Here is a 56146-nt window from a genome sequence, read left to right on the forward strand (position 1 = left end):
AGCATATTCTCGGCCCGTTCCTCGCCCAGCGCCTTGGTCATCGCGCCGCGGATATGACGGGTCGCCCCATAGCCGATGGTGGTGCGTTTCTTCGCCTTGGTGACGAAATGGTCGAGCGCTTCGTTGACTTCCTCAACCTGCACGTCGGCCACGTCATACATGGCATAGCCAAGCTGGCGGACTTCCTCGGGTTCCAGACGCGAGAGGATCTGCGCGGCTTCATCCTCATCGAACAGCATCAGCAGGACGGCGGCGGCGGCGCTGCCCTTGAGCGCCGTGGCGGTGGCGACGTCAGGCATTTTCCTTCTTCCCTTCCTTCAGAAGGTCGCGGACCACCAGCGCGGCGCGATCGGGGTCCTGCTTCACGAAATTGCGGATCAGGTCGGCGCGCTGGGCGTAGTCATAGGTGGAGGAGATCATGTCGAGCGTGACCGGCGTCGAACCATCGGGGTTCACTGTCGCCTGCCGGGTGATCTCGGTCGAGATTTCCCGGCCGATCTTCTGCCCTTCGGCAGCGACCTGCTCGGCGGCGGCGGCCTGAGCGGCGGCGCGGCGCTTCAGCAGCGGGCGACCGATGCCGAAAATAACCAGCAGCGCGACCAGCAAAGCCGAGACATTGCGCACCAGCGGCGAAACCCACGAAGCTTCATACCAGGGGGTGGCGACTTCCTCCGCCTTGGCGAAGCTGCGCGAGGACAGGGCGACGACGTCGCCACGCGCCTGATCGAAACCGACCGCACCTTTCACCAGAGCCTCCAGCGCAGCGATTTCCTGCGCCGAACGGGGCTTGCCGTCCGCGCCATTGTCCAGCGCGACCGCGACCGAGAGTCGCTTGACCGTGCCGATGGCGTCCTTGGTCACGGAGACCTCGCGGCCCAGTTCGAAGCTGCGATTGAAGGTTTCTTCCGTCTTCATCAGCGGATTGGGCGGCGTGCCCGGCTGGGCGGCGGTCTGCGCGCTCTGCGTGCCTTGAGCGACAGCCTGACCGTTGGGATTGGTCTGGGTCACGGTCGGGTTGACCGGGGCCTGATTGCTGAGCGCGCCCGGAATGCCGCTCGCCTCGCCGCCCGCGCCTTGGCCACGCGGGTCGGACTGCCAACTGCCGGTCTCGGTGCGCAGGCGCGCTTCATCCTGCGGATAGGTTTCGCGGGTCGCCTGCCGCTCGGCGAAGTTGAGTTCGGCATGCACCTCGGTCGAGAATTTGCCGGCTCCCAGGATCGGCGTCAGCAGCGCGATCACCGACTGGCGATAACGATCCTCCATCCTCGTCTGGACGGCCAGTTGCCGATCGTCGGCGGCATTGCTGTCATTATTGCTCAGCAGGCGGCCATTCTGGTCGACGACCGAAATATCCTCCGGATTGAGTTCCGGAATGGACGATGCGACCAGATGCACGATCGCGCTCACCTGCGCATCGGTGAGCGAGCGGCCCGAAGCCAGACGCAGCATCACGGAAGCGGAGGGCTTGGACCGCTCGCGCAGGAACACGCTCGGCGGCTCGACGGCGAGGTGGACCTTGGCGCTCTCCACGCTGTCGATCGCTTCGATGGTGCGGGCCAAGTCCATTTCGCGGGCGGAGCGCAGCTTTTCGCCCTCGACGGCGCGGCTGGCGCCCATGGGCAGGCTGTCGATCATGCTGTTGCCGTCGGGCGCGCTCTTGGGCAGGCCCTGCGCGGCGAGCATCATCTTCGCCTTGAAATAATCGTCCTGTCCGACAGTCATGCTGCCCGAATTGTCGAAATCGTAGCGGATGCCATTCTGGTCCAGCACCTGCGCGACCGCCGACTTGTCGGCATCGGGCAGAGCGCGGAACAGGTCACGCTGCGGCGGTTCGCGCAGAGCCAGCCAGGCCGCGCCAGCCGTCGCGACGACGCCCAGCAGGCCCAGCAGCGGCAGGCTCTTCGCCACCGCCGGCTGCTTGATGAAGCCGGTGAAGCGCGCTTTCAGCGCATCGACGCCCTTCGCGCCGCCCGAAAAGGCGGGGCTGGTGGCCGGGAGAGCGGCAGCGCCGCCAACGGAGGGGGTGAGTGCGTTCTCGCTCATGGATTACACCGGCATGCTCATGATGTCCTTGTAAGCGGACAACAATTTGTTGCGGACCTGAAGGGTGGCTTCGAAGCTGACGGAGGCCTGCTGCTTGGCCAGCATGACCCCGGCAATATCGGTGGTTTCCCCCCGTTCGAACGAGGCGGCTGCTTCACCCGCCTGATTTTGCAGGCCGTTGACTTGGCTTAGCGCCGATTTCAGCGCGTCGGTGAACCCGCCCGGCGCGGTGGCGCCGTTGGTGCCGACCGCGGCGGGACCGCCGGTGTTGCCGGTCTGGGCGACATCGCGCAGCGCGGCGTTTTTCTGGAGGATGGCGTTGCGGATCGCCATCACGCTGTCGGTGGGGGAAATGCCGGTCATGCCCTATCCTCCCTTAAGCGGCCAGCTCGCGCATCTCGGCGAGCCGATAGCGCAGCGTGCGTTCGGAAATGCCCAGCTTGGCGGCGGCCGCAGCGCGGTGGCCGTCGGTCTCGCGCAGCGCGGCGCGGACAGCCTCGAGCTTGCTATTGTGGGCAACGTCACGCAGGCGGATCGGCTCGGCGGTTTCCAGCACCTTGGCCTGCACCACGCGAAGCTTCGGCGCGCCGGAAATGTGCAGATCGTCGGCATCGATCCGGTCGCCGTCCCGCAGCACGACCGCGCGCTGGAGGACATTGCCCAGCTCGCGGGCATTGCCGGGCCAGACATGGGCGGTCAGCTTTTCCAGCGCGTTGGCGGTCGGCCAAATGAATTCAGGCTGGCGCAGCAGCATCGCGGCGGCGATGGCGGCGATGTCGCCCGGACGCTCGGCCAGCGGCCGCAGTTCCAGCGGCATCACGTTGAGGCGCCAGTAAAGATCCTCGCGGAACCGCCCGGCGGCGACTTCGGCGGCCAGGTTGCGGTTGCAGGCCGCGATGATGCGGACATTGACAGGCACCGGATGAGTCGCGCCCACGGGCAGCACTTCGCCTTCCTGCAACGCGCGCAACAGCTTCGCCTGAAGCGCCAGCGGCAGTTCGGCGATCTCGTCGAGGAACAACGTGCCGCCGTCCGCCGCCAGGAACAAACCTTCCGAAGCATTGGCCGCGCCGGTGAAGCTGCCCTTCCTGTGGCCGAAGAGCATGGCTTCCATCATCGTTTCGGGCAGCGCCGCGCAATTGACGGCGATGAAATCGCGCGTCACGCGGCCGGACTGCGCATGAAGGAAGCGCGCCATGCCTTCCTTGCCGGTGCCGGTGTCGCCCTGGATCAATACGGTGGCGTCGCTGCGGGCGACGCGCCCGGCCATCGTCATCAGCCGCGCGCTCGCCGCATCGCCCACGGCGGGCAGCGCCGCAGGACGGGCCAGTTCCGCGATCAGCGCGAAGGCAAAGCCCATATCCTCCAGGCCGAATGCCACGCGAGCAGGCAGGCCGTTGGCGGCGGATACCAGTGAAGGCGCGCCATCGGCCAGATTGATCAATATGTCGCGATGGGTCGCATGGCCGATCTCGGTCGCCAGCAACACGCGGCGGTCGTCACGCTCACGCGGACTTTGCGCCTCCACGATGCGGACTGTGAAGAACGCATTTTCCAGCCAGTGCTGCAGGCCCGGAACAAGCGCGCAGACTCCTCGGCTCACGTCGAGTGATGACATGAACTTGCAACCCCATATTTTGGTAGGATTGTGCCCCCGCACGCCCCTGACCCCTTCGATGAGGTGAAACTGCCCGACTGTGGTTAGCATATGGTTAATGCGGCAAATCTCTTGCCGCAGGCCGGCAATTTTTTTCCGCCGCCACGGAACCTTTCGCCCGCCATTGCGTATAGGCGTCCGCAAAACCCCGCCATTTCCGGGCTTTTACAAGAATCTTCGAAAAAAATCGCGCCAGGCCTAAAAGCTTTTTTCGCCGCGCCGTTATCCCCTTTCGAGGCCGCAAGCAGCCTGATGGCAGCGACCTGATAGTGAACGGAAAGGGATTATCATGACTGTTATCGGAACCAACTCCTCGGCGCTGCGCGCTCAGAACGCTTCGGCCATGGCCAACAAGGCTCTGGGCACCGCGATGGAACGCCTGTCGACCGGCAAGCGCATCAACAGCGCGAAGGACGACGCCGCTGGCCTCGCCATCGCCTCCACCATGACCTCGCAGATCCGTGGCATGACCCAGGGCATCCGCAACGCCAATGACGGCATCTCGCTCGCCCAGACGGCGGAAGGCGCGCTCGGCGAAGTCAGCAACATGCTCCAGCGCATGCGTGAACTGACCGTTCAGGGCCTGAACGGCACCAACGACACCAAGTCGCAGGGCAACATCAAGAATGAAATCGACCAGCTCGCCAAGCAGATCGATTCGGTCCTGAGCAAGACCCAGTTCAACGGCAAGGATCTGTTCTCCGCGACCGCTCCGGCCACGATCAGCGTCCAGGCCGGCGCCGGCGGCACCGACACCGTTGCCATCACCTTGGGTCAGCTCGACCTGTCCGCCGTCGCCACCTCGACCGGCGGCGCGCTGAGCGGCACCGTGGCCGCCCCTGCTTTCGCAGCGGCCGACCTGACCGCCTATGACACGGCGCTGGCGACCGTCGCCACCAAGCGCGCCGATCTTGGCGCGGCGCAGAACCGCCTCGAATCGACGGTCAACAACCTGACGGCCAACGTCACCAACCTGACCGACGCCCGCAGCCGCATCGAAGACGCCGACTTCTCCGCCGAAACGACCGCGCTGGCCAAGCAGCAGATCCTGAGCCAGGCCTCGACCGCGATGCTGGCCCAGGCCAACCAGAGCCAGCAGGGCGTGCTGAAGCTGATCAGCTAAAGCCCAACAAGGGATTGACCGGCTGAGGTCTTGGTCACCTGACAGCCAGTCATGCCGCCCCCGGCACATTAACAGTCCCCACCGTGCCGGGGGTAAACACTTCGATGAAACGACCAGCTTAACGAAGCCTCCGTCCCCCCGGGCGGAGGCTTCATCGCATGTGTCGATCGGCCATTTTCCAGTCGATGCGGGATCGAAACACTTGCTTTGGCGGTTGTCGCACCCATGATGCCCATCATGTCCAAGGCTTCCATGACCCAGATCGATCGCCGCACGATGATCGCCGCCTCCGGCGCAGCGCTGCTGCTTCCCCGCTCCGCGTCCGCCCAGGGTAAGGCGGAAGCCTTTTCCTGGGAGATGGTGATCGCCCGCGCACGGCGGCTGACCCGCGCGCCCTTTGCCGTCACGCCCTTCTTTCCCGGCGCGGACAAGATCGGCTATGACGCCTTCAACCAGGCGCGCTTCCGGGACGAGCGGACGATCTGGAACGATCTGGGCGGCGACACCGGCATCCGCCTTTTCCCGCTGAGCGGCACGGTGCAGCAACCGGTCGAGATCGCGCTGGTGGAAAGGGGACGGGCAACACCGCTGCGCTACGATCCCGACATGTTCGACGCCCCGCCCGGCAATGCGGTGCGCAACCTTGGTCCGGATGCGGGCTTTTCCGGTTTCCGCATCATGAATGCGGCGCGGGACGGCGACTGGCTGTCCTTCCTCGGCGCCACCTATTTCCGCGCCCCTGCCGAAAAGCAGTTCGGCCTGTCGGCCCGGGCCGTCGCGATCAACACCAGCATCGCGGGCAAGGAGGAATTTCCCCGCTTCACCCATTTCTGGCTGGAGCGCACCGGGCGCAGCAGCGTCACCGTCTACGCGCTGATGGACAGCGCTTCGCTGACCGGCGCCTTCCGCTTCGCCAATGAGCTGACGCCGCAGGGCGTGCGGCAGGACGTCGACGCCGTGCTGTTCGCGCGCAAGGCGATCACGGAACTGGGTCTGATGCCGATGACCAGCATGTTCTGGTATGATCAGGCCGACCGGCGCACCCGCACCGACTGGCGCCCGGAAATCCATGACAGCGACATGCTCTCCATCGCCAGCGCCGACGGCACCGCCCATTGCCGCCCGCTGGTCAATCCCTCCGCCCCACGCGTCGATGTCTTTGCCGAACGCAATCCCAGGGGCTTCGGCCTGCTCCAGCGCGACCGCGATTTCGACCATTATCAGGATGACGGCGTCTTCTACGAACGCCGCCCTTCGCTCTGGGCGACCAGCCGCAAGCCGCTGGGCGCCGGGCAGGTCAGGCTCTACGCCTTCCCGACCGACAGCGAATATACCGACAATGTCGCCGCTTACTGGACCCCCGCCGCCCCCACCCGCGCGGGCAGCCGGATCGAGGCGAGCTACCGGCTCGACTGGTCTGCGGCGCGGACGCCCGCCTCGACCGATCTAGCCACGGTCGAGAATATCTGGACCGGGCAATCGGGCGAAGCCGGGGTCGACCGTTTCCTGGTCGATTTCACCGGGGTTCCGGCCAGCACAAGGCCCGACATCTGGGTCGATCTGGCAGGCGGAACGCTGGTCAAAAAGGCGGGCTATCCCGTCCTGCATCAGAAGGACATGTTCCGCATGGTCCTGGATATACGTCGGGACAAGGGCAAGCCGACCGATATCCGCGCTCAACTTCGCGCTGGCAATCGCCCGTTCAGCGAATATGTGCATTACCCGCTCGGCGCCTGAGGGCGGGCAAAAGGGAACCAGCCGGTGATGGGGCGGTTCTTGTGACGGGTTCGAATCCAAAACGGATCAGACATGAAAGCGACGGGTGGCGTGCACAGCGATAAAGCGAGCGGATCGGCGCCGAGCCGGGCGTTCGAACATCTTCCGCCCGAAAGGCGGCTGGCCATGCCTGCGCAGGATTTTGCCGCGACCCCGCGCGACCTGCCGCATCGTCCCTTCAACACCGACCTCTGGGCCCGGCGGATGCTGGTCGTGCTGCTCGCCCTGCTGCCTGCCTCCATGGCAGCGCATGAGATGCGGCGGTCGATTGGCCTGGACGGCATTTCCACCTGGGAGGGGATTTACCTCGCCCTCTTCATCCCACTGTTCGCCTGGATCGCCTTCGGTTTCGCCACCAGCCTGATCGGTTTCCTGCTGCTCACCATGGGCAAGGGGCAGGGGGTGCGCCCCTATCGCGCGCGCGCCATGGCGCCGCTGCGCGGGCGAACCGCCGTTCTGCTGCCGGTCTGCAACGAGGATTTTCAGGGCGTTCTGGGCCGCCTGTCGATCATGGAGCGCTCACTGGCGCAGGTGATGGGCGGGGAACGCTTCGAATTCTTCATCCTGAGCGATTCCAACGCCATCAATGGCGAGATCGAACGCGTCGCCTACTTGAAGATGCGCAAGGGCTTTTCCCGCCCGGTCCATTACCGCCGCCGCGCCCTCAATATCGGCCGCAAGCCCGGTAATATCGCCGAATGGGTCCAACGCTTCGGCGGCGCCTATGATTATATGATCGTGCTGGACGCCGACAGCGTGATGAGCGGCCAGACCATGGCGCGCCTGGCCTCCGACATGGAGCGGCATCCCCATGTCGGCCTGATCCAGACCGTGCCGTCGATCGTCGGCGCCACGACCTTCTTCGCCCGCTGGCAGCAGTTCGCCAGCCGGCTCTTCGGGCCGATCTCCGCCGCCGGGATGATCTGGTGGGCGGGCTCCGAAGGCATGTTCTGGGGCCATAACGCGATCCTGCGCACCCGCGCCTTCGCGCAGAGCTGCGGCCTGCCCGAACTGCCCGGCCGCGCGCCTTTTGGCGGCCATATCATGAGCCATGACATGATCGAGGCCGCGCTGCTGCGCCGCCGCGGCTGGGACGTGCATATCGTCATGGCCGACGACAGTTTCGAGGAATTTCCCCCGTCCCTGCCCGATCTCGCCACCCGCGACCGCCGCTGGTGCCAGGGCAATATCCAGCATGTGCCCCTGCTCTCGAAGATCAAGGGCATGCATCCGGTCAGCAAGTTCCAGTTGTTCGTCGGCGCGTCGGCCTATTGCACTTCGCCGCTCTGGCTGGCGCTGATGCTGGTGGTGCTGGGCGGCGCGGCGGCGGGCGTCTGGCCGCCCAGCGCGATCCTGCCCTCGGGCAGCCTGCTGGCGCTGACCGCCGTGCTGCTGTTCGGGCCGAAGCTGCTGGCGCTGCTCTGGGCACTGGCCGATCCGGCGCGGCGCATCGGCTTTGGCGGCGGCGTGCGCATGGTACGGGGCGTGCTGGCCGACATCGCGCTCTCGATCCTGATGGCGCCGGTCAGCATGTTGACGCAAACCATCAACCTGTTCGGTATCCTGATGGGCCGCAAGAGCAGTTGGAACGGCCAGACCCGCGACCGCGACGGCATGGCGATGCTGCCCGCGATCTGGCTGTTCAAATGGCACATATTGCTGGGTGCGGGGCTGACGCTGCTGGCGGTCAGGTCCGGCACCTCGCTCGGCTGGATCATGCCGGTGGCGGCGGGACTGGTGCTGGCGCCGCTCTTCGCGGCCTTCACCGCGCGCAAGGATTGGGGCAGCCATGTGGCGAAAAGCGGCCTGTTCCAGGTGGCGGAACCCTGGTGGCGGATGCAGAACTACCAGAAGACGCGCTATCGCCAGCTTCAGCTCGACAATGCGCGGCCGCCCTTCGACGCACTGTCCAATGCGGCTAATGATAGCTGAATTGCAAATGACGTGCTCCTGCGAAGGCAGGAACACGACACGCTTGATTGCCCGGTAAGGCGTTCAATCCCAGTCGCGCAGCTTCTCGCGCAACTTGTCCAGCGCCGCCTTCTTGATCTGGCAGACCCGCGCCGCGCCGATATCCAGCGTCGCGCCGATCTCCTCCAGATTGAGTTCCTCGACGAAATAGAGCTGAAGCACCAAGGCCTCACGCTGCGGCAGATCGCCAATGCATTTGGCGAGCGCGACCTTCAGCGATTCCCGCTCCATCACGTCGTCGGCACGGTCCTCGACATCGGCGAACCACATGGACTGGTCGGAATAGACCTCGTCCATGCTCGTATGCTGCACCATCTCACAACTGTCGGCCGCTTCACGATAGGCGGCGGCGTCCAGACCCATTTCCGCCGACATTTCCGCTTCCAGCGGCGCACGGCCCAGCTTCTGTTCCAGCCGGCTGCGAATGCCCGCCATGGTCTTGCGCTGGGCCATGGCCGACCGCGTCACGGTCGCCTGACGGCGCAGATGGTCGATCATCGCCCCACGCACGCGCATCTGCGCATAGGAGGCGAAACCCAGGCCCCGATCCTCGAACCCATTGGCCGCCTCGACCAGCGCGACCATGCCGATCTGAAGCAGGTCCTCGATCTCGATCGCGCTCGATACCCGGCCATGGACATGCCAGGCGATCTTGCGCACCAGCGGCATATATTGGCGCGCCAGCCGTTCGGGCGAATTGGCATGGGCGGACCGGCCATAGGTGTTGGCATCGGAACTGGCGACAACCCTGTTCATGAACATGAGCTTGGCTCCTTATGCGACGCGTTCGCGGCCGGAAACGGAATTGTGCGGCAGCGGATCGTGGCGCGGCACTGGCCGCTGCTCGCCGCCGACCACGGCGACGACTTCCACGCCCTTGCCATCGGGAATTTCGAGGAAAGACAGCACCGGCGTCTCGGGCAGGTGCGGCTTGAACAGGCGGGCCAGCGCCCGGCGCGCGACCGGCGAGGTGACAATGGCGAAGTTACGCGCCTGCCCCAGCAACGGCCGGGCGGCGGTCACCACCGCCTCGATGATGCGGTTGGCCAGCGCCGGTTCGATCGGATGCCGGGCATCGCCTGCAACCCGCATCGCCTGCGCCAGCAGCGCTTCCAGATCGCCGTCCAGCGTGATCACCGGCAACGGCATCTTCACCGGCACCAGCCCCTGGATGATCAGCGACCCGATCCGCTGGCGCACCGCTTCGACCAACTGGTCGAGGTTCATGTCCGGGCGAGCCGCGTCGACCATTGCCTCGCAAATGCGGCGGAAGTCCTTGAGCGGGATACCTTCCGCCAGCAGGGCGCGGCAGAGCGCCGAAATCTGCGTCAGGTTCAGCAGGCCGGGCGTCAGTCCCTCGACCAGTTGCGGCGCGGCATCCTTGAGGTTGTCCAGCAGCTTGCGCGCTTCGTCGAGGCCGAACATCTCGCTGGCGTTCATGGCGATCAACTGATTGAGATGGGTCGCAACCACCGTCGGCGGATCGACCACGGTATAGCCCGCGACCACCGCCTCGCTGCGCTTGTCGGGCGAAATCCAGACCGCATCCAGGCCGAAGGTCGGGTCCTTGGCCTCGCGGCCCGAAACCGTGCCCTCCAGCGCGCCGCTGTCCAGCGCCAACAGATCGTCGGGGAAAATCTCGTCCTCGCCGACGACGACACCGGCAATGGTGATGCGATATTGGTTCGGCTCCAGCGCCAGATTGTCCTTCACGCGGACCATCGGCACGACGAAGCCCAGTTCCTTGGACAATTGACGGCGGATGCCGGTGATGCGGGCCATCAGCGGCGCACCCTTGCGCTCGTCGACCAGAGAAATCAGGCCATAGCCGATCTCCAGCCCCAGCACCGCGCCGTCCGACACGTCATTCCATTCGATCAGCGCCGGATTGGGCGGCGGCGCGACGGGTTCAGGCTCGGCCGCCTTGCGCTGGCTCGACTTGCGGAGCTGCCATGCAATGCCGCCAGCCACAGCCGCGGCCGACAGGATGATCATGTGCGGCATGCCCGGCAGGATGCCCAGGAAAGTCAGGATCGCCGCCACCGGAATCCAGGCCTTGCCCGAACCGAACTGGCTGGTGATCTGGTTCGACAGATCGTCCTCGCTGCCGACGCGGGTGACGATGGCGGCTGCGGCGATGGAGAGCAGCAGCGCCGGAACCTGCGCCACCAGCGCGTCGCCGATCGCCAGGATGATATAGGTCTGAGCGGCTTCCCCGATGCTGAGCTTGTGGCTGACCACGCCCAATATGATGCCGCCGACGATGTTGATCGCCAGGATCAATATGCCCGCGACCGCATCGCCCTTCACGAACTTGCTGGCACCGTCCATCGAGCCGTAGAAATCCGCCTCGGTCGCGACTTCGCGGCGGCGGACCTTGGCTTCCTCGGGCGTCAGCAGGCCCGCATTCAGATCGGCGTCGATCGCCATCTGCTTGCCCGGCAGGGCGTCCAGGGTGAAGCGCGCGCTGACTTCCGACACGCGGCCCGCGCCCTTGGTGATGACGACCAGGTTGATGATCATCAGGATCGCGAAGACGAAGATGCCGACGACATAGTCGCCGCCGATCAGGAAATGACCGAACGCCTCGATGACATGACCCGCCGAATCAGTGCCTTCATGGCCGTTCACCAGCACCACGCGGGTAGAGGCGACGTTCAGCGCCAAACGCAGCAGGGTGGCGAACAGCAGCACCGTCGGAAAGCTGGAAAAATCCAGCGGCTTGGCCGCGTTCAGCGCCACCATCAACACCGCCAGCGAGATCATGATGTTGGTGATGAAGCCCACGTCCAGCATGAACGCAGGCACCGGCACCATCATGAACAGCACGACCATCAGCGTCGCAATGGGCAGCACCGCGCCCTTGGCGGTGCTCATCCAGATCTTCGCTTTGACTTGGGCAGGAGTCATCTTTGGCCGTTACCTTCCGAGGGTGGCGAGCATGAGATAGGCGAGACGCGCCGTCTGCGGTTCCGGCCGGACGGTGACGTCGGCGGCGGTCGCAAGGCGCTGGGTTTCGATCCGCACATAATCGGCGGGCTGCACGGTCTTCGCGCCAGAGGGCAGCGAAGCGTCGGCATATTGGATGTCGCCGGTCCCGACCGAATCGAAGCCCTTCTGGAGCTTCGCGGCAAAGCGGTCGCGGATTTCGGCAAAGCTGCGGGGATTGCCCTGCTTGTCGTAGAAGATCGAACGGTTGGCCCGCGCCGCCGCCGGGAACATCGAAGCCGCGGCCGCATTGGGCGCAGCCTCCTCCATCGACAGGAACTTGCTCGCCCCGCCGACGCCCAGGAAATGGGCCATGTAAAGGTCGACCGGCTCGGCCTCGCGGCCCAGCCGCTGTTCCAGAGTGGCCTTGTTGTCGGCGGCATGTTCGGCGGCCATCACCGAAGCGGTCTCGGGATGCTTGCGCAGGTCCAGTATCTGCTGGCGCAAATCGGGGTCGGACACATAATAGCGGCCGTTGCTGCCCCGGCTGATCGCGTCGGCGGCCCAGCCCAGGCCATATTCGCTGCCATGCTGGTCGATGACGGCCAGCCAGCTCTGGTCGACGAACTGGTACAGCCCGGTCGCGGAGGATGTCGTCGCGCGGGCGGTGGGATTGAGGCTGCTCTCGATCTTGGCCTGGCCGAGCAGATAGGCGAAGTCCACGCCTGTCCGCCGGCTGGCCATGGCGATCGCGTTGGTCACGCGATTGCCCGCCGAAGCGCCTGTTGCTGATATGTCTGCGAAAGCCGACACTGATGACATCATCCCCGTTGGTACCGGGGGTCATTAGAGCAAGGCTTGTGCCAAGATTTGGTTAACGCGCGCTCATAATTCGATTTTCCTCATGCGCCCCGACGCAAAAAAGGCGCCCGCAGGCGCCTTCATAAATACCGGAAAACAGGGAGTTTTCAGCGCCCGTAGACCAGAGGCGCGGTTTCCGCCCCCTGTGCCGCCAGAATGGCCAGCCGCTGATTCGCATGATCCGCGAGCAGGTTGGTGCGAATCCGCGCCGATTCCATGAACGGCACCAGCGCCTTCAGCCGATCCCTCACCGCATCGTCCGACCGCCAGACGCCAATGGCGCGGACCGCGGCAGCGGCCTTCGCGATGCGGCCTGTCGCCGATTCGATCGCCGCCGGGTCGGTGCCGTCGAGAACCCCGCGCAGCTCCTCGAAAGCGGCGGTCAGTTCATCCAGCGCTGCCAGACCAAGCGGCATGGGCTCAACCGGCCGTGGGCAGGTCGAGCGCGATCATGCGCTCCGCAATGGCGGAGGCATCGACCGGATAATTGCCTGACGCGATCGCTGCCTTGATCGCGGCCACGCGGTCCATATCGACCGGCGCGCCCTCCGCCGCCATGCGGGCAGCGGGGCTGGCCGAACTGGCCGAGGAGGAGGCCGTGGCGCTCGAACCGGTCGCCGACGACGCACGCGTCTTGCCGCCTTCCTTCAGGCGGGTCGCCTCGATGGCGGCGCTGATATTCTGGCCGACAGACTTAATCATGGTCTCATTCCTTCACTCGTCCCGCACAGCCTATATACGGACGGGTTCAAAAATTATTAAATCCCGGAATACGAACTATTCCCATTTCCACGACCTGCGCCAGAATCGGCGCTGATTTCTTGTCCTCGCGCACGCGGATCGTCTGCCCCACCGCGCCATCCTCATCCGCGACCATCATGCGGGACACGCTGAAAGCCGCGTTCCCGGCCATGAGTTGCACCGGATCGCCCTTCTTGACGATGGCTTCCCTAGGCACGGCCCGCGCCGCAGGCGCATAGCGCGCCACCGGCCCCGAAGCCGCCGCAGCGCCCCCCGCGACCAAAGGCACGCGAATCCGCCAGCCCAGCGCATCGCACTTCACAATCGCCGCGCCGAACACCGGCCCGTCGACGCTGGGCGTCGTGGGGCAGGCGGCCAGCCGCAACCGCCGGTCGACCGGCGCCATCGGCCCGCCCGGCTCGCCCATATTGGCGCCGACCGTCATCGCGACCAGACTGTCGACGCGGTCCAGATTCTCGAACTTCTGCTGCGCCAATGCGGGATCGGAAGCCGATACGGACAGCGCCAGAAGGAGGATCTTGGGCAATAAGTTCACGGTATCTCTCCGATGAAGCGGACAGGATTAACCATGAGATACGCAATTATCGTGCCAGATAGCGCCGATCAGCGCGTCGCTTCACCGGCCACGATGCGCAGCATCTGCCCCTTGCCGCTTTCTCCATCAAGCTGGTCCAGCCCGCGTATCGCCAGCCGGTCCCGGCCCACGCCCGCATCCTTCAGCGCCCGCGCCACCGCGCCCAGTCGCGCCGCCGCCAGATCCCATCCATCGAACCGCTGCCGCCCGGAATCGCTCCCCCGGCTACTCACTTCCAGCCGCTCGCGGCCCTTGGCGAAACGCGCGCCCAGCGCCTTCAGCCGCGCGTCACCCGCGGGCGTCAGCATCGCCTCACCCGGCTGGAACAGCTCGGCCGCGCGGATTTCCGTCGCCTGCGCCGCGGCCCGCCCGCCAAATTGCGCGCGCACCTGCGCCAGCATCGCGTCCTTGCGCTGTCCGCTCGCCTGCAACATCACGAAAAAACCGAGCAGCAGCAGCAGCAGATCGGCAAAGCTGATCGCCCAGCGGCTGCGCCGGGCGCTGGAGGCGGTCGCGGCGCTCATGCGACCTCGCGGATCGAGGCGCGGCGCAGCGGCACATTCTCCCGCCGCGCAATCGCCGCCATGCGATCGGCCACCTCCTTCTGCCAGGCCAGTTCCCGTTCGGAAAGGTCGGCCAGCCGCGCCGCCACCGGCGCGGCAAGCAGATTGGCGATCACCACGCCGTAAAAGGTGGTGAGCAGCGCCAGCGCCATGGACGGCCCCAGCGATGCCGGATCGTTCATCCCCGCGAACATGCCGACCAGACCGATGATCGTCCCCGCCATGCCCAGCGCGGGCGCGGCATCGGCGACCGACAGCCAGACCTTGCAGGCGCCGCCATGGCGCTCGGCCCGGTCGGCCAGCGTCTGCGCCGCCCACAGTTCGAACTGTTCGGGCTTCTCGCTATTGGCCAGCTTGCGCGCCGCCTCGGTCAGGAAGGGATTGGCGGTCTTCACCCGGTCGGTGCAGGCCAGGCCGCGCAGTTGCGCCACCTGGTCGATCTTCAGCATCGCCGCCCGCGCCGCCGCCCGGTCCTTGGCCGGATCGGCACGCAATAAGGGGCCAAGGGCCGCAAAGCCCCGCCCCATGGCGCGCCAGCCATTCTGGAACAGCACCACCGCGCCGATCCCCGCCAGCATCGCCAGCAATGTCAGGGGATCGAAGAGATGCGCCATTATTCCGATCATCGTTCAAGTCCCCATCGATCCCGGCAAAGCCCTGCCACCGACCGGCAAATTTTTGCCGCCCTTGCCGCCGCACCCCCGCAATCCCGCTGATTTCCGCCGTTTCCCGCCTGCCGATGCGTCACCCACGCAAATTGGCACGGCTCTTGCGAATATCAGGCTGGATCACCCGCAGTTCACGCCGTCAGGCCTCAGAACGGCGGATGAAGCGGAACTTTTAGGCCCCTCGGGGCAAAAAAGATGGAAGACGGAAAAATGTCGCTGGAAGACGGATTGTTCGGGATACATGGAAAGGCGCTGGCGCTTCGCTCGCAGCGGCTGTCCCTGCTCGCGTCCAACATCGCGAACGCCTCGACCCCCGGCTACAAGGCGCGCGACATCGATTTCGAGTCCGCGCTGAAGGAAGCCACCACCCGGCAGGGCAAATCCGCCGCCGACGTGTCCCAGGCCGTCGATGACTCGATGGGCTATCGCGTGCCGTTGCAACCCAGCCTCGACGGCAACACCGTCGAACTCAGCACCGAACAGACGCTGTTCGCGGAAAACGCCGTCAAATATCGCACGACCCTCTCCTTTCTGGAGGGCCGCATCAACACCGTCACCCGCGCCTTGAAGGGAGAATGAGCATGAGCGGTTCTTCAAGCTCTGGCCCCATGAACGTCTTCGACATTGCCGGCCGCGCCATGAGCGCGCAGCTCGTGCGGCTAAACGCCACCGCCTCCAACATGGCGAATGCCGGCAATGTCACCGGCAGCGCGGCGGAAGCTTATCGCGCGATCAAGCCGGTGTTCCAGTCGGTCACCGACAGCCCCGGCGTCTCGACCGTCAAGGTCCAGAATGTCGTCACCACCAATGCGCAGCCCACCAAGCGCCACGATCCCAACCATCCGCTGGCCGACAAGAATGGCGATGTCTGGGAAGCCGCCGTGGATAGCAGCGCGGAGCTGGTCGACATGATCGAGACCGCCCGCATGTACCAGAACAATGTGCAGGTGCTCAACACCGCCAAATCCCTGATGATGGAAACCATAAGGATCGGCAAATGACGACCACGACCGCCACCGACGGCGCGGGCCTGTCCGTCTATAACCCCTATGCCAATGTCGGCACGGGCAAGTCGGAAATGGGCCAGGCGGATTTCCTGCGCCTGCTGACCGCGCAGATGCAGACGCAGGACCCGTTCGAACCGATGGATAACGCCCAGATGGTCTCGCAGATGGCGACCATCACCAACAGCAGCGGCATCGCGGAAATGAACCAGACGCTGAAGAATCTGGCGTCGCAGATGACCGGATCGCGCCTTGGCGACGCGGCGAGCTGGATCGGCAAGTCGATGCTGATCCAGAGCAATATCGCTGCCCCCGACGCGGCGGGCCAATATATGGGTCAGGTGAGCTTCGCCGATGCGACCAGCGGCGCTTCGGTCGATCTGGTCGACGGCAACGGCAATGTCGTCAAGACGATCAAGCTGGGCGACCAGCCCAAGGGCGACATCAACTTTTTCTGGGACGGCAAGGATGAGGCGGGCAACACCGTCGCTACCGACGCGCTGAAGATCAAGGTCAACGGCGCAAACCCCAGCCGCGTCGCAAGCTGGGCCACCATCGCCGCCGTCCAGTCACCCGCCGACGGCAGCGCGTCCAAGCTCATCACCGCGCTCGGCACCTATTCGCCGTCGGACGCCATTTCCCTCGCCTGATTCAAACGAAATCCTTTTCACCCAAGGAGCAACGCCATGTCCTTCTACATCTCGCTTTCGGGCCTCAAGGCCGCCCAGACCGACCTGTCGACCACGGCGAACAATGTCGCCAACGTCAATTCGACCGCCTTCAAGAAAAGCAAGGCCGTGTTCGGCGATATCTTCGCCGCCGCGCCGATGCAGACCACGACGCAGGTCGCGGGCCAGGGCGTGCGCACCCAGGGCATCAGCCAGCAGTTCACGCAGGGCACGATCGAAACCACCGACAAGACGCTGGACCTCGCCATCACCGGCGAAGGCTTCTTCACGGTGAAGCGCAGCGCCGACGACCAGATCGGCTACACCCGCAACGGCGCCTTCTCGGTCGAGGAGAGTCGCTATGTCGTCGACACCACTGGCGCCCGGCTCCAGGTGGTTCCGCTCGATCCCACCACCGGCGTTCCGACGGCGACGGGCACCTTGACCCCGGCCTCGCTCACCGATCTCAAAATCCCCACCAACTGGCCCGACGGCGGCACCGGCAACCAGCTGACCAGCGTGGGCGTGTCGGAAGAAGGCAAGATCACCGGCGTCTACGCCGACGGTTCCACCGTCTATCTGGGCGCCACCGCGATCGCCGCCTTCAACAGCCAGGAAGGGCTGCGCCAGAGCGGCGACGCCCACTGGACCGCCACCAACGCCAGCGGCGCGCCGATGCTGGGCACCGGCAATAGCGGCCTGTTCGGCTCGGTTCGTTCGGGCGCGCTGGAACGGTCCAACGTCGACATCACCGAAGAGCTGGTGAACCTCATCTCCGCCCAGCGCAACTTCCAGGCGAACTCGAAGGCGATCGAAGCGGCCAACACGCTGTCGACCACCATCGTCAACATGCGGACCTAAATTGACGGATCAATCCGCCATCCCCGCGAAAGTGGGGATGGCGGAAGATTATCACCCGCAGGAAACAGGACACTCCCATGGACCGGCTCGTCAACACGGCACTCACCGCGATGCGCGGCGCGATGGCGCGGCAGGCGGCGATCTCCAACAATCTGGCGAACGTCAACACCACCGGCTTTCGCGCGGAAATCGCCAATGCCGAGACGCGCTGGATCAAGGGCGACACGTTCGACACGCGGGCGCAAGCTTCGGAACAGGTGATCGCCGCCGACATGGCGCAAGGCGCGGTCACGCAGACCGGCAATCCGCTGGACGTGGCCATGAACGGCGATGCGATGCTCGCCGTTCAGGCCGCGGACGGCAGCGAAGCCTATACGCGCCGGGGCGACCTTAAGGTCACCGACAGCGGCCTGCTCACCACCGGCGACGGCCTGCCCGTCCTGGGTGAAGGCGGCCCCATCACCCTGCCGCAGATGGACAGCGTCTCCATCGCCAAGGACGGCAGCATCTGGGGCGTGCCGCAGGGCGGCGACCCCGCCAATCCGCAGCAGATCGACAAGCTGAAACTGGTGAACCCCGTCGGCTCCAGTATCGCCAAGGGCACGGACGGCCTGTTCCGCGAAGTGAATGGCGGCGTCCTGCCGGACGATCCGATCGCCACCGTGACTGGCGGCGCGCTGGAGGGATCGAACGTCAACGCCACCTCGGCCCTCGTCCAGATGATCGAGGCCAGCCGCGCCTGGGAAACCCAGGTCAAGATGATCGACACCGCCAAGCAGCTCGACGATGGCGGCGCGTCGCTGATGAAGCTGGATGGTTAATTTTGGCACACCTCTTGCTTTGAAGCCCGCATGACCATGTGTCGTGGAGATAACAGACGATGACCAACGCAGCCCTTCATGTCGCCCGCACCGGCCTTGACGCGCAGAACACGAAGATGCGCGTGATCGCCAACAACCTGGCGAACGTCAACACCACCGGCTTCAAGCGCGACCGCGCCGATTTCGAGACGCTGGCCTATCAGCAGATCGTGGCGGCGGGCGCGAACAGCGACAGCCAGAACAAGTTCGCGACCGGCCTCAACCTGGGTTCGGGCGTGGCGCTCCAGGGCACCAGCAAGATCAACGAGCAGGGCACGCTCAATCAGACCGGCAACACGTTGGACATGGCGATCGAGGGATCGGGCTATTTCCAGGTGCAGCAGCCCGACGGCTCGATCGCCTATACCCGCGCGGGCAATTTCACGACCACGGCGGAGGGCGTCGTCGTCACCAGCGACGGCCTGCCGCTGATCCCGCAGATCACCGTGCCCGAAGGCGCGACCAGCGTCACCATCGGCAATGACGGCACCGTCTCCGCCACGCTTCAGGGCCAGACCGAACCGACCCAGCTCGGCCAGATCGAACTGGCCAGCTTCATGAATCCGGGCGGCCTGACCTCGGTGGGCGGCAATCTGCTCAAGGAAAGCGCCGCCAGCGGCACGCCGCAGGTCGGCGTCGCGGGGCTGGACGGGCGCGGCGTCGTCCGCTCGGGCTATCTGGAAACATCCAACGTCAACGTCGTGGAAGAGCTGGTCGACATGATCGAGACCCAGCGCGCCTATGAGGTCAATAGCAAGATGATCAAGGCGACCGACGAGATGCTCCAGTACGTCAACCAGCAGCTCTGAGGATGACGATGCGCCTCGCCTCCACCTCCCTGCTCGCCCTGTCGATGGTCATCCTGGCCGCCTCCCCGGCCATGGCCGGCAAGAAGCGCGATGCCGAGCGGCAATTTTATGCCCCCTCGGTCGTTGCCGCGCCTGCCGCCCCGGCGGCGAACGGCTCGATCTTCCAGGCGTCGATGGGCTATACGCCGCTCACCAGCGGCGCGCGGGCGACCAGCGTGGGCGACATCATCACCATCGTCCTGGTCGAACGGACCCAGGCGACCAAGAGCAACAGCGCCGACACCAAGCGCGACGGCAGCATCGCGCTGACCCCGCCCAGCACCGGTCCGCTCTCCAAGATCTTCTCCGCCAGCGACATCGGCTCCAGCGGCAGCAATGCCTTCACCGGCAAGGGCAACGCCACCCAGTCGAACGCGCTCAACGGCGAAATCACCGTGACCATCGCGGCGACCTATCCCAACGGCACCATGCTGGTGAAGGGCGAAAAGGCGCTGACGCTCAATCGCGGCGACGAATATATCCAGATCAGCGGCCTCGTCCGCCAGGCCGATATCGGCCCGGACAACCGCATCGCCTCGACCCGCGTGGCCGACGCCAAGATCATCTACACCGGCAAGGGGGAAATCGCCCGCGCCAGCCGTCAGGGCTGGTTGCAGCGCTTCTTCTCCATGATCAGCCCCTTCTAGATGGACATGCCCGCCATGACCCGCCTGTTGCGTTTCCTGCTGCCCCTGATGGCGATTTTCGCTCCTTTGGCCTCTGGCCCGGCCCATGCCGAGCGGATCAAGGATCTCGGCACCTTTCAGGGCGTGCGTCCCAACCAGCTCACCGGCTACGGCATCGTCGTCGGCCTCGCGGGCACGGGCGACGACAGCCTCGATTATGCGACGCAGGGCATGAAGGGCGTGGTCTCGCGTTTCGGCCTCACCCTGCCGCAGGGGATCAACCCGGCGCTCAAGAACGCGGCGGCGGTGCTGGTGACGGCGGACCTGCCCGCCTTCGCCAAGCCCGGCCAGCGGCTCGACGTCACCGTCTCTGCTCTCGGCAAGGCCAAGTCGCTGCGCGGCGGCACGCTGATCATGACCCCCCTGCGCGGCGCGGACAACGAAATCTACGGCATGGCCCAAGGCAATCTCGCCGTCGGCGGCCTCGGCGTCTCCGGCGCGGACGGCAGCCAGGTGTCGGTCAACATCCCTTCCGCCGGCCGCATTCCGGGCGGCGCAACGGTCGAACGCGCGGTCGCCACCGGCTTCGACACCGCGCCCACCCTCACCTTCAACCTGTCCGAAGCCGACCTCACCACGGCCCTGCGCGTGGCGGACGGCATCAACCGCACCTATGGCGACCATCGCGCCAAGGCCGTGGACGCCGTGTCGGTCACCATCGACGCCGCGCCCGGCGCTTCGGACCGCATCATGATGATGGGCATGATCGAGAATATCGAGGTCTCGCCCGCCGACGCCCCGGCCAAGGTCATCGTCAACGCCCGCACCGGCACGGTCGTCATCAACGGCGCGGTGAAGATCCATCCGGCCGCCATCGCGCACGGCAAGATCACGGTCAGCGTCAACGAATCCCCTCGCGTCGTCCAGCCCGCCCCCTTCTCGCAGGGGCAGACGGCGGTGGAGCAATCCAGTTCGATTTCGATCGATCAGGAAAAGAAACCGATGATTAATTTTAAAGGTGGAGCCTCTCTGGCCGATATAGTCAAAGCGGTGAACGCCATCGGCGCCTCCCCCGCGGACATGGTCGCGATCCTCGAAGCGCTCAAGCAGGCGGGTGCGCTCAAGGCTGAACTGGTGGTGTTGTGATGCAGATTGGTGCGACTTCGGGAACGGCAGCCCAGGCGGGCGGAACCCAGAACAAGGCGTCGCTGGAAAAGGCGGCGCAACAGTTCGAGGCGATCTTCCTGCGCCAGATGATGGGCGCGATGCGCTCGGCCAGCCTGGCCGAGGGCATCAGCGATTCCAGCGCCACCGACCAGTTTCGCGACATGGCCGACGCCCGCACCGCCGACAGCATGGCCAGCCGGGGCACGCTGGGCATCGCCGAAATGCTGATGCACCAGTTCGGCGCGAAGGTCGCGATACCCGCCGCCGCCCCTGCCGGGGATAAGGCCGAATGAGCGACCTCTTCATCATCGGCGCCTCGGGGACCAAGGCCTATCGCTCGGCGATGGCGGCGATTTCCGAGAATATCACCAATGCCAGCACGGAGGGCTATACCCGCCGCTCCGTGACGACGGTCGAATCCGGTTCGTCGACCGCGACCATGGCGATGTACATCGCCCGCGCCAATTTCGGCGGCACCGACGTCAAAAGCGTCAACCGTGCCACCGATCCCTATCTCGATGCGACGGTCCGCTACACCAACATGGCGCTGGGCAGCGCGACCGCGAAGCTGCGCTGGCTGACCGATTCGGAAACCGCGCTCAACGACACCGAAACCGGTGTCGGCCAGCTCATGACAGCCATGTACCAGAATATGGACAAGCTGGCCGCCAGCCCCAGCGACAATTCGCTGCGCGTGACCACGCTGGACAGCATCAGCCGCGTCGCCCAGGCCTTCAAACAGACTTCGGCCGACCTGCAACAAGTGTCGACCGGCATCGCGACCGAAGCGCAAGCGGCCGTCACCACCGTCAATCAGGCACTCAACGCGCTGGCCGACATCAACAACAGCCTGCTGCGCGCGCAGCCGGGCACGTCCGCCTATGCCCAACTGCTCGACAGCCGCGACGCGGCGCTCGGCACGCTGTCGTCCAATCTCAATATCGACATCAGCTTCGGCACGCATGACCAGGCCATCGTCTCGCTGAACGGCCAGACTCTGGTCCAGGGCGCGACCGCCACCACCCTCGCCCTCACGGCGAACAGCGACGGCACGCTGGCGCTCGCCACCAGCGGCGGCACCGCGCTCGCCGCTCCCACAAACGGCGCGCTTGGTGGCCTCTTTTCCGCCGCCGGCACCGTGACGCAGCGTCGCACCAGTCTCGACACGCTGGCGCAACAGTTCGTCACCGACATGAACGACTGGCATGGACAGGGCGTCACCGACGCGGGCACGGCTGGCGCCCCCCTGCTCTCGGGCACGACTGCGGCCACCGTCACCGCACTGATCAGCGATCCCAGGCAACTTGCCACCAAATCCTCCGACGGCACGGCGAACGGCAATCTCTTGACCGTGTCCACCGCCCTGCGCGGCAACGGCAGCGTCGAACAGGGCTGGACCTCGCTGATCGCCAATCAGGCCAATCTTCTGTCCTCCACCAAGGCGGAACAGACCACGGCGCAAAACCGCAGCGACCAGGCCGTCGCCGCGCGCGAAGCGGTCAGCGGCGTCGACCTCGACATGGAGGCGGCCGATCTGCTCCGCATCCAGCAGGCCTATTCGGGCTGCGCGAAAATCCTTCAGGTGGCGAAGGAAACCGTCGACGCCATCCTCCAGCTCATCTGAACGGAAGGGACTTCAAGCCATGGTAGGCATCACCAATAAGGTCCTTCTGGCCGAAATCCGGCGCCAGCAACAGCTTTCGACGGACATCGTCAACGGCCAGACCGCGATTTCCACCGGCAAGACGCTGAACAAGCCGTCGGACAACGCCCTCGCCTGGGTGCAGGTGTCGGACATCGGCCGCGCGCAGGCGCAGCAGGCCGCCTGGCAGTCCAATGTCAGCACGGGCACGACCCGCGCCAAGACGGCCGAATCCAATCTCGACGAGATGAACAATCTGCTCACCCGTGCGCAGGAATTGCTGACCTCCGCTCGCAACGGGGCGATGAACTCCACCGGCAAGACCGCGATCATCGAGGAAATGAAGACCATCCGCTCGACGATCGACGCGCTGCTGAACCAGAAGGATTATAACGGCATCCCCACCTTCGACGACCAGCAAAGCGTGCTGGTTCCCGTCAGCCGGGGCCTCAACCTGGCCGTGGTCGGCACCAAACAGGAAGTGTCGGAGGGCATCGACGTCAACGGCACGCCGATGACGCTGGACGCCATATTGAGCCAAAGCATCACCGCGCTGCAAAGCGGCACCGACAGCGATGTCGCCGCCAGCCTGGACGCGATCAAGGCGGGGCAACAGCATATCGTGCTGGAACTGACGAAACAGGGCGTACGCAGCGACCGGCTCGACACGATCGGCACGCGCCTCACCGACATCGACCTCGACCTGACGGAACGGCGCAGCGACCTTGAATCGACCGACCTTACCAAGGTCATCTCCACCGTCGCGGCCAAGCTGCTCCAGCTCAACGCGGCCCAGTCCTCCTTCGCCCGGATCAACCAGCAGACGCTGTTCGACCTGATCAAGTAGGCGGAAAAAGCCCAGATACTTCCCATGAGACGCCCTGTTCCTGCTTTTGCAGGAACAGGGCGTCTCATCAGGCTTTTCCCGCCGAAAATGAAATCGCTGAATTTTCGACCGGTGGCCTAAACCACATCCTAACCAAGCCGTATTAACCAATCGGGAGCGTCTTCATGCGACGCTCGGAATTGAGACGGCGCCTTCGGGCAGATTTTTCGGGGATAATCATGTTCGCAATCATCGGCCTGGTCGTGCTGCTCGCCATGGTGTTCGGCGGCTTCATCTTCACCGGCGGCGACATCGGCCCGGTTCTGCACGCCCTGCCGCATGAAATGATCATCATCGGCGGCGCCGCGGTCGGCGCGCTCATCATCGGCAATTCGGGTTCGGACCTGAAGGCGCTGGGCGGCGGCCTCGCCAAGGTGTTCAAGGGGCCGAAATACAAGAAGCAGGATTTTCTCGACTGCATCTTCCTCGTCTCGCGCCTGATGAAGACGCTGCGCGTCGAAGGCCCGGTGGCGCTGGAACCGCATATCGAGGATCCGGCCAGTTCGGCGATCTTCTCCGAATATCCGCGCCTGATGGGCGACAAGACGCTGATCCACCTGATCAGCGACACGCTGCGCCTGGTGGTCGTGTCCTCCGGCACGCTCGATCCCCATGCGGTCGAGGAGGTCATGGATAATGCGCTCAAGACCCATCATCATGAATCGCTGAAGCCCGCCGACAATCTTCAAGGCCTCGCCGACGCGCTTCCCGCGCTGGGCATCGTCGCGGCGGTGCTGGGCGTGGTCAAGACCATGGGCTCGATCGACCAGCCCCCGGCCATCCTGGGCGGCATGATCGGTTCGGCGCTGGTCGGCACCTTCCTCGGCGTGCTGCTCGCCTATGGCATGGTCAATCCCTTCGCCAATCGCTGCCGCGCGGTGATCGAGGCCGACGGCTCCATGTATCATGTGGTGAAACAGATCATCGTCGCCTCGCTGCACGGCCACCCGCAACCGCTGGTGATCGAGGCCGCGCGCTCCAGCCTCACCCATGCGAACCAGCCAGCCTTCGCCGAAGTGTTCGACGGCATGCGGGGCAAATAAGCCATGGCCGAGAAGAAGCGCGGCGCGAACGAGCCCGAACCCAGGCCGATCATCGTCAAGAAGATCATCGTAGAGGGCCATGGCGGCCATCATGGCGGCGCGTGGAAGGTCGCCTATGCCGACTTCGTGACGGCGATGATGGCCTTCTTCCTGCTGATGTGGCTGCTGGGCGCGACCACCGAAAAGCAGCGCAAGGGCCTGGCCGACTATTTCACGCCGACGCTGGTGCAGATGAAGGAAAATTCCGCAGGCTCCAACGGCCTGTTCGGCGGCGACAGCATGATGGGCAAGGAAAATTACCCGACCACCGGCGGTCAGGGCAACCTTGCCATCACCATCCCGCGCGACGCCTCGGGCACGAAGGACCAGGGCGGCAAGGCCACCCGTGCGGCGGATCGCGCAAAGTTCGAATCGATCAAGAAGGAGCTGGAAGCCCGCATGGCCAAGCGCCAGGGCATGGCCAAGCTGCGCAAGAATATCCGCTTCACCGAAACCCGCGAGGGGCTGCGCATCGACCTGATCGACGAGGCTGATTTCGCGATGTTCGCCATGGGCACCGACCGCCTGCTGCCGCAGGCCCAGCAACTGGTGAACGAGGTCGCGCAGACCATCCGCACCATGCCCAACCCGCTGATCGTGCGCGGCCATACCGATGGCCTGCCCTACAGCTCGGGCCAGACGATGAACAATTGGATGCTCTCCTCCGCCCGCGCCGAAGCGACGCGCAAGGCGCTGGCCGGCAACGGCATCGGCAATGACCGCTTCGCCCGGATCGAGGGTGTCGCCGACCGCGAACCCTTTGCCAAGGACGATGCCTACGACCCGCGCAACCGGCGCATGTCGATCATACTGGGCTGGACCCGCGGCGCCGACAATGGCGATCCCGACGAGCAGCTCGACGCCGAAACCAGGGCCGCGATCAAGGAACGCGACAATCCGGGACAGGTCGCCCGGACCGAGGCGGCAAAGCTCGACATGGGCGGCACCGGCCTCCCCGCCGGCGCCCAGTTGATCAACCCGACGGCCAAGGGCACATCGAACAAACCGGGCAAGCATTAAGGCCATTACGGACCGGCGACTTGGGGTGGAAGGCGGAATGGCAGTTTTTTAAGCGTCTCCTGTTCTGCCAACGCTCTCGCGAGCCACTTGTCTCGTCGAGTGCCTGGGCAGGAGCACCATGCGCTCAATGACTCAGTGTGGGCGGGAGCGGCTTCATCTACCCCACAGCCTCACCGCCCCAGACGGCTCGTTCAACCGTCATTCCATCTCTGGCAAACGCACGCTGAAAGGCCGCTTTTCCGCGTCCTCATCATATCACCCATGTTCCAAGGGAAAGCGGCGGAAAGCCGCTCATTCCTTCCGCTGCGGCACCGTGAAAGTACCCGACACACGCCCGCCGGCGCTGCCCGTCACACCCGAAGCAGCACCACCCGCCGCCCGCCCGTCCACGGTCGATCGCCCGCTGGTCAGGTCGATCACCAGCCGTCCCCCGGTCAGCCGGTTCGTCCCCTGCGTCAACGACACATTGCCCAGCATGGTGATCAGCTTGCTGTTGAGGTCATAGATGGCGACATTGCCCTTTGCCGTCTGGTCCGCCTTGGTGACGACGACATTGCCGGAAGCATCGATCCGGTCGATCTCGACCCCATTGGTCCCGGTTCCGCCGCCTGGCTGGTTCCGGTACGCCACGGTCATCCGCGCGGCATTCAGCGTCATGCCCGCCTGCGTCACCTCGACATGTCCGGACACGATCACGCGATCGGCGCGGTCCTGCACCTCGATCCGGTCGGCGGTGAAGTTCACCGGCGCATTGCTGTCATGATTCTTCAGCACCTGCGCATCCGCCCCGGCATAGACGAGGCCAGCCGCGCCCAGAGCGCTCAACGACACCAGAAAAAGGGTCTTTTTCATCACTTCCGCCCTTTGAGGCCATTTTGTTCGATACGCAAGCTCGCACGCCCGTTCAGCGTCACCGTCCGCGCGCCCAGGTCCGCCTCCAGATGGTCGCCGCTGAACGTGCCGATGGGTATCCGCCCGTCCACGCGCCCGGCGCTCTGCATCCGCCGGGATTTCAGGTCGACGCCCACGTCCCGCGTCGTCATCCGGTATCCGCCCTCAGACTGGAACTGCACCGGCCCGTCGATGGCGACCCGCTCCGTATCCATGTCGTAGCGGCCCTTCTGCGCCCGCAACAGCGCCTGCCCGTCGGACAGCAATATCCGCGCCGACATGTCGTTGAGGTCGACGATCGGTTCGCGCGAACTCTTCTGCACGGCCGATCCCGCCCGCAGGGAAAAGGGCTGTCCCTTGCTGTCCTCCCCGCGATAGAGCGCTTCGGTCACGCGCATCCGCTCCTTCGCCACCTCGACCTTGTTCTTGTCGAGGACGAAGCTCACCTTGTCCCCGCCGGTGAAGGGCGCGGTCGCCAGCAGCGCCGCCAGCACGCCCACCGACACGGGCAGCCAGTTCTTGAGCAGCCCGACCAGCCGGTCATGGCTCCCCCCCGGCCGCGCCCAGTGGCGGCGCATATCGCGTTGCTGATCGGCCTGTAACGACATGGCGACCTCACATATGCGCGAAGATATCGATCTCCGGCCATCCCGCCAGGTCCAGCGCGGCGCGGTGCGGCAGGAAATCGAAACAGGCCTGTGCCAGTTCCATGCGCCCCTCACGCACCAGCCGCTTGTCCAGCTCGGCCTTCAGCGCGTGCAGGAACCGGACGTCGGACGCCGCATAATCCTTCTGCGCGTCGGACAGCACCGGCCCGCCCCAGTCGCTCGACTGCTGCACCTTGGACAGTTCCTGCCCCAGCAGTTCGCGCACCAGTTCTTTCAACCCATGGCGGTCGGTATAGGTCCGCACCAGGCGCGATGCGATCTTGGTGCAATAGACGGGCGCGGCCACCACGCCCAGATAATGCTGGAGCGCGGCGATATCGAACCGCCCGAAATGATAGAGCTTGAGCCGCTCCGGATCGGCCAGCACCGCCTTCAGGTTCGGCGCGGCATAATCGCTGCCGGGGTTGAAGCGCACCAGATGCTCGTCCCCCTTCCCGTCGCTGATCTGCACGACGCACAGGCGGTCTCGCGGGGTGATCAGCCCCATGGTTTCGGTATCGACGGCGATCGGACCGGGGGCAAGTACGCCCTCGGGCAGATCCTCTTCATGAAAATGAACGGTCATGATTCCCCTCTATGGCGAAACGGTCCACGCCGCAATCACCCGCTGCCCCACCGTCGATTTGCCCGGAAAAGCCCATGGGACGGCATATTTGCAGCCTTTGCCCCCGATTGACGCCGATACGTAAAATCGTTCGCACGCCTGAGAAAAGTTGATATAGTGATTCTCAAACCGCGCTTTGCGGTGGATTCTGCATGTCATTCGCCCGACATGTTTGTCCGGTTTAGTCTGGGGCGAAGCGAAAGTGACCAACAGGGCATGAGTTTTGACAGAGGGCGCCGCGGCGGTCGCGGCAAGGACAAGCGCGACGGTATCGGCGAGGATAGTTTCTATGAAGGTGGCCGCGGCGGCTTCGGCGGCGGTTTCGATCGTGGTGGCTTCGGTGGTGATCGCGGCGGCTTCGGCGGTGGCGATCGCTTCGGCGGCGGTGGTGGTTTCGGCGGCGGCGACCGCGGCGGCTTCGGTGGCGGCGGTGGTCGTGGCGGCTTCGGCGGCGGCGGCGGTGGTGGTTTCGGCGGCGGCCGTGGTGGCGGCATGCCCGCCCAGGTCGTCGGTGAAGGCACTGGCGTCGTAAAATTCTTCAACGGCCAGAAGGGTTTCGGCTTCATCGTCCGTGACGATGGCGGCGAAGACGTGTTCGTCCACATCAGCGCCGTCGAGCAGGCGGGCCTGACCGGCCTGGCCGAAGGCCAGCAGCTCGGCTTCACGCTGGTGGATCGTGGCGGCAAGGTGTCGGCGACCGACCTCAAGATCGAGGGCGAACCGCTCCCCGTCACCGAACGCGCCCCCCGCGAGCCCCGCGCTGGTGGTTTTGGCGATCGTCCGGGCGGCGGCGACCGCGGCCCGCAGCGCCAGCTCACCGGCGAACGCGCGAGCGGCACGGTCAAGTTCTTCAACGCCATGAAGGGCTTCGGCTTCATCCAGCGCGACGACGGCCAGCCCGACGCGTTCGTTCACATCAGCGCCGTAGAACGCGCCGGCATGAGCGCGCTCAACGAAGGTGATCGCCTCGACTTCGAACTCGAGGTTGACCGTCGCGGCAAATATGCGGCCGTGAACCTTCAGACGAAGGCGGACTGATCCAGACCTGACCGCTTTCGCGGACAACATAGAAGGGGTCGCCTGCCCGGCGGCCCCTTTTTTCTTTAAACTCGCTCAAGGTAACTTCGCGCCATTCTCGATCATCCTGCAGACAGTCATCATCCCGCACAGCGACCCGGCCGATCGTCCATAAGCGGCATGCAGTGATGTTCGAAATATGTTTCCGTATCTCCTAGTGACCCGAATCTGAAGTTCGTCACATTGTTGGGCAGGCGTTGAACGAACTTCAGATTCATCAGGGTCACTAGCGAATATATGTTTCTAGTGTGGTTTATGGATTTGAAATACGCTCCCCACCTGGCCGCTATAATGAGGCGTATTTCAAATCCACCACACTAGAGCGATTTCCAGTCAGATGGCATCATCTGACGGTTAAGAAATCGCGGCAAATAAAAGACTTAGAGCGGCCGATCTGATTCAATCAGATCGGAATCCACTCTTGCGACTGAATGATCCGAAAAGCCGTCAGAATTCTGTGACGGCAACAGCCAATAAGATTGGTGGATCCGCCGGAACGCGCCCTCCTCCCTGAGCCAATGCTCAAGCGCATCAAAACCAGAAGCGGATACCGGCCACGAAGCTTGTCGACTCCACATCCTCGCCGGCCAGGCGCGCGAAGCGGGCCGTATCACCGATCCTCCGTTCCCAGGATAGGCCGACATAGGGCGCGAATTCCCGGCGCATCTCGTATCGCAGGCGTAACCCCAATTCGGCGGCCGATACGCCGGAACCGATCCGGCTTTCGGGGATGTCCTGCGCCGCAAAGGCGATCTCGGCTCTTGGCTGGAGGACGAGACGCTGGGTAATGCGTTGATCGTAATAGCCTTCGACGCGTGCGAGCAGATCACCCTTGTTGGAAACAAACAGCGCGGCATCGGTCTCGAACCAGTAAGGTGCCAGGCCCTCGACGCCGACGACGGCGTAGGTCCGGCCCGGACCGGACCCGAAATCCTGACGGACGCCGATTTGGAGGTTCCAGTAAGGATCGATGGCGCGCGAATAGAGCGCCTGCATCTCGGCCGCGTCGATGTCCCGGCGGAAGCTGCCTTCGCCCTCGCTTTTCACGACGAACCTGTTGATGTCGCCACCGAACCAGCCTTCGCCCGCCCAGCGATAGCCATCACGGCCCTTGCGCGCCTGATATTCGGCGAGGTTGAACATCACCTGATGGTAGGTCATCCCGCCATGCGAGCTCATCAGCCGATCCTCGGCCTCGGCCATGGCGGTCGCGCCATAGAAGCGGTCGGCGCTGCGGTCGTGCGCGACCGGCGGAGGAGGTGCATCGCCCGCCGGAAGGTCGGTTCCGCTCGGCGCGGTCATGCCAGCATCAGCCTTGGAGGCTTGATGCTGCTCATGTCCTTCATGCGCCTTATCCGGGGGCGGCACGTCCATGCCCGGCATGTTGGACATGTCATGATCAGCATGGTCGCCTCGCGGCGCAGCAGGAGCCATGTGCTGCTTATGTTGAGGGGCGCCCGAAGGCGCAGGGTGTGGCTGGTGCGGCGCCGGTTTCGCATGCGGCTTGGCGGGCACCATCGGCATGGTCATTCCCGGCATGTCCATGTCGTACGTCTGGGCTATGGCAGGAAGGCTCACTGCCAGGGACACGAGGCCGAGCAGAAACAGGCGTTTCATGCCGGCTCTCCTTCCATCGGACGGACCTGGACGACACGCATCATTCCCGCCGCCATGTGGAAGAACATATGGCAATGGAAGGCCCAGTCGCCGGGGATCGCCGTCACGTCCCAACTCACCTTGCCGCCGGGCAGGACATTGACCGTATGCTTGCGCGGACCATGATCGCCATGGCCGGTTACCAGCTCGAACAAATGCCCGTGCAGATGAATGGGATGGGCCATCATCGTATCGTTGACGAGTGTCACCCGCACGCGCTCACCGGCGCGCATGGGGATCGGCTCATGCGCCTCGGACATGGTCTGCCCGTCCATGGACCACATGTAGCGTTCCATATTTCCGGTCAGATGCACCTCGATCTGGCGCGCGGGCGCCCTGACATCGGGGTTGCGGTCGAACGCCACCAGATCGCGATAGACCAGAACCCTGTGACCCGCGTCGGCCAGCCCCTGGCCCGGCTCTCCCGTTCGATCGACCGGCATCGGCGCGATCGTCTGGACGCCGGGGCCAAGCCTCACCTGCGGCGCGTTGCGTGGATCGCGCATCCCCATGCTTCCGGCGCCGTGGTCGCCGGATGGCGGCGGGTTGTTCTGCGCATGTGCGGCCATCATGCCGTGATCCATGCCAGGCATGCCCGCCATGTCATCCATTTGCCCCTTCGCTCCATGCGACATGGCGGACATGTCCATCCCCATATCCCTCATCGTGGCGACCGGCCGCGGCCGGAGCGGCGGAACGGGCGCGATCATGCCGGCGCGAGGCGCGAGCGTCGCGCGTGCCATGCCCGAGCGATCGACCGACTCGCCGACGATGGAAAAGGCGCGATCTTCGGTCGGAGTGACGATCACGTCATAGGTCTCGCCGGGCGCGAACTGGAACTCGTCCACCTCGACGGGACGGACCGCCTGCCCATCGGCGTGGACGATCGTGAGTTTAAGGCCGGGAATGCGGACGTTGAAGATGGTCATACCGGCGGCATTGATGAACCGCAGCCGCACCCGCTCTCCCGGCCGGAACAGCGCGGTCCAGTTGTCCGCCGGCCCGTGGCCGTTGACGACATAGGTGAACACGGCGCCGGTCACGTCCGAGATGTCGGCCGGGTCCATGCGCATGGCGGCCCAGCGCAGGCGCTCCGCCAGCGGCTGGTCCTTGCCCTTGAGCAAGCCGGCGAGCGTCTGGCGCTGGCGGTTGAAGTAGCCGGGCTCCTGCTTGAGCTTCATGTAGATGCTGCGCGGGTGCATCTGGCTGTGGTCGGAGAGCATGATCACATGCTCCCGGTCGGCCTTGACCGGATCGTCGCCGGCGGGCGCGATGACGATCGGCCCGTAGAGACCCATCAGTTCCTGAAGGCCCGAGTGGCTATGATACCAATAGGTGCCCGCCTGAATGATCGGGAAGTCGTAAGTGAAGCTCGAACGCGCCTTGATGCCGGGGAAGGACAGGCCGGGCACGCCGTCCATCTGGGTCGGCAATATGAGGCCATGCCAGTGGAGCGAGGTCTCCTCATCCAGATCGTTGCTGACGTGCAGGCGGACCGTCTGCCCTTCGCGCAGGCGCAGCAGCGGCGCCGGCACGGTGCCGTTGATGCCGATCGCAGCCGCCCGCCGACCGTCGACGATCAGGCTCCGGCCGGCAATCCGCAACGAGATATCTTCCCCGCCCAGTTCGGGAATGGCCGCTGTCGTTCCGGCGGAGACCGGCTGCGCCCAGGCAGGAAGCCAACCAGAAAGCGCGGCAGCGCCCGTGGCACTCGCGGCCTGCAGGAAGCGGCGACGGTCGAGAGGCAAGTTCATCGAAAGTCCTTCGGTGCGTTTATCAACTGCCGTGACGCTCCTTACCGGAGGTGCGGCCGATCACGGTGTCGCCATGCGAGATGCCCTCCAGGATCGGGCAATCGGGGCGATGGTCCCCATGGCAGGCGTCGGCGAGATAGAGAAGGGACTGGCGCATGGCTTCCAGCGCCTTCGCTTTCCGATCCAGCTCTTCCGCCCTCGCGAGGGCCAGCGCCTTCACCTCGGAACTGGCGCGATGGGTGTTCGACCAGAGCGCGAGCAGCGTGCCGATCTCCTCGATCGGAAAGCCGAGGTCGCGGGCATTGGCGATGAAGCGCAGCCGGTTGACGTCGGCGTCGGAATAATCGCGATAGCCGCTGTCGCGCCGTGGCGCCTGCGGCACCAGGCCGATCTTCTCATAATGGCGGATCATGCGCTCGGACACGCCGCTCGCCTTGGAAGCCTGTCCGATATTCATAATGACTGCCTGTTGAGCCTGAGCGCGTTGGTGACGACGCTGACGGAGGACAAAGCCATCGCGGCGGCGGCGATCATCGGGGAGAGCAGGATACCGAACAGCGGGTAGAGCAGGCCGGCCGCGACCGGTATCCCCGCCGCGTTGTAGATGAAAGCGAAAACCAGGTTCTGGCGGATATTGGACATGGTCGCCTGCGACAAACGCCGCGCCCGGACGATGCCGTTGAGGTCGCCCTTGAGCAAGGTGACGCCCGCGCTCTCGATCGCCACGTCGGTGCCCGAACCCATGGCAATGCCCACATCGGCGGCAGCCAGAGCCGGCGCGTCGTTGACGCCGTCCCCGGCCATCGCCACGACCCGGCCCTCCTTCTTGAACTTCGCGACGACCGCACTCTTCTGGTCGGGCAGGACTTCGGCCTCGACTTCCTCGATCCCCAGCTTCGCCGCGACCGCCTCGGCCGTCGTCCGATTGTCGCCCGTCAGCATGACGACCCGGATGCCTTCCTCACGCAGCGCCGCAAGCGCCTGGGGCGTCGTTTCCTTGACCGGATCGGCGATCGCGAAGGCGCCCGCGACTTTGCCGTCGACACCGATGAAAATGGCGGTGGCGCCCGTGCGGCGAAGGTCATCCGCCTGCGCGCTCAGTTCAGAGGTGTCGATCCCCTGATCCTTGAGGAACACAGCGTTCCCCAGCACGATCCGCTTGCCGTCGACGGTGCCTGATGCGCCCCGTCCGGTGGGCGAGTCGAAGTCGGTGACCTCAGGCGGGTCGATCTGCCGCGCCTTGGCGGCCTCGACGATGGCGAGCGCGAGCGGATGCTCCGATGCGCGCTCCACCGCCGCCGCCAGCCGCAGGATTGCCGCTTCATCGGCGCCGGTTGCGGGCACGATCCCGGTCACGGCGGGACGCCCTTCGGTGAGGGTGCCGGTCTTGTCGACGACCAGCGTGTCGACCTTCTCCATATGCTCCAGCACTTCGGCATTCTTGATCAGCACGCCGAGACCCGCGCCGCGCCCGACGCCGACCATGATCGACATCGGCGTCGCGAGACCCAGGGCGCAGGGGCATGCGATGATCAGCACCGCCACGGCCGCGACCAGGCCATAGGCGAAGCGCGGCTCCGGACCCCAGATGCCCCAGCCGACGAAGGCGAGCATGGCGATGCCGATGACGACGGGCACGAACCAGCCCGAGACCCGATCGGCCATGCGTTGGATCGGCGCGCGTGACCGCTGGGCCTCGGCCACCATCTGGACGATGCGGGCCAGCATCGTATCGCGCCCGACCTTCTCGGCGACGATCACGAGCCCGCCGGTCTGGTTGAGCGTGCCGCCGATCAGCTTGTCGCCCGCCGCCTTGGTGACCGGCATCGATTCCCCCGTCACCATCGACTCGTCGAGCGAGGAACGGCCATCGGCGACGACGGCATCGACCGGCACTTTCTCGCCGGGGCGGACGCGCAATCGGTCTCCGACGGCGACCAGATCCATGCCGATCTCTTCGTCGGTGCCGTCCGGCCTGATCCGGCGCGCGGTCCTGGGGGCGAGATTGAGCAGCGCCTTGATCGCGCCCGAGGTGCGCTCACGCGCGCGAAGCTCCAGCACCTGCCCCAGCAGGACCAGCACCGTGATCACTGCGGCGGCCTCGAAATAGATGGCGACGCTGCCGTCGGCTCCCCGGAAAGCGGGCGGGAACATACCGGGCGCAAGCGCCGCGACCATGCTGTAGGCCCAGGCGACCCCGGTGCCCATCGCGATCAGCGTGAACATGTTGAGGTTGCCGCTCTTGAGCGATGCCCAGCCGCGCTCGAAGAACGGCCAGCCCGCCCACAACAGCACGGGCGTTGCCAGCACCAGCTGGATCCAGGTCGAGACCCTCATCGGCACGAGGTGGTGGAGAGCAGGGAAGATGTGCCCGCCCATCTCCAGCAGGAACACCGGCAGAGCGAGCAAGAGCCCGATCCAGAAGCGGCGAGACATGTCGCGCAGTTCGGGACTCGGTCCGGTTTCGGCCGTGACCGTGGCAGGCTCCAGCGCCATCCCGCAGATCGGGCAGGCGCCCGGATGATCCTGACGGATTTCGGGATGCATCGGGCAGGTCCAGATCGTCCCTGCGGGAACATCCCCCTGCGGCGCAGGGGGACCGAGATAGCGCTCGGGATCGGAGACGAATTGGGATCGGCAGCCGGCGCCGCAGAAGTGGTAGGTCACCCTGGCATGACCCGCATGGTGGGGCGTCCTTACCGGATCGACCGACATCCCACAGACGGGATCCTTGGCCTGAGTCCCGTCCGAGGCCTGAGTCCCGTCGGAAACATCCGCCTTATCATGATGATGTTCATGCGCCATCGAACAGCTCCTGTGGGCTGAACTTGTGCACCCTGACATAGTGTCAAGGTCAAGGGCGCAATGTCACTGTTCGACCCGCTTCGACCCAAACCGTCGGGAAATGGCATGCCGTCCCCACGCAAAGCTCTCGACCAGGCCGAGGAAGAAGCTCCACCAGCTTATGCGTTGGAAGCCGGGCAGGAGAATCGAGAGTGGGGCATGGCTGATCGGCAGTCCCGGGAAAGCAGATGGGGCAGGAATCCGAACAACGGATTTTTCGTGAGATTTTCTCCGACGCAACGGGAAATAGAAGGAGGTACTACCGCGCTTGTCCTGGCCCAGCGGGGCCGGCCATGCGGGCGCCGTTGACGCCCACAGCCGGCGGCCAAAACACCAATCGCTCCCGCCGGACCACTGCAACAGCCAGCTTCTCAATCATGCTCCCGACCGCCAGCACCCATATAAAGCTCGCTGCCGGTCTGCCGGAAGATTTCGCTCATCTCCGCCATGCCCTTTTCGGCATCCTCCGCCGCGATGAATGCGTCCGCGGGCTGATTCTGCTTCGCCGCGAAATCGCGCACCTCCTGCGTGATCTTCATCGAGCAGAATTTGGGACCGCACATGGAGCAGAAATGGGCACTTTTCGCGCCTTCCGCCGGAAGCGTCTGATCGTGATACTTCTCTGCCGTGTCGGGGTCGAGCGACAGATGGAACTGGTCGCGCCAGCGGAATTCGAAGCGGGCACGGCTCAGCGCATCGTCGCGGACCTTGGCGGCGGGGTGGCCTTTCGCCAGATCGGCGGCGTGGGCGGCGAGCTTGTAGGTCACGACACCAACCTTCACGTCGTCGCGGTCGGGCAGGCCCAGATGTTCCTTGGGCGTGACATAGCAGAGCATCGCCGTGCCGTACCAGCCGATCATCGCGGCGCCGATGCCGCTGGTGATATGGTCGTAGCCGGGCGCGATGTCGGTGGTGAGCGGCCCGAGCGTGTAGAAGGGCGCTTCGCCGCAGGCCTCGAGCTGCTTGTCCATATTCTGCTTGATCTTGTGCATGGGCACATGGCCCGGCCCTTCGATCATCACCTGCACATCCTGTTCCCAGGCGCGCTTGGTGAGTTCGCCCAGCGTGTACAGCTCGGCGAACTGCGCCTCGTCATTGGCGTCCGCGATCGAGCCGGGGCGCAGGCCGTCGCCCAGGCTGTAGGCGATGTCATAGGCCTTCATAATCTCGGTGATCTCGTCGAAATGCTCGTAGAGGAAGCTTTCCTTGTGATGGGCGAGGCACCATTTCGCCATGATCGACCCACCGCGCGAGACGATGCCGGTGACGCGCTTGGCCGTCATCGGGATATAGGGCAGGCGCACGCCCGCATGGATGGTGAAATAGTCGACGCCCTGCTCGGCTTGCTCGATCAGCGTGTCGCGGAAGATGTCCCAGGTCAGTTCCTCGGCAATGCCGCCGACCTTCTCCAGCGCCTGATAGATGGGCACGGTGCCGATCGGGACCGGCGAGTTGCGCATGATCCATTCGCGGGTGTCGTGGATGTTGCGGCCAGTCGACAGGTCCATGACCGTGTCGGCGCCCCAACGGATCGACCAGACCAGCTTGTCGACTTCGCTCGCCACGTCGGAGGCGACGGCCGAATTGCCGATATTGGCGTTGATCTTCACCAGGAAATTGCGGCCGATCGCCATCGGCTCCGATTCCGGGTGGTTGATGTTGTTGGGGATGATGGCGCGGCCACGCGCGACCTCATCACGGACGAATTCGGGCGTTACATAATCGGGGATTTCCGCGCCCCAGTCATGGCCGTCGCGGACATATTCGGCGAGGCGGGCACGGCCCAGATTCTCGCGCTCGGCCACATATTCCATCTCCGGCGTGATGATGCCGCGGCGGGCATAGTGCATCTGGGAGACGTTCGCTCCAGCCTTGGCGCGCAGCGGGCGTTTGACGGTATTGGGGAAGGGCTGGACACCACCGCTGCGGTCGGGGCCTTTCAAGCCGTTATCCTCGGGCTGGATGGTGCGGGCGTCATATTCCTCGACGTCGCCACGGCCGATGATCCAGTCGCGGCGCAGCGCGGGAAGACCGGCCATGATGTCGATGCGGGCGTTCGGGTCGGTATAGGGACCGGAGGTGTCGTAAACGCGGACGGGCGGCTCGCCGCTGCCGGGTTCGAGATCGATCTCTCGCATGGCGACCTTCAAGGGGCCGACATGGATTTTGCGCGATCCACGTATCGGACCGGTGGTGACGCGCATTTCGGTGCGGGCGGGAACATCGGCCATGGATTTTCCTTTCAGACGATAACGGTGGCGCGACCGGTGAGGCCGGCGAGGAATAGGAGGATGCCGAAGACAATGCTGACGATCGCCCAGGCACGGGTGAAGTTGAGCGACCAGCGGCCGATCCTGAGGAGCGGCGCGGGCACGGCGAGCAACAGGGCGCCTTCGATCAGCACCACATGGCCGATAGCCGAGACGATGACGGACAGCGGATCGCGCCAGATGCTGTGGATCAGCACCAAGGCCGCGCCGACTGCGAAGACCGAAAACCCCAGCTCCATGACCAGGGCCGGCGAATGTTCCAGATCATCCATCATCTGCCGCCAGCGCAGCGGCGCGCCAAGGCCGCCTATGCCGACGACGATCATGTAGAGGCCGATGAGTTCGGCCAGACGCAGGGTCAGGACGGAAATGCTGTCCATATATGCCGTCCTCCTCTTACGCTCATGGACGGAGGACGGGCGCGGGTTGCTTCATCTGAACAAGCCCTTCCCTCCCTACGCCGGTCTTATCCGGATCAGGTTCAGCGGGTCGCGGCCACATCAGCCGCCTCTCAACCGTCTGTGGACGGTCCCCCGGGGATCGCTTCCGCATGTAGCCGATGCGATGCAGGAACGGAAGCCCCTTCGCCACGCTGGACAGAGCGCCACGCTTTCCGCTTTTATATCGGTCATGAAGCATCTCGACCTGTCCACCAAAGAGGGCCGCAAGGCGCATCGGCATGAACTGCGCATGATTGCGGTGCGGCCACGCCGCTGGGGTCTGTGGCTGCTCACGGCGGGATTCCTGCTGTTGCTGACCCCCTCGGCGCTGGATGTACACAGCCTGTTCGGGCTTTGGCCACCGATGCTGGGGACATTGTGCATCATCCTGGGCGTAGCCTTGCTGGGCGCGAGCGTGGTGCTGAAACGGCGCTATATGCGGCAGCGAATGGCGGGGCAGGCGATGGTCGGGCGGATCAAGGGATAGGGCGTGACGAAAGGAGGGAAGCGGCCTCGAACATCAGCTTCATCCCTTTTCGCGGCCGGATGGTCAGGCGGCTGATCGGTTCGGGCTTGAAACCTTGCGGCACCGACAGACGATAGCGGCGCACGACGCTGGCGATCACCGTCATCACCTCCTGCTGGGCGAAACCGGCGCCCACGCAGACGCGGGGGCCGCGGCCGAAGGGGAACCAGGCCTGTTTCACCATGTCCGCATTGGCGGGGTCTTCGAAGCGTTGGGGGTCGAAGCTATGGGGGCAGGCCCAATTGTCCTTGTTACGCTGCGTCAGCCAGGGAGCGACGACCAGCATGGCGCCTTCCTCCAACTGCTTGTCGCGCATCGGCATGGGACATGTGACTTCGCGCGGAAAGAAGGCAACCGGAGGGTAAAGACGCAGCGTTTCGCGGAAGATGTTGCGGATGGCGTCCATGTCCTTGAGCATCGCGGCCTCCAACGGCACGCTTCCGGCGATTTCCGTCACCTCGGCGCGGGCGGCGGTCTGGACATGGACGCATTCGGCCAGCATGTAGAGCGCCCAGGTCATGGTGCTGGCCGATGTCTCATGGCCCGCGAGGAAGACCGTCGACACCTGGTCCATCACCTGTTGCAAGGTGAAGGGTTCGCCGGTTTCGGGATGCCTGGCCTCGATCAGGGACTGGAGGATGTCCTTGTGCGGCGCCTCGCCATGCTGGTGGAAAGCAGCGTAGCGTGCCTCGACGATGGGCCGGAAAACATCGTGAATCGCCTTGGCAGGTTTCAGGGACCGCTTCTCGAACCAGCGGGCCGGAAAACCGTAGAGACGAAGCATCGAGGCGCTATGGGCGAGGCGCTGGAACTTGCCGAAGGCGGTGTGGATGATGTTGGAGCGCCGCTCATCCAACGCTTCGGAGAAGAGCGTGCGGAAGATGATGTCGGCCGCCACATGGGTCATCATGGGATCGATGTCGACCGGCTTGGCTTTGTCCGCCGCGTCCAGGCGAGCGAGCAGGTCGTCGGCGGCCGCCACCATCAGCGGCATGGAGCGATGAAGCGCTGTGTGGGCGAAGGCCGGGTTCACCATGGCGCGCTGGCTTTCCCAATCCTCGCCATTGGCGGAGAAGACCGAATTGCCGATCAGCGGCGAAAGATTGCGCACCAGTTCGCGATGCTTGGGATAGGCGGTGCCCCCACGCAATATCTGGTCCACCAGCGGCAGTTCATTGGCGATATACATGGTCTGGCCGGGCATGCGGATTTCGCCCAGCTTCATTGTATAGCTCTTTTCGAACAGCACATGAATCCAGCTATGCCAGCCGCGCAGGAAGCGCTTTGCAAGGCCGCGCTTGGTGCGGGGCGGTTCGGGGTAAGGCGGGGTAAAGGGCGGCGTCACGGGATCATCCTGAATGCGGCTATCGCTTCGTCGATGGTGCGGCGACCGGCGGTCAGGCTGACATAGTCCACCGGCGAGAGGCGGTCGCCCACGCGCAGATAGTCGAAATGCGCCTCATATTTGTTCGACCAGCCGCTATGGTAATTTTCCGGATCGTAGAAGAGGTGGAAGCGCGGCGAGAGCAGGTCGACGCGGGCGGCGCATCGATCCGAGACAAGGCGGATCGGGTGGACATCATAATAGGCCGCGCCGTCCGGCGGGGCGGAGAAGTCGACGAGGCGGAAGGGCTTGTCGTCCAGTGCCTTGAGGTCGGCATGATACCAGCGCGCGTCCTTGCGCAGCGCGATGACGGGGACGACCTGCCCCAATGTCAGGACGGTGAAATTGTCGGGCAGCGTGCCGCGTAGTTCGAGGATGCGACGCAGGACGCTCATCGCATAGATGGTGCCGTTGCTGTGGGAAGCGAAGATGACCTCATCATAGGGGCCATCCATTTCCTCGACAATGCGGGCGGCGAACTGGTCGAGGCGCTCGTCCATCTCCGCGCCGGGGCCGTCGGCGGCGACCGAGTGGTTATAATACATGAAGCGCAGCAGCCAGGGCACTATCAGCTTGTTGAGCAGGCGACCGGAAAGGAGCGCGCTGATGGCGATGCCGATGAGCGCGCTCGCCCAGAAGGGAAGCAGCAGCGAGAGCAGCAGCGTGGGGATCAGCGCGAGGGCGAGCGGGATGAGGACCGCCAGCAGCGGCGGGTAGAGGATGGTGATGACCGGGCCTTGCCGCAGTTTCCGCATGCGCAGGAACTGCATGTGCCGGGCATGGGCGCTGTAGGTGGCGATGGAGCGCCAGGCCAGAGCCAGGGGATTGCGTATCCACACCTTGCCGACCAGATCCTCCCAGCGAAGGAATTCATAGTCGGTTTCGACGCCCGCGCTGTGGTTGGTGACGGTCCAGAGAGCGGAGGAAGCAGGGCCGGAACGGCGGGCGCTGACCTCCACCCGCTCGCCCGACAGGCGCGCGTAATTTTCCGCCTGCTCGCGATACATCTGGTGGTAGAAACGCACCCCGCGCGGGTCGAAGCCGCCAAGGTAGAAGAGTTTGCGCTTGAACTTTTCCATGGCCCCTGTTCCACATCGGGCCATGACGACACCCGAACGCGACTACTGCTATTTCATAGACCACCGCAAATACAACCGAAACATCGGTTGTCGGCGCCATGACAATGCCTATGGCATCAATGGCGGCGGCAGCGAGCGGGATCGGTGGCGGGCGGACTTCGCCTTCTATCGCCACATGAAGGGGGAAGGCGATCCGATGGCGCTGCCTTCACTGCTGGCATGCCTCGTTTTCGGCTGGTTCTGCTGGAATTATCATGAGGGCAAGGGGCTGTGGCGGGGGCAACTCTTGCGCCGCTTCGTGAAAGCGCCGAAGTGATCGGCATGAGCAAACATGTTTCCATCGGGCCGCTTACGGTCGGCAACGATCTGCCCTTCGCCCTGATTTCCGGTCCCTGCCAGATTGAAAGCCGCGATCATGCGATGATGATGGCGGAAAGATTGTCCGGCGTGGCGACACGAGCGGGCGTGCCGTTCATATTCAAATCCTCCTTCGACAAGGCGAACCGGACTTCCGTGTCGGGGCAGCGGGGCGTCGGGATCGATGCGGGGCTGGCGATCCTGGCCGAGGTGAAGGCAAGCTTCGGCTGTCCGGTGCTGACCGACGTGCATGAGGCGCGGCAGGTCGAAGCGGCGGCGCAGGCTGTGGACATCCTCCAGATTCCCGCCTTTTTGTGCCGCCAGACCGACCTGCTGCTGGCGGCAGGCAAGACAGGCGCGGTCGTCAATGTGAAGAAGGGGCAGTTCCTCGCCCCCTGGGATATGGCGGCGGTGGCGCAGAAGGTCGCTTCGACCGGCAATGAACGCATCCTGCTGACCGAGCGCGGGGCGAGTTTCGGCTACAATACATTGATCAGCGACATGCGGTCGCTGCCGGTGATGGCGCAGACGGGCTATCCGGTGGTGTTCGACGCAACCCATTCGGTGCAGCAGCCGGGCGGCCTGGGATCGGCTTCCGGCGGGCAACGGGAATTTGCGCCGGTGCTGGCGCGGAGTGCCGTCGCGGCGGGGGTCGCGGCGATCTTCGCCGAAGCGCATGACGATCCCGATAACGCACCTTCGGACGGGCCGGTGATGCTGCCGGTAGAATGGGTCGGGCCTTTGCTGGAGAAGCTGAAGGCGATCGATGGGGCGGTGAAGGGGTAGCCCCCCCTCCCCCGTTCCGGACAGATTAGCGAATTACGGCCGCGTCTGCCCCGTTCCGCGTACCAGCCATTTATAGGTGGTAAGGCCTTCCAGCGCGACCGGCCCGCGGGCATGGAGGCGCCCCGTGGAAATGCCGATTTCCGCGCCCAGACCGAATTCGCCACCATCGGCGAACTGGGTGGAGGCGTTCCACATCACGATGGCGCTGTCGACCGCGTTCAGGAAACGCTCCGCGCGGTCGGCGTCTTCGGTGATGATCGCGTCGGTATGATGGCTGGCATGGGCAGCGATATGAGCCAGCGCCTCGTCCAGCCCATCGACCAGCCGGATCGACACGATGGCATCGAGATATTCGGTGTCCCAGTCCTCTTCGGACGCTGCGATCACCCGGTCGTCCATCGCCTGCACCGCGTCATCGCCACGCACCTCGCATTTGGCGTCGAGCAGTGCCCTCACGATGGCGGGCGCCGCCCCGAACGCCTTGTCGATCAGCACCGTTTCGGTCGAGCCGCAAATACCGGTGCGTCGCATCTTGGCGTTCACCACCAGCTTCTGGGCCATGTCCGGATCGGCGGCACCGTCGACATAGCTGTGGTTGATACCGTCGAGATGGGCGAGCACGGGTACACGCGCCTCCTCCTGCACGCGAGCGACCAGGCTCTTGCCCCCGCGCGGGACGATGAGGTCGATGAATTCGGCCGCTTTCAACAGCGCGCCCACGGCCGCGCGGTCTGTGGTGGGGACCAGTTGCACCGCATCGGCGGACAGGCCGGCGGCGGCAATGCCCTCCGCCATGGCGGCGTGGATGGCGCGGTTGCTTTCCTTCGCCTCGCTGCCGCCACGCAGGATCACTGCGTTGCCGGCGCGCAGGCACAGCGCGGCCGCATCGGCGGTCACATTGGGGCGGCTTTCATAGATGATGCCGATCACGCCCAACGGCACGCGCACGCGGGAAAGCTCCATGCCATTGGGGCGGACCTGCCGGTCGATCACGCTGCCCAGCGGATTGACGAGGGTCGCCACCTGATCCACGCCCGCCGCCGTCGCGAGTATACGGTCCTCGTCCAGCCGCAGCCGGTCGAGCAGAGCGGGGGACAGGCCGTTGGCCGCGGCATTTTCCATGTCGCGGGCATTGGCGGCGATGATCTGCGGCGACTGATCCCGCAGCGCTTGCGCGGCGCGGCGCAGCGCGTCGATCTTCTGCGCGTCGCCGGCCGATGCCAGTGCCGCCGCCGCCGCACGGGCACGGGCGCCCATGGTCGCGATCAGCATTTCAGGGGTCTGGGTCAGGTCGTTCATGATATTCTCGCCGTGTTTCGCGGGGCCTTATCATGAAAGCACGCCAATGCGAAACCATCGGTTGCGGCAAACAGGCATCGAACTGACGACCGGGCCATGGGTCGCAAAATGACCCGGCCGCCAGCGGACAGTAGAACTGCCACTTCTTCAGCGGTTAGCGAGCAGGCTCGACGCCCGCATACCCTGAATGGGGTATATGCGTGTCAAAGGCCAAAAATTCCCTGCGGAAAATCAGCGAAATGCAAATGGAACGCGTAACGATCAGGCCGCCTGCGCCAGCATTTCCCGCTTCGTGGCGGTGAACATGCGACAGGGCGGGATGTTGCGCCATTCCACCCGCTCGTGAATCTCCTCGAACTGCGCGGACAGCAGGCGGCGCATATAGGCGGAATATTGATAGACCAGGAAAGCGCCGTCCGGCCTCAGCACGGAACGCGTTTCGGCACAGATGGCCTCGCCCACCCCGGCGGGCAGGGTCGAAAAAGGAATGCCGGACAGGATGAAGTCCGCCTGCCGATGCCCCGCCTCCCGGATGAAACGGCGCACGTCGGCAGCCGACCCATGCACCACGCGCAGGCGAGGATCGTCGATTTGCGCTTCCAGGAACGCGACGAAATCGAGGTTGAGGTCGATCGCCAGCAGGATCGCATCCGGATGCATCCGGTCGAGGATGGTCTGCGTGAAGGTGCCCACGCCTGGGCCATATTCGACGAACAGCCGCGTATGCGCCCAATCCACATCGGCCAGCATCGCATCCACCAGCGACGCGGACGATGGGATGACCGACCCGATCATGCCCGGATGCTTGACGAACTGTTTGAAGAACATCCCCCATTGAGCCAGGAAATTGGAGCGCTGGACCAGATGCTTTTTCTTCAAGGGAATGGAGGCCATTAATTCTCGCCTGATTGCCTTCATACGCCCGACTCGCAAAAATCCCGCGGCCTTGCAAGCGCCTTCGCGCCGGAGGGAAGGGAGGGTCGCGGCATTTTGCGGGGAGCAAGGCGGGAGAAGGACACTCTTCCCCCGCCTTCGGTCAAGCCTTGCCGGCGCGGGGGCGCAACATGCCGGGGGCGACGAAACCGATCGGATCCACCTGCATCACGCTCTGCTTGAGCGTGGCCTGGATCTGCTCATATTCGCGTTCCATTTCGGGCGTGACGGAGGCGCGGGTATCCTCCAGCGCCGCTTCGAAATGGGCCTGCGTCACCTTGTCGACAGAGAGCGACTGGCGCAGCGCGATCAGGCCCGCACGGCGGACCAGATCCTCAAGATCGGCGCCCGTGAAGCGCTCGGTCCTTTCGGCCAGCAGGTCGAGATCGACATCATCGGCAAGCGGCATCTTGCCCGTATGGATGGACAGGATCCGCTTGCGCCCGGCCTGATCGGGCACGGGGACATAGATCAGCTCGTCGAACCGGCCCGGCCGCAACAGCGCCGGATCGATCAGCGTCGGCCGGTTGGTGGCGCCGATGACGACGACCGATTGCAGTTCCTCCAACCCGTCCATTTCGGCGAGGATGGTGTTCACCACCCGCTCCGTCACCTGCGGTTCGCCCAGGCCGCCGCCGCGCGCCGGAACCAGGCTGTCCAGTTCGTCTATGAAGATGACGGTCGGCGCCACCTGCCGCGCACGGGCGAAGAGGCGGGCGATCTGCTGCTCGCTCTCCCCATACCATTTGCTCAGCAGGTCGGACGATTTCGTGGCGATGAAATTGGCCTGCGCCTCCCGCGCGACCGCCTTCGCCAGCAAGGTCTTGCCGGTGCCGGGCGGACCGTAGAGCAGGAACCCCTTGGCCGGGCGGATACCGATGCGGCGGAAGGCATCCGGGTCCTTGAGCGGCAGTTCCACCCCTTCCTTGAGACGCATCTGCGCATCGTCCAGACCGCCAATGTCGGCCCAACCGATATTCGGCGCCTGTACCATCACCTCCCGCATGGCGGACGGCTGGACTCGCTTGATCGCGGCCATGAAGTCCTCCCGCGAGACGGAGAGTTCCTCCAGCACGTCGGACGGGATCGTTCCTTCCTCCAGATTGAGGCGCGGCATGAAGCGGCGGACCGTCTCGATCGCCGCTTCACGGGTCAGCGCCGCGAGATCGGCGCCGACAAAGCCATAGGTCATACGCGCAAGCTCGCTAAGGTCCACCTTGTCGCCCAGCGGCATGCCACGGGTGTGGATACCCAATATCTCGCGCCTCCCGCGCTCGTCGGGAACGCCGACGATGATTTCGCGGTCGAAACGTCCGGGGCGGCGCAGCGCCTCATCGATCGCCTCGGGCCGGTTGGTCGCGGCGATGACGACCAGGTTGGTGCGCGGTTCCAGCCCGTCCATCAGCGTGAGCAACTGGGCGACGAGGCGCTTTTCGGTCTCACCGGTCACATTGCCGCGTTTGGGCGCGATCGAGTCGATCTCATCGATGAACAGGATCGACGGCGCGGCCTTGGCCGCCGCCTCGAAAATCTCGCGAAGCTGCTTTTCCGATTCCCCATAGGCTGATCCCATGATCTCCGGCCCGTTGATCAGGAAGAATTCAGCTTCCGACTCATTGGCAACGGCACGGGCAAGCCGGGTCTTGCCGGTGCCCGGCGGGCCGTGCAACAGAACCCCCTTCGGCGGATCAACCCCCAGCCGCTCGAACAATTCGGGATAGCGGAGCGGCAGTTCCACCATCTCACGCAACTGATCGATCGCCTCCGCCATGCCGCCGACATCGTCATAGGTGACGTCGGCCCGACGGGATTCGCGCGGTTCCTCATATTCCGCGCGCAGCTCCACCTCCGTATCGGCGTCGATATGGACGAGCCCCTTGGGCACCGTCGACACCACCACCAATCGAATTTCCTGCAAGGCATAGGCCGGCGCCGCCAGCATCTGGCGCAGATGCGGCGGCATGTCGCCGGGCGGGACCTGTTGCTGCCCCGCCGTCGCGACGACATCGCCCGATGCCAGCGGACGTTGAAAGAAGACGCGTTTCAGGGCTTCGGGGTTGCCCTGCAACCGCAAATTATTTTGTGCAGGAGCGAACACGACCCTTTGGGCGGGCCTTGGCTCGACCTTCCGAATCTGCACGAAATCGCCCGAACCAACCCCGGCATTGGCGCGTTGAAGCCCGTCGAGGCGAAGGACGTCCAGCCCCTCATCTTCCTTATAGGGACGCACGACGCGGGCGGGTGTCGCACGCTTCCCCGCAATCTCGATCACATCGCCTTCGGCCAGATGAAGCTCAGCCATCACTGCCAGAGGAAGTCGCGCAAGGCCGCGCCCCGCATCTTCCGGCCGTGCATTGGCCACCTGAATCCTGCGTCCCGCGCTTTCTTCCTCAGCCACTCGCCATCCCCATTCTTGTCACTGCGTAACGAGATAGGAAACGTCATAGCGGAGCAAAAGGGGGCGCGTCATGGCTCCGAACGAATAAAAAAAGGGCCAGCCCAAAGGCCAGCCCGGAAAGTTTATAGGAGAGGATGCCTGAAAGGCCTTTCCTATGTGCAGTGCGGGATGTATTTTCGCAAGTGCGAAAAGAATCGAGGAGTTGCATTTTTTGCATCTTGCCAACCGCCCTTTTTTCCTGCTCAGTGGCCTGAAGTTTGGGAATGAGGATGCTTGGGAGCCGGGTCGCGCGTCGTTCGAGAAGTATAATGATGCGTCGCAGCGGATCGGCCGGATGAAATTGACGATTTATGCGTAGATTGCCGCCCCTTACGGCCCTGGAGGCCTTTGTGCAGGTCGCGCGCCTTGGCTCGGTCAAGGCCGCTGCGGAGGAGCTTGCGTTGTCGACTCCGGCATTGAGCCGCCGGGTGCAGGCCCTGGAGCGGTTCATCGGGCGCCCGCTGTTCGACCGGAAGCATCAGGCGCTGGAAATCAATGCCGACGGACAGAGGCTGCTGGACGATATCGCCCCGGCGCTCGATTCGTTGAACCAGGCGTTGGAGAATATCCAGAGCGGCGGCAACCAGTTGCGGTTGCGGCTGGCGGTGATGCCGCTGTTCGCGACACAACGGCTCTTCCCGCATCTGGGCGAACTGCGCCAGCGCCATCCGCAGCTGCATATCGACATCGAAACCACACCCTATGCGGTGGCGCGACTGGGCGAAGGACTGGACGCGGCGATCGTGCTGGCCAAGGATATCGACCCGGCGCTCTATGCCCATGAGCTGGATCAGGACGAGGTCTATCTGATCGGGCGCAAGGCGCTCCAGGATTCGCCGCAGGCGCTGACATCGCCGCAGGAAATCGCCCATCATACCGTGCTGCTCCACCGCGACATGGGCCTGGCCTTCGACGCATGGAAGGAGGCGGTCGGCCTGACCGATCTGCAACCGCAGGCGATCGACAATTATGATTCCGGCCAATTGATGCTGGAGGCGGCCGCCCAAGGCCTGGGCATAGCGGTCATGCACGCCGGCCATTATAATGAGGCCCAGGATTCGCGGCTGGTCCGGCTGTTCCCGGAAACCCGGGTGGAAAGCCCCTATCGCTATTATTTCGTATGCCGCCCCCGCGCCTTGCAGACCCGGGCGGTGAGGATTTTCCGTGACTGGCTGATCGGAGCGGACATATAAATCCGCCAATCCAACCATTTACGCTTTTTCGCTGGCGATGTCTTAACCTTGTTTGGCCGCGGTCGTATTGATGGCCATGACTGGGGCATCATCATCCACCGCCAATGCGCAGCACGGCTTGACCGATCGTCTCGCCCGCTGGGCCCGTGGCCTTTCGGGAAAGGCCGATCATGAGGAGGCTGAGGAGCCGCCGGAAATGCCGCAGCGCGCCCGTTCAGGCAGCCCGTCCAGCCGGGAGATCACCCGGCGGCGCAAGCTGTACGAAGATATCGGCGATTTCCTGTTTGCCCATGATCTGGACCTGACACCGCTCAATTTCGGGGTCGCCCATGATTATCTGACCGGCACCCATATCGGGGTCGAAAAGGCGGTGAAGGCGGTGCTGGCCGAGCGCGGCAAGATCACCAACGGGTGGATCGAAAATGTCGCCGCCGAACAGCGCGCCGATGAGATCACACCTGAAGCGCTGGGGACCATGCTCGACAAGGTCGAGGAAAATCTGGCCCAGTTCACTGGCCTTATGACAGAATCGCGCAATTCGGCCAAGGACTACGGCGCGGCCTTGCAGGAAGAGGTCAAGGGGCTGTCCGCCGGTGCCGATAGCCAGCCGATCCTCGCACGGCTGGTGGCGCTCACCCGGTCCATGGTGGAAAAGACGCGGCAGGTCGAGAACCAGCTCCGCGACAATCAGAAACAGACGCAGTTGCTCAAGTCCAATCTCGACAGCGCGCGCCGGGCCGCCGAGCACGACCATCTGACCGGCCTGCCCAATCGCCGCGCCTTCGAAACCGTGTTGCGCGACGAATTGAAGCTGGCGCAGGAACAGGGACAGGCACTGGCCGTCGCGTTTTGCGACATCGACCATTTCAAGGTGATCAACGACACCCACGGCCATGACACGGGCGACCGCGTACTGAAATTCGTGGCGGGGCTGCTGGCCAAGATCAGCAACGACCAGTGCCATGTCGCCCGCCATGGCGGCGAGGAATTCGTCATGCTGTTCCGTGGCAAGACCGCGCCCGAGGCCTGCGAGGCGGTGGACGGCGTTCGGGAGGATCTCGCCACCCGCAGCCTGGTCAACCGATCCAATGGCGAACGGATGGAGCGAGTGAGCTTTTCCGCCGGAGTTTCCAATGTGCTGGCCTATGACGACCCTCGCGCTGCGCTGAAGGCCGCGGACCGGGCACTGTATCTGGCCAAGGAACATGGCCGCAACCGAGTCTATCTGGCAGCGGAGGCGGATTGATCACCCTGCCCTTCCGAACGGGAAGGAATCGACGTCAAAAATCGGGTTTTTCATAGTGCGGCGGGGGCGTGATGACCTCCATCCGCTCCGACAGCAGCGGCCGGAAAGACGGGCGCGACTTGAAGCCGGCATACCAGCGCTTCACCGTTTCATGCCCGGCCCAGTCGATGCCGCCGAGATAGTCGGCGACCGACAGATGCGCCGCCGCCGCGATATCGGCCAGACTGAGCGTGGCTCCCGCCATCCAGCTCCGGTGATCGAGCAGATAGTCCATATAGTCCATATGGACATTGGCCCGCTTCATCGCTTCACGCAGGACACGGGCGTCCGGCGGGGCGCGCTCGATCAGGCGCTTCTTCATCCGCTCATGCAGCAGCGGACCGACGACATCGCCGTAGAAATTCTGGTCGAAGAAGGCGGTCAGCCGCCGCACTTCCGCCCTGCCCGCGGCCGTGCCCGAGATCAGCGGGAATTTTTCCACCGTCTCCTCGAAATATTCGCAGATCGCCTGGCTGTCGATCAGGGTGATGCCCTTTTCCTCATCCACCATCACCGGGGTCGTGCCGGCGGGATTGAGATCGAGAAATTCGTCGCGCGCTTCCCATGGCGATTCGCGCACCAAGTCGTAGCCAACGCCCTTCTCGCCGAGCAGCAGGCGGACCTTGCGCGAAAAGGGACAGAGCGGAAATTGGAAAAGTTGCCACATATTCCCTTCCTGTTAGGCCGAGCGGACGCGTGCGAAAAGCGGCAAATGGCAAGGCTCCGCTGAATTGCGCGGCGATATGGAGAGAAACTTTGGCGCGGCAGCAACGATCCGGACTTCCGGTCGCCGAGGTCTGCCTCTAGAATCGGCGCCAAAGCGGTATTTCGCAAAGGAAAGGATGCTGGATGTCTGACGATTTTTTCTCGGTTCCTGATGAATGGGCAGCCTCGGCGCTGCTGGACCGGGAAGGGCGCGCGGCGGACTATGCACGGTCGATCGGGGATTCGGACGCCTACTGGCTGGAGCGGGCGAAGCGGCTGGATTGGGTGAAATTCCCCAGCCTGACCAACGAGAGCAGCTTTGCGGAAAGCGACTTCGGCGTGAAATGGTTCGCCGACGGCATACTCAACGTCAGCGCCAACTGCATCGACCGGCATCTGGCGGACCGTGGCGATCAGACCGCGATCATCTGGGAACCGGATTCGCCCGAGGAAGAGCCGCGCCGCTACAGCTATGCGCACGTCCATGAACAGGTCTGCCGCTTCGCCAACGTGCTGAAGGGCGCGGGCGCGAAGAAGGGCGACCGCATCACCGTCTATATGCCGATGATCCCGGAGGCGGCCTTCGCCCTGCTCGCCTGTGCGCGGATCGGCGCGATCCACAGCGTCGTGTTCGGCGGCTTTTCGCCCGAGGCGCTGGCGGGCCGTATCATCGACTGCGATTCGACGCTGGTGATCACCGCCGATGAAGGCCGTCGCGCGGGGAAGACCGTGCCGCTCAAGGCCAATGTCGACGCCGCGCTCCAGGAATGCACCAGCGTCCGCAAGGTCGTCGTGGTCAAGGCGACCGGCGGCGCGGTCGACATGGCCGAAGGCCGGGATCTTTGGTTGCACGAGGAAGCGGCCAAGGTTTCCGCCGATTGCCCGGCGGAACCGATGAATGCGGAGGATCCGCTGTTCATCCTCTACACTTCGGGTTCCACGGGAAAGCCCAAGGGCGTGTTGCACACCACCGGCGGCTATCTGCTCTGGGCCAGCCTGACGCATGAGCTGTGCTTCGACTACCGTCCGGGCGACATCTATTGGTGTGCGGCCGATATCGGCTGGGTCACGGGGCACAGCTATATCGTCTATGGCCCGCTGGCGAACGGCGCGACCACGCTGATGTATGAGGGCGTACCCAATTACCCGACCCCGGCGCGCATCTGGGAAGTGGTCGACCGGCATCAAGTGCAGACCATCTTCACCGCGCCGACCGCGCTGCGCGCGCTGATGAAGGAGGGCGACGATTTCGTGGCACGCACCAGCCGCCGGTCGCTGCGCCTGCTGGGCACAGTGGGCGAGCCGATCAATCCGGAGGCCTGGCGCTGGTATCATCATGTCGTGGGCGAGGACCGCTGCCCGATCATCGATACCTGGTGGCAGACCGAGACGGGCGCGGCGATGATCGCGCCGATGCCGGGCGCGACCGATCTCAAGCCCGGCTCCGCCACCTTCCCCATGCCCGGCGTGGTGCCGCAGATCGTGGATTCGGAGGGCAAGGTACTGGAGGGCGCGGCCGAGGGCAATCTGGTCATCGCGCAGAGCTGGCCGGGGCAGATGCGCACCGTCTGGGGCGATCATGAGCGCTTCTTCCAGACCTATTTCACCACCTTCCCCGGCAAATATACGACCGGCGACGGCGCGCGGCGCGATGCGGACGGCTATTACTGGATCACGGGGCGCGTCGACGACGTCATCAATGTGTCGGGCCACCGCATGGGCACGGCCGAGGTCGAAAGCGCGCTGGTGCTGCATGAGAGCGTGGCCGAAGCCGCGGTCGTCGGCATGCCGCACGACATCAAGGGGCAGGGCATCTACGCCTATGTGACGCTGAACAGCGGCGAGGAACCGACCGAGGAACTGCGCAAAGCCCTGATCGCCTGGGTGCGGACCGAAATCGGCCCGATCGCCACGCCCGACGTCATCCAGTTCGCGCCGGGCCTGCCCAAGACCCGGTCGGGCAAGATCATGCGCCGCATCCTGCGCAAGATCGCGGAAGGCGAAGTGTCCGCGCAGGCTCTGGGGGACACAAGCACACTTGCCGATCCGTCCGTGGTGGATAATCTGGTCGCCAATCGTCAGGGATAGCAACTGAAGGAGTATTGGATGGATCGCTACGGTTCCGTTGCCCGCGCGCTGCACTGGATCATCGCGATCCTCATCCTCTTCAACCTCTTCCTGGGTTTCGCGCATGAGGCGCTGCCCAGGGACTGGAAGGTGATGCCAGTCCACAAGTCGGTCGGACTGACGGTGTTGGCGCTGACGATCCTGCGCATAGTGTGGCGGTTCACTCATAAGGCGCCGCCCCTGCCCGCCGCCATGCCGCGTTGGGAGAAGGGCGCGGCGCATGCCACGCATTTCGCCTTCTACGCATTCATGCTGATCGTACCGCTGACCGGATGGATCATGTCCTCTTCCGGCGACCGGCCGCTCACCTGGTTCTTCCTGTTCGACGTACCGAAGTTCACAGTGTCCAAGGGGGATGCGATCGTCGGGATTTCTGGCGAAACCCACGAGATTGGGGGCTTCGTCTGGGCGACACTGATCGTCGTCCATATCCTCGCAGCACTGCGCCATCATTTCATTCTGAAGGACGATGCGCTGCGGCGGATGATTTGAATTGGACAGTTGGACTCCTGACCGCGCAGGAGCACGGCAGGCTTGATGTTCGGTCCGTTTACACCATCTCGCCTGTCAGCAGCCGGGGAAGCGCACCCGATTGCCCCCGTGCTTCGGCCATGAAGCGGTTCTTGAGCAGCGACGTGCGCTGAACTGCCGCCAACCCCGCACGCCGGACGAGCGAAGGAATGCGGCCCGGTATGTCGAACAGCCGGACCAGGCCGTCCATCGCCACGCTGGTCATCATCGCGTCCAGCCCGCGCCAGCGCTGATAGCGTGCGAGCAATTGCGCATCGCCCGGATCGAGGCCGAGGCGCATCCCTTCGACCAGCACCTCGACCAGCGCGGCGACATCGCGGAAGCCGAGGTTGAGGCCCTGTCCGGCGATCGGGTGAATGGCATGGGCGCTGTCCCCCACCAGCGCGAGGCGGGTGTCGGTGATGCGCGCGGCATGGTGGAAACCCAGCGGATAGCTGGAACGCGGCCCGGCCATCGCAATCTCGCCCAGAAAGCCACCCATGCGCTTCTGCGCTTCGGCCAGCCAGCCGCGTTCGGAAAGCTTGAGCATTGCGGGCGCCTGGTCCGTCGGAACCGTCCAGACGATGGCGGAACGCGTACCCGGCAGCATCGGCAGCAACGCGAAGGGGCCGCCGGGATAGAAAATCTCGTAAGCCGTGTTCGCGTGCGGCACTTCATGGTCGATGGCGGTGACCATCGCGACATGCTTGTAATTCCAGCGGGTGGTGTTGATACCTGCCGCTTCCCGGGTCGGGCTGTTGCGGCCCTCCGCCGCGACCAGCAGAGCGCCGTGGATGGTCTCGCCGCTCGCCAGCGCCAGCGTCACGCCATCGGCGTTGCGGTCGACATGGAGGGCACGGTCGGGCTGGAAGCGGGTGAGATTTTCGGCCTGTCCAGCCGTCTGCGCGAGGGCGACGCGCAGGGTGCGATTGGGGAACATGATCCCCATCACGCCGTCGTCCGCATCCGGCGCGAAGTCGAGCGCCCCCGGCTCCAGCCCGTCGCTCACCCAGATACGGTCGATCGGGCAGCCCTTACCATGGAGATGTTCGGCCACGCCGATGGCCGAAAGCATGGCATAGCTGGTCGAGCTGATCGCCGAAACCCGGCCGTCGAAGCCCACAGCGGTGGTATCCACCGGATCGGCCGGATCGATCACGGCGCAGCGAACGCCATGGCCGGAAAGCGCGATGCCAAGGGTCAGGCCGACAAGGCCACCGCCCAATATGACGACGTCGAAGCGTTGCATGGGGGCGGTTCTAGGCTGGTCCGAGAAGTTTGGAAAGGGCGGCAATTTCCGCAAGAAATGCCGCGCTCCTGCGCGGGCAGGAGCACTTCATTCCATATCGGGCGCTACAGCTTGCGAACCCAGTTCGCCGGGTCGGCCACAGTGCCGCGCTGGATGCCGGTGAGTTCCGCGCGCAGCGTCTCGGTGACGATGCCGCCATCGCCATTGCCGATGGTGAAATCGCCATCGACGCTCTTCACCATGCCGATGGCGGTCACGACCGCCGCGGTGCCGCAGGCGAAGGCCTCGCGCAGATTGCCGCTGGCGGCGTCGGCGCGCCACTGCGCGAAGCTGTAGGGTTCCTCGCGCACCTCATGCCCCTTGGCACGGGCGAGCGAAATGATGCTGTTGCGGGTGATGCCGGGCAGGATCGTGCCGCCCAGCGGGGGCGTCACGATCGAGCCGTCATCCATCACGAAGAAGACGTTCATGCCGCCCAGTTCCTCGACCCACTTATTCTCGGCGGCATCAAGGAAGACGACCTGATCGCAGCCATGCTTGCTGGCTTCGGCCTGCGCGACGAGCGATGCAGCATAGTTGCCCCCGCATTTGGCCGCCCCCGTACCGCCACGCGCCGCGCGGGTGAAATGGTCCGACACCCAGAGCGTGACCGCTTTCTTGCCGCCCTTGAAATAGGCACCGGCAGGCGATGCGATGACGCAGAAGATATATTCGTTCGCCGGGCGCACGCCCAGGAAGGTCTCGCTCGCGAACATGAAGGGGCGCAGGTACAGGCTGCCCTCGCCGCCCGGAATCCAATCGGCGTCGATCTTCACCAATTCTTCGACCGCTTCCAGGAACACATCCTCCGGCAGGACCGGCATTGCCATCCGCTCGGCCGACTCGGCGAAGCGGCGCGCATTTTCCTCCGGCCGGAACATGGCGATGCTGCCGTCTTCCAGCCGATATGCCTTCATCCCTTCGAAGATTTCCTGCGCATAATGCAGAACCGCACAGGCGGGATCGAGCTGGAACGGTTCGCGCGGGCCGACGGCATGGCTATGCCAGCCCTGCCCATCGGTGTAGCGAATCGTGACCATATGGTCGGTGAAGAGCTTCCCGAAACCGGGGTCCGCCAGCGAAGCTACGCGCTGGTCAGCCGATACAGCCTTGCTGCTGCGGGTGACGGTGAAGCGCGATGTCTGCTGGACGTCCATGACGTGAAACTCCTTTGGTTGGACGGGCCGCCTATGTCACAGATGGCAGCATGAAACAATCGGTCAATATTACTGACCCATAATATGGCCTATGGCCGCTCCTTCCACGGTGGCATCTTGGCGCTGCAACGCGGCGCGGCTATTCCATGCCGCATGCACTTTTTTTCCGATAATGCGACGCCGGTCTGCCCGGACGTCATGGCGGCCATGGCGGCCGCCGACCGAGCCGACCACGGCTATGACGGCGACATTTGGAGCGCACGGCTGAACGGCGTCTTCTCCGATCTGTTCGAGACACCGGTCGAGGCGCTTTGGATCGCAAGTGGCACGGCGGCGAACAGCATCGCGCTGGCCTGCCTCTGCCCGCCCTATGGCGGGGTGCTGTGCCATGAAGAGGCCCATATCGTCGTCGATGAATGTGGTGCGCCGGGCTTCTATACCCATGGCGCAAGCCTGATGGCGCTGCCCGGCGCGGGCGCGAAGCTGTCGCCGGATATCGTGACGGAACGGCTGAAAGCAATCCGTCCCGATGTGCATCAGGTGCCGGCGCGGGCGATCAGCATCACGCAGGCGACCGAATATGGATTGGCCTATACGCCCGATGAGGTGGCGGCGCTGGGTGCCGTGGCGCGCGAATATGGGCTTGGCTTCCACATGGATGGGGCGCGTTTCGCCAATGCGGTCGCGCATCTGGGTTGCCATCCGGGCGATGTGACCTGGCGGGCGGGGGTCGACGTCCTTTCCTTCGGCTGCGTCAAAAATGGCGGGATGATCGGGGAGGCACTCCTCTTCTTCGGGGACCGGGCGCAGGCACGGGCGGCCGAGGCGGCGCGCTGGCGCAAGCGGGGCGGGCATCTCTTTTCCAAGGGCCGCTATCTCGCCGCGCAGTTGCTGGCGATGGTCGAGGGCGATCTCTGGCTGCGCAATGCGGAGGCGGCCAACGCGGCGGCGCAGGCTTTGGCGGCAGGCGCGGCGGGACGGCTGATGTACCCGGTCGAGGCGAATGAACTGTTCATCCGGCTGACGGCGCAGGAGGCTGCCGCGCTGCGAGCACAGGGTTTCGATTTTTACGATTGGGGCGAGGGCGCGGCACGCCTCGTCACCAACTGGTCGCACGATGCCGCCAGCGTGAAGCCGCTGGCCGATGCCCTGGGGACGCTGAGCGCGTGACGGAAGGCAAAGGCGGCATCATATGGCCTTTCATCCTCGTCACCCTGATCTGGAGTTCGACCTGGATCGTGATCCGCGACCAGTTGGGCAGCGTGCCGGCAAGCTGGTCGGTCTGC

The 56146-nt window shown here is 64.7% G+C and carries 56 protein-coding genes and 1 riboswitch (2 of these 57 cut by a window edge); of the genes, 27 read left to right on the forward strand and 29 right to left on the reverse strand.

What is annotated here, in order from left to right; genetic code table 11:
• The 4 genes in view from fliG to YP76_RS01975 are tightly spaced (at most 13 nt apart) and all read right to left on the reverse strand, a layout consistent with a single transcriptional unit that may run on beyond the window.
• On the reverse strand, positions 1-299 hold the beginning of the coding sequence (fliG, locus tag YP76_RS01960; protein ID WP_046761924.1) for a flagellar motor switch protein FliG. The gene continues 715 nt to the left of window position 1, outside the view; only the first 299 of its 1014 coding nucleotides appear in the window; its start codon is at positions 297-299; its stop codon lies off the left edge, out of view.
• Positions 292-2043 (reverse strand): flagellar basal-body MS-ring/collar protein FliF, encoded by a 1752-nt coding sequence (fliF, locus tag YP76_RS01965; RefSeq protein WP_046761925.1) that lies wholly within the window; start codon positions 2041-2043, stop codon positions 292-294. Before fliF ends, fliG begins: the two co-directional genes overlap by 8 nt.
• 3 nt (positions 2044-2046) lie before the next feature.
• Positions 2047-2406 (reverse strand): flagellar hook-basal body complex protein FliE, encoded by a 360-nt coding sequence (gene fliE / locus YP76_RS01970; protein WP_046761926.1) that lies wholly within the window; start codon positions 2404-2406, stop codon positions 2047-2049.
• Between the two features lie 13 nt (positions 2407-2419).
• Positions 2420-3661 (reverse strand): sigma 54-interacting transcriptional regulator, encoded by a 1242-nt coding sequence (locus YP76_RS01975; RefSeq protein WP_046761927.1) that lies wholly within the window; start codon positions 3659-3661, stop codon positions 2420-2422.
• Between the two features lie 90 nt (positions 3662-3751).
• Here YP76_RS01975 and YP76_RS27545 point away from each other — a divergent pair, with 90 nt between their 5' ends.
• The 4 genes from YP76_RS27545 to mdoH all read left to right on the forward strand — a co-directional run bounded on the left by YP76_RS27545 (position 3752) and on the right by mdoH (position 8531).
• Entirely contained in the window at positions 3752-3967 is a 216-nt protein-coding gene (locus YP76_RS27545; RefSeq protein WP_157035635.1) for a hypothetical protein, read from the forward strand.
• Between the two features lie 22 nt (positions 3968-3989).
• The gene (locus YP76_RS01980; RefSeq protein ID WP_046761928.1) at positions 3990-4823 is read left to right on the forward strand and encodes a flagellin N-terminal helical domain-containing protein; all 834 of its coding nucleotides are present in this window, start codon (positions 3990-3992) and stop codon (positions 4821-4823) included.
• A 252-nt stretch (positions 4824-5075) separates the two neighbouring features.
• Positions 5076-6560, forward strand: a complete 1485-nt coding sequence (locus YP76_RS01985; RefSeq protein ID WP_046762569.1) for a glucan biosynthesis protein — start codon at positions 5076-5078, stop codon at positions 6558-6560.
• Between the two features lie 72 nt (positions 6561-6632).
• The gene (gene mdoH, locus YP76_RS01990; RefSeq protein ID WP_046761929.1) at positions 6633-8531 is read left to right on the forward strand and encodes a glucans biosynthesis glucosyltransferase MdoH; all 1899 of its coding nucleotides are present in this window, start codon (positions 6633-6635) and stop codon (positions 8529-8531) included.
• 63 nt (positions 8532-8594) lie between these two features.
• Here mdoH and YP76_RS01995 read toward each other — a convergent pair whose 3' ends face one another.
• From YP76_RS01995 to YP76_RS02030, 8 genes are all read right to left on the reverse strand, one after another.
• On the reverse strand, positions 8595-9332 hold the full coding sequence (locus YP76_RS01995; protein WP_046761930.1) for a sigma-70 family RNA polymerase sigma factor: 738 nt from the start codon (positions 9330-9332) through the stop codon (positions 8595-8597).
• Positions 9333-9344: 12 nt separating this feature from the next.
• The gene (gene flhA, locus YP76_RS02000; RefSeq protein ID WP_046761931.1) at positions 9345-11480 is read right to left on the reverse strand and encodes a flagellar biosynthesis protein FlhA; all 2136 of its coding nucleotides are present in this window, start codon (positions 11478-11480) and stop codon (positions 9345-9347) included.
• Positions 11481-11489: 9 nt separating this feature from the next.
• The gene (locus tag YP76_RS02005) at positions 11490-12311 is read right to left on the reverse strand and encodes a lysozyme family protein (RefSeq protein WP_046761932.1); all 822 of its coding nucleotides are present in this window, start codon (positions 12309-12311) and stop codon (positions 11490-11492) included.
• Positions 12312-12466: 155 nt separating this feature from the next.
• On the reverse strand, positions 12467-12775 hold the full coding sequence (locus YP76_RS02010; protein ID WP_046761933.1) for a hypothetical protein: 309 nt from the start codon (positions 12773-12775) through the stop codon (positions 12467-12469).
• Between the two features lie 4 nt (positions 12776-12779).
• On the reverse strand, positions 12780-13061 hold the full coding sequence (gene flgM, locus YP76_RS02015) for a flagellar biosynthesis anti-sigma factor FlgM (protein ID WP_046761934.1): 282 nt from the start codon (positions 13059-13061) through the stop codon (positions 12780-12782).
• 46 nt (positions 13062-13107) lie between these two features.
• Positions 13108-13656 (reverse strand): flagella basal body P-ring formation protein FlgA, encoded by a 549-nt coding sequence (locus tag YP76_RS02020; RefSeq protein WP_046761935.1) that lies wholly within the window; start codon positions 13654-13656, stop codon positions 13108-13110.
• A gap of 68 nt (positions 13657-13724) precedes the next feature.
• Complete coding sequence (locus tag YP76_RS02025) at positions 13725-14219, reverse strand: flagellar motor protein MotB (protein WP_046761936.1); 495 nt, start codon at positions 14217-14219, stop codon at positions 13725-13727.
• A complete protein-coding gene (locus YP76_RS02030) occupies positions 14216-14884 on the reverse strand; it encodes a MotA/TolQ/ExbB proton channel family protein (RefSeq protein WP_046761937.1) in 669 nt (222 codons plus the stop codon). Before YP76_RS02030 ends, YP76_RS02025 begins: the two co-directional genes overlap by 4 nt.
• Positions 14885-15136: 252 nt before the next feature.
• Here YP76_RS02030 and flgB point away from each other — a divergent pair, with 252 nt between their 5' ends.
• From flgB to YP76_RS02095, 13 genes are all read left to right on the forward strand, one after another.
• The gene (gene flgB, locus YP76_RS02035) at positions 15137-15505 is read left to right on the forward strand and encodes a flagellar basal body rod protein FlgB (protein ID WP_046762570.1); all 369 of its coding nucleotides are present in this window, start codon (positions 15137-15139) and stop codon (positions 15503-15505) included.
• Positions 15506-15534: 29 nt separating this feature from the next.
• Positions 15535-15927, forward strand: a complete 393-nt coding sequence (gene flgC, locus YP76_RS02040) for a flagellar basal body rod protein FlgC (RefSeq protein ID WP_046761938.1) — start codon at positions 15535-15537, stop codon at positions 15925-15927.
• Positions 15924-16580, forward strand: a complete 657-nt coding sequence (locus YP76_RS02045) for a flagellar hook assembly protein FlgD (protein WP_046761939.1) — start codon at positions 15924-15926, stop codon at positions 16578-16580. The genes flgC and YP76_RS02045 overlap by 4 nt, the downstream gene beginning before the upstream one ends.
• Before the next feature lie 36 nt (positions 16581-16616).
• Entirely contained in the window at positions 16617-17459 is an 843-nt protein-coding gene (locus tag YP76_RS02050) for a flagellar hook-basal body complex protein (protein ID WP_046761940.1), read from the forward strand.
• Between the two features lie 77 nt (positions 17460-17536).
• Positions 17537-18280: a flagellar basal body rod protein FlgF gene (locus YP76_RS02055; protein ID WP_046761941.1), complete on the forward strand. Its 744-nt coding sequence runs from the start codon at positions 17537-17539 to the stop codon at positions 18278-18280.
• 59 nt (positions 18281-18339) lie between these two features.
• The gene (gene flgG, locus YP76_RS02060; RefSeq protein WP_046761942.1) at positions 18340-19128 is read left to right on the forward strand and encodes a flagellar basal-body rod protein FlgG; all 789 of its coding nucleotides are present in this window, start codon (positions 18340-18342) and stop codon (positions 19126-19128) included.
• 8 nt (positions 19129-19136) lie between these two features.
• On the forward strand, positions 19137-19814 hold the full coding sequence (locus YP76_RS02065) for a flagellar basal body L-ring protein FlgH (protein WP_046762571.1): 678 nt from the start codon (positions 19137-19139) through the stop codon (positions 19812-19814).
• 15 nt (positions 19815-19829) lie between these two features.
• Positions 19830-20939 carry a flagellar basal body P-ring protein FlgI gene (locus YP76_RS02070; protein WP_232307419.1) on the forward strand — a complete coding sequence of 370 codons (1110 nt, stop codon included), beginning with the start codon at positions 19830-19832 and terminating at the stop codon, positions 20937-20939.
• A complete protein-coding gene (locus YP76_RS02075) occupies positions 20939-21253 on the forward strand; it encodes a rod-binding protein (RefSeq protein ID WP_046761944.1) in 315 nt (104 codons plus the stop codon). The genes YP76_RS02070 and YP76_RS02075 overlap by 1 nt, the downstream gene beginning before the upstream one ends.
• Positions 21250-22584, forward strand: a complete 1335-nt coding sequence (gene flgK, locus YP76_RS02080) for a flagellar hook-associated protein FlgK (protein WP_046761945.1) — start codon at positions 21250-21252, stop codon at positions 22582-22584. Before YP76_RS02075 ends, flgK begins: the two co-directional genes overlap by 4 nt.
• 19 nt (positions 22585-22603) lie before the next feature.
• Positions 22604-23449, forward strand: a complete 846-nt coding sequence (locus tag YP76_RS02085) for a flagellin (protein WP_046761946.1) — start codon at positions 22604-22606, stop codon at positions 23447-23449.
• Between the two features lie 218 nt (positions 23450-23667).
• A complete protein-coding gene (motA, locus tag YP76_RS02090; RefSeq protein ID WP_046761947.1) occupies positions 23668-24531 on the forward strand; it encodes a flagellar motor stator protein MotA in 864 nt (287 codons plus the stop codon).
• 3 nt (positions 24532-24534) lie between these two features.
• Entirely contained in the window at positions 24535-25590 is a 1056-nt protein-coding gene (locus YP76_RS02095; RefSeq protein ID WP_046761948.1) for a flagellar motor protein MotB, read from the forward strand.
• Between the two features lie 291 nt (positions 25591-25881).
• On the opposite strand, the gene YP76_RS02100 is transcribed toward YP76_RS02095, so the two are convergent.
• The 3 genes from YP76_RS02100 to YP76_RS02110 are packed head-to-tail and all read right to left on the reverse strand — an operon-like array spanning position 25882 to position 27714.
• Positions 25882-26442, reverse strand: a complete 561-nt coding sequence (locus YP76_RS02100; protein ID WP_046761949.1) for an LptA/OstA family protein — start codon at positions 26440-26442, stop codon at positions 25882-25884.
• Positions 26442-27089 carry a hypothetical protein gene (locus YP76_RS02105; protein WP_046761950.1) on the reverse strand — a complete coding sequence of 216 codons (648 nt, stop codon included), beginning with the start codon at positions 27087-27089 and terminating at the stop codon, positions 26442-26444. Before YP76_RS02105 ends, YP76_RS02100 begins: the two co-directional genes overlap by 1 nt.
• A gap of 7 nt (positions 27090-27096) precedes the next feature.
• On the reverse strand, positions 27097-27714 hold the full coding sequence (locus YP76_RS02110; RefSeq protein WP_046761951.1) for a ribonuclease D: 618 nt from the start codon (positions 27712-27714) through the stop codon (positions 27097-27099).
• A gap of 255 nt (positions 27715-27969) precedes the next feature.
• Between YP76_RS02110 and YP76_RS29005 the strand changes: the two genes are divergently transcribed.
• On the forward strand, positions 27970-28791 hold the full coding sequence (locus YP76_RS29005; RefSeq protein ID WP_046761952.1) for a cold-shock protein: 822 nt from the start codon (positions 27970-27972) through the stop codon (positions 28789-28791).
• Between the two features lie 570 nt (positions 28792-29361).
• On the opposite strand, the gene YP76_RS02120 is transcribed toward YP76_RS29005, so the two are convergent.
• From YP76_RS02120 to YP76_RS02145, 6 genes are all read right to left on the reverse strand, one after another.
• Positions 29362-30447: a copper resistance protein B gene (locus YP76_RS02120; RefSeq protein ID WP_046761953.1), complete on the reverse strand. Its 1086-nt coding sequence runs from the start codon at positions 30445-30447 to the stop codon at positions 29362-29364.
• Positions 30444-32240 (reverse strand): copper resistance system multicopper oxidase, encoded by a 1797-nt coding sequence (locus tag YP76_RS02125; protein ID WP_046761954.1) that lies wholly within the window; start codon positions 32238-32240, stop codon positions 30444-30446. Before YP76_RS02125 ends, YP76_RS02120 begins: the two co-directional genes overlap by 4 nt.
• A gap of 22 nt (positions 32241-32262) precedes the next feature.
• Positions 32263-32697: a Cu(I)-responsive transcriptional regulator gene (cueR, locus tag YP76_RS02130; protein ID WP_046761955.1), complete on the reverse strand. Its 435-nt coding sequence runs from the start codon at positions 32695-32697 to the stop codon at positions 32263-32265.
• Entirely contained in the window at positions 32694-35045 is a 2352-nt protein-coding gene (locus tag YP76_RS02135) for a heavy metal translocating P-type ATPase (RefSeq protein WP_046761956.1), read from the reverse strand. Before YP76_RS02135 ends, cueR begins: the two co-directional genes overlap by 4 nt.
• 410 nt (positions 35046-35455) lie before the next feature.
• Positions 35456-37315, reverse strand: coding sequence for a phosphomethylpyrimidine synthase ThiC (thiC, locus tag YP76_RS02140; RefSeq protein ID WP_046761957.1), 1860 nt, complete (start codon positions 37313-37315; stop codon positions 35456-35458).
• Between the two features lie 11 nt (positions 37316-37326).
• A complete protein-coding gene (locus YP76_RS02145; protein WP_046761958.1) occupies positions 37327-37734 on the reverse strand; it encodes a DUF2065 family protein in 408 nt (135 codons plus the stop codon).
• Positions 37735-37789: 55 nt separating this feature from the next.
• Positions 37790-37900: riboswitch (TPP riboswitch) on the reverse strand.
• Positions 37901-37984: 84 nt separating this feature from the next.
• On the opposite strand from YP76_RS02145, the gene YP76_RS02150 reads away from it, so the two are divergent.
• Positions 37985-38281 (forward strand): hypothetical protein, encoded by a 297-nt coding sequence (locus tag YP76_RS02150; protein ID WP_046762572.1) that lies wholly within the window; start codon positions 37985-37987, stop codon positions 38279-38281.
• Here YP76_RS02150 and YP76_RS02155 read toward each other — a convergent pair.
• Both YP76_RS02155 and YP76_RS02160 read right to left on the reverse strand, forming a co-directional pair.
• Positions 38271-39665: a cytochrome P450 gene (locus tag YP76_RS02155; protein ID WP_046761959.1), complete on the reverse strand. Its 1395-nt coding sequence runs from the start codon at positions 39663-39665 to the stop codon at positions 38271-38273. The two genes, YP76_RS02150 and YP76_RS02155, sit on opposite strands and share 11 nt — an antisense overlap.
• Positions 39662-40783, reverse strand: a complete 1122-nt coding sequence (locus YP76_RS02160; RefSeq protein WP_046761960.1) for a hypothetical protein — start codon at positions 40781-40783, stop codon at positions 39662-39664. The genes YP76_RS02155 and YP76_RS02160 overlap by 4 nt, the downstream gene beginning before the upstream one ends.
• A 22-nt stretch (positions 40784-40805) precedes the next feature.
• Here YP76_RS02160 and YP76_RS02165 point away from each other — a divergent pair, with 22 nt between their 5' ends.
• Together YP76_RS02165 and kdsA are read left to right on the forward strand one after the other, a co-directional pair.
• The gene (locus YP76_RS02165) at positions 40806-41099 is read left to right on the forward strand and encodes a hypothetical protein (protein WP_046761961.1); all 294 of its coding nucleotides are present in this window, start codon (positions 40806-40808) and stop codon (positions 41097-41099) included.
• A gap of 5 nt (positions 41100-41104) precedes the next feature.
• Positions 41105-41926 (forward strand): 3-deoxy-8-phosphooctulonate synthase, encoded by an 822-nt coding sequence (gene kdsA / locus YP76_RS02170; RefSeq protein ID WP_046762573.1) that lies wholly within the window; start codon positions 41105-41107, stop codon positions 41924-41926.
• Positions 41927-41959: 33 nt separating this feature from the next.
• On the opposite strand, the gene YP76_RS02175 is transcribed toward kdsA, so the two are convergent.
• The 3 genes from YP76_RS02175 to YP76_RS02185 all read right to left on the reverse strand — a co-directional run bounded on the left by YP76_RS02175 (position 41960) and on the right by YP76_RS02185 (position 46556).
• Positions 41960-43225, reverse strand: coding sequence for a glutamate-5-semialdehyde dehydrogenase (locus YP76_RS02175; protein WP_046761962.1), 1266 nt, complete (start codon positions 43223-43225; stop codon positions 41960-41962).
• Positions 43226-43486: 261 nt separating this feature from the next.
• On the reverse strand, positions 43487-44119 hold the full coding sequence (locus tag YP76_RS02180; RefSeq protein WP_046761963.1) for a class I SAM-dependent methyltransferase: 633 nt from the start codon (positions 44117-44119) through the stop codon (positions 43487-43489).
• Between the two features lie 142 nt (positions 44120-44261).
• The gene (locus YP76_RS02185; protein ID WP_084732999.1) at positions 44262-46556 is read right to left on the reverse strand and encodes a CDC48 family AAA ATPase; all 2295 of its coding nucleotides are present in this window, start codon (positions 46554-46556) and stop codon (positions 44262-44264) included.
• Positions 46557-46906: 350 nt separating this feature from the next.
• On the opposite strand from YP76_RS02185, the gene YP76_RS02195 reads away from it, so the two are divergent.
• Complete coding sequence (locus tag YP76_RS02195; RefSeq protein WP_046761965.1) at positions 46907-47788, forward strand: LysR substrate-binding domain-containing protein; 882 nt, start codon at positions 46907-46909, stop codon at positions 47786-47788.
• 76 nt (positions 47789-47864) lie between these two features.
• Positions 47865-49034: a GGDEF domain-containing protein gene (locus YP76_RS02200; protein ID WP_046762575.1), complete on the forward strand. Its 1170-nt coding sequence runs from the start codon at positions 47865-47867 to the stop codon at positions 49032-49034.
• A gap of 34 nt (positions 49035-49068) precedes the next feature.
• Here YP76_RS02200 and YP76_RS02205 read toward each other — a convergent pair whose 3' ends face one another.
• Complete coding sequence (locus YP76_RS02205; RefSeq protein ID WP_046761966.1) at positions 49069-49740, reverse strand: glutathione S-transferase family protein; 672 nt, start codon at positions 49738-49740, stop codon at positions 49069-49071.
• A gap of 182 nt (positions 49741-49922) precedes the next feature.
• On the opposite strand from YP76_RS02205, the gene acs reads away from it, so the two are divergent.
• Both acs and YP76_RS02215 read left to right on the forward strand, forming a co-directional pair.
• Positions 49923-51866 carry an acetate--CoA ligase gene (acs, locus tag YP76_RS02210; RefSeq protein WP_046761967.1) on the forward strand — a complete coding sequence of 648 codons (1944 nt, stop codon included), beginning with the start codon at positions 49923-49925 and terminating at the stop codon, positions 51864-51866.
• A gap of 18 nt (positions 51867-51884) precedes the next feature.
• On the forward strand, positions 51885-52397 hold the full coding sequence (locus YP76_RS02215; protein WP_046761968.1) for a cytochrome b: 513 nt from the start codon (positions 51885-51887) through the stop codon (positions 52395-52397).
• Positions 52398-52455: 58 nt separating this feature from the next.
• Here the strand turns inward: YP76_RS02215 and YP76_RS02220 are convergent, their stop codons facing one another.
• Together YP76_RS02220 and YP76_RS02225 are read right to left on the reverse strand one after the other, a co-directional pair.
• The gene (locus YP76_RS02220) at positions 52456-53664 is read right to left on the reverse strand and encodes an FAD-dependent monooxygenase (RefSeq protein ID WP_046761969.1); all 1209 of its coding nucleotides are present in this window, start codon (positions 53662-53664) and stop codon (positions 52456-52458) included.
• 104 nt (positions 53665-53768) lie between these two features.
• Complete coding sequence (locus tag YP76_RS02225) at positions 53769-54860, reverse strand: branched-chain amino acid aminotransferase (RefSeq protein WP_046761970.1); 1092 nt, start codon at positions 54858-54860, stop codon at positions 53769-53771.
• A 153-nt stretch (positions 54861-55013) separates the two neighbouring features.
• Here YP76_RS02225 and YP76_RS02230 point away from each other — a divergent pair, with 153 nt between their 5' ends.
• Both YP76_RS02230 and YP76_RS02235 read left to right on the forward strand, forming a co-directional pair.
• Positions 55014-56030: a threonine aldolase family protein gene (locus YP76_RS02230; protein WP_046762576.1), complete on the forward strand. Its 1017-nt coding sequence runs from the start codon at positions 55014-55016 to the stop codon at positions 56028-56030.
• Positions 56027-56146 carry the start of a DMT family transporter gene (locus tag YP76_RS02235; RefSeq protein WP_046761971.1) on the forward strand. 774 nt of this gene lie beyond the right edge of the window, so the window shows 120 of its 894 coding nt (coding positions 1-120); it begins with the start codon at positions 56027-56029; its stop codon lies beyond the right edge, outside the window. The genes YP76_RS02230 and YP76_RS02235 overlap by 4 nt, the downstream gene beginning before the upstream one ends.

The organism is Sphingobium chungbukense, from assembly GCF_001005725.1.
GTDB classification, from domain to species: Bacteria; Pseudomonadota; Alphaproteobacteria; order Sphingomonadales; family Sphingomonadaceae; genus Sphingobium; species Sphingobium chungbukense.

Excerpts from the sequence above, each read along its gene's own strand:
- fliF (WP_046761925.1), bottom strand. The coding sequence starts at position 2,043 with ATGAGCGAGAACGCACTCACCCCCTCCGTTGGCGGCGCTGCCGCTCTC.
- fliE (WP_046761926.1), bottom strand. The coding sequence starts at position 2,406 with ATGACCGGCATTTCCCCCACCGACAGCGTGATGGCGATCCGCAACGCC.
- YP76_RS01975 (WP_046761927.1), bottom strand. The coding sequence starts at position 3,661 with ATGTCATCACTCGACGTGAGCCGAGGAGTCTGCGCGCTTGTTCCGGGC.
- YP76_RS27545 (WP_157035635.1), top strand. The coding sequence starts at position 3,752 with ATGGTTAATGCGGCAAATCTCTTGCCGCAGGCCGGCAATTTTTTTCCG.
- YP76_RS01980 (WP_046761928.1), top strand. The coding sequence starts at position 3,990 with ATGACTGTTATCGGAACCAACTCCTCGGCGCTGCGCGCTCAGAACGCT.
- YP76_RS01985 (WP_046762569.1), top strand. The coding sequence starts at position 5,076 with ATGACCCAGATCGATCGCCGCACGATGATCGCCGCCTCCGGCGCAGCG.
- mdoH (WP_046761929.1), top strand. The coding sequence starts at position 6,633 with ATGAAAGCGACGGGTGGCGTGCACAGCGATAAAGCGAGCGGATCGGCG.
- YP76_RS01995 (WP_046761930.1), bottom strand. The coding sequence starts at position 9,332 with ATGTTCATGAACAGGGTTGTCGCCAGTTCCGATGCCAACACCTATGGC.
- flhA (WP_046761931.1), bottom strand. The coding sequence starts at position 11,480 with ATGACTCCTGCCCAAGTCAAAGCGAAGATCTGGATGAGCACCGCCAAG.
- YP76_RS02010 (WP_046761933.1), bottom strand. The coding sequence starts at position 12,775 with ATGCCGCTTGGTCTGGCAGCGCTGGATGAACTGACCGCCGCTTTCGAG.
- flgM (WP_046761934.1), bottom strand. The coding sequence starts at position 13,061 with ATGATTAAGTCTGTCGGCCAGAATATCAGCGCCGCCATCGAGGCGACC.
- YP76_RS02025 (WP_046761936.1), bottom strand. The coding sequence starts at position 14,219 with ATGAGCGCCGCGACCGCCTCCAGCGCCCGGCGCAGCCGCTGGGCGATC.
- YP76_RS02030 (WP_046761937.1), bottom strand. The coding sequence starts at position 14,884 with ATGATCGGAATAATGGCGCATCTCTTCGATCCCCTGACATTGCTGGCG.
- flgB (WP_046762570.1), top strand. The coding sequence starts at position 15,137 with ATGTCGCTGGAAGACGGATTGTTCGGGATACATGGAAAGGCGCTGGCG.
- flgC (WP_046761938.1), top strand. The coding sequence starts at position 15,535 with ATGAACGTCTTCGACATTGCCGGCCGCGCCATGAGCGCGCAGCTCGTG.
- YP76_RS02045 (WP_046761939.1), top strand. The coding sequence starts at position 15,924 with ATGACGACCACGACCGCCACCGACGGCGCGGGCCTGTCCGTCTATAAC.
- YP76_RS02050 (WP_046761940.1), top strand. The coding sequence starts at position 16,617 with ATGTCCTTCTACATCTCGCTTTCGGGCCTCAAGGCCGCCCAGACCGAC.
- YP76_RS02055 (WP_046761941.1), top strand. The coding sequence starts at position 17,537 with ATGGACCGGCTCGTCAACACGGCACTCACCGCGATGCGCGGCGCGATG.
- flgG (WP_046761942.1), top strand. The coding sequence starts at position 18,340 with ATGACCAACGCAGCCCTTCATGTCGCCCGCACCGGCCTTGACGCGCAG.
- YP76_RS02065 (WP_046762571.1), top strand. The coding sequence starts at position 19,137 with ATGCGCCTCGCCTCCACCTCCCTGCTCGCCCTGTCGATGGTCATCCTG.
- YP76_RS02070 (WP_232307419.1), top strand. The coding sequence starts at position 19,830 with ATGACCCGCCTGTTGCGTTTCCTGCTGCCCCTGATGGCGATTTTCGCT.
- YP76_RS02075 (WP_046761944.1), top strand. The coding sequence starts at position 20,939 with ATGCAGATTGGTGCGACTTCGGGAACGGCAGCCCAGGCGGGCGGAACC.
- flgK (WP_046761945.1), top strand. The coding sequence starts at position 21,250 with ATGAGCGACCTCTTCATCATCGGCGCCTCGGGGACCAAGGCCTATCGC.
- YP76_RS02085 (WP_046761946.1), top strand. The coding sequence starts at position 22,604 with ATGGTAGGCATCACCAATAAGGTCCTTCTGGCCGAAATCCGGCGCCAG.
- motA (WP_046761947.1), top strand. The coding sequence starts at position 23,668 with ATGTTCGCAATCATCGGCCTGGTCGTGCTGCTCGCCATGGTGTTCGGC.
- YP76_RS02095 (WP_046761948.1), top strand. The coding sequence starts at position 24,535 with ATGGCCGAGAAGAAGCGCGGCGCGAACGAGCCCGAACCCAGGCCGATC.
- YP76_RS02100 (WP_046761949.1), bottom strand. The coding sequence starts at position 26,442 with ATGAAAAAGACCCTTTTTCTGGTGTCGTTGAGCGCTCTGGGCGCGGCT.
- YP76_RS02105 (WP_046761950.1), bottom strand. The coding sequence starts at position 27,089 with ATGTCGTTACAGGCCGATCAGCAACGCGATATGCGCCGCCACTGGGCG.
- YP76_RS02110 (WP_046761951.1), bottom strand. The coding sequence starts at position 27,714 with ATGACCGTTCATTTTCATGAAGAGGATCTGCCCGAGGGCGTACTTGCC.
- YP76_RS29005 (WP_046761952.1), top strand. The coding sequence starts at position 27,970 with ATGAGTTTTGACAGAGGGCGCCGCGGCGGTCGCGGCAAGGACAAGCGC.
- YP76_RS02120 (WP_046761953.1), bottom strand. The coding sequence starts at position 30,447 with ATGAAACGCCTGTTTCTGCTCGGCCTCGTGTCCCTGGCAGTGAGCCTT.
- YP76_RS02125 (WP_046761954.1), bottom strand. The coding sequence starts at position 32,240 with ATGAACTTGCCTCTCGACCGTCGCCGCTTCCTGCAGGCCGCGAGTGCC.
- cueR (WP_046761955.1), bottom strand. The coding sequence starts at position 32,697 with ATGAATATCGGACAGGCTTCCAAGGCGAGCGGCGTGTCCGAGCGCATG.
- YP76_RS02135 (WP_046761956.1), bottom strand. The coding sequence starts at position 35,045 with ATGGCGCATGAACATCATCATGATAAGGCGGATGTTTCCGACGGGACT.
- thiC (WP_046761957.1), bottom strand. The coding sequence starts at position 37,315 with ATGGCCGATGTTCCCGCCCGCACCGAAATGCGCGTCACCACCGGTCCG.
- YP76_RS02145 (WP_046761958.1), bottom strand. The coding sequence starts at position 37,734 with ATGGACAGCATTTCCGTCCTGACCCTGCGTCTGGCCGAACTCATCGGC.
- YP76_RS02150 (WP_046762572.1), top strand. The coding sequence starts at position 37,985 with ATGAAGCATCTCGACCTGTCCACCAAAGAGGGCCGCAAGGCGCATCGG.
- YP76_RS02160 (WP_046761960.1), bottom strand. The coding sequence starts at position 40,783 with ATGGAAAAGTTCAAGCGCAAACTCTTCTACCTTGGCGGCTTCGACCCG.
- YP76_RS02165 (WP_046761961.1), top strand. The coding sequence starts at position 40,806 with ATGACGACACCCGAACGCGACTACTGCTATTTCATAGACCACCGCAAA.
- kdsA (WP_046762573.1), top strand. The coding sequence starts at position 41,105 with ATGAGCAAACATGTTTCCATCGGGCCGCTTACGGTCGGCAACGATCTG.
- YP76_RS02175 (WP_046761962.1), bottom strand. The coding sequence starts at position 43,225 with ATGAACGACCTGACCCAGACCCCTGAAATGCTGATCGCGACCATGGGC.
- YP76_RS02180 (WP_046761963.1), bottom strand. The coding sequence starts at position 44,119 with ATGGCCTCCATTCCCTTGAAGAAAAAGCATCTGGTCCAGCGCTCCAAT.
- YP76_RS02195 (WP_046761965.1), top strand. The coding sequence starts at position 46,907 with ATGCGTAGATTGCCGCCCCTTACGGCCCTGGAGGCCTTTGTGCAGGTC.
- YP76_RS02200 (WP_046762575.1), top strand. The coding sequence starts at position 47,865 with ATGACTGGGGCATCATCATCCACCGCCAATGCGCAGCACGGCTTGACC.
- YP76_RS02205 (WP_046761966.1), bottom strand. The coding sequence starts at position 49,740 with ATGTGGCAACTTTTCCAATTTCCGCTCTGTCCCTTTTCGCGCAAGGTC.
- acs (WP_046761967.1), top strand. The coding sequence starts at position 49,923 with ATGTCTGACGATTTTTTCTCGGTTCCTGATGAATGGGCAGCCTCGGCG.
- YP76_RS02215 (WP_046761968.1), top strand. The coding sequence starts at position 51,885 with ATGGATCGCTACGGTTCCGTTGCCCGCGCGCTGCACTGGATCATCGCG.
- YP76_RS02220 (WP_046761969.1), bottom strand. The coding sequence starts at position 53,664 with ATGCAACGCTTCGACGTCGTCATATTGGGCGGTGGCCTTGTCGGCCTG.
- YP76_RS02225 (WP_046761970.1), bottom strand. The coding sequence starts at position 54,860 with ATGGACGTCCAGCAGACATCGCGCTTCACCGTCACCCGCAGCAGCAAG.
- YP76_RS02230 (WP_046762576.1), top strand. The coding sequence starts at position 55,014 with ATGCACTTTTTTTCCGATAATGCGACGCCGGTCTGCCCGGACGTCATG.